General features: G+C 61.0%; 47 protein-coding genes (1 of these 47 cut by a window edge). 30 read left to right on the forward strand and 17 right to left on the reverse strand.

From position 1 onward, the window contains the following. Positions 1-47: 47 nt before the first annotated feature. The 11 genes from ndk to BMH52_RS02995 all read left to right on the forward strand — a co-directional run bounded on the left by ndk (position 48) and on the right by BMH52_RS02995 (position 11,329). Positions 48-473 (forward strand): nucleoside-diphosphate kinase, encoded by a 426-nt coding sequence (gene ndk, locus BMH52_RS02945; protein ID WP_003175956.1) that lies wholly within the window; start codon positions 48-50, stop codon positions 471-473. A 29-nt stretch (positions 474-502) separates the two neighbouring features. Next, positions 503-1,651: a 23S rRNA (adenine(2503)-C(2))-methyltransferase RlmN gene (rlmN, locus tag BMH52_RS02950; RefSeq protein ID WP_003194014.1), complete on the forward strand. Its 1,149-nt coding sequence runs from the start codon at positions 503-505 to the stop codon at positions 1,649-1,651. Positions 1,652-1,661: 10 nt separating this feature from the next. Then, positions 1,662-2,420, forward strand: coding sequence for a type IV pilus biogenesis/stability protein PilW (gene pilW / locus BMH52_RS02955; RefSeq protein ID WP_073842869.1), 759 nt, complete (start codon positions 1,662-1,664; stop codon positions 2,418-2,420). After that, complete coding sequence (locus BMH52_RS02960) at positions 2,420-3,406, forward strand: RodZ family helix-turn-helix domain-containing protein (RefSeq protein ID WP_073842871.1); 987 nt, start codon at positions 2,420-2,422, stop codon at positions 3,404-3,406. Before pilW ends, BMH52_RS02960 begins: the two co-directional genes overlap by 1 nt. A 2-nt stretch (positions 3,407-3,408) precedes the next feature. Beyond that, complete coding sequence (ispG, locus tag BMH52_RS02965; RefSeq protein ID WP_003175952.1) at positions 3,409-4,518, forward strand: flavodoxin-dependent (E)-4-hydroxy-3-methylbut-2-enyl-diphosphate synthase; 1,110 nt, start codon at positions 3,409-3,411, stop codon at positions 4,516-4,518. A 23-nt stretch (positions 4,519-4,541) separates the two neighbouring features. Then, positions 4,542-5,831 carry a histidine--tRNA ligase gene (hisS, locus tag BMH52_RS02970; protein ID WP_073842873.1) on the forward strand — a complete coding sequence of 430 codons (1,290 nt, stop codon included), beginning with the start codon at positions 4,542-4,544 and terminating at the stop codon, positions 5,829-5,831. 41 nt (positions 5,832-5,872) lie between these two features. Beyond that, a complete protein-coding gene (locus BMH52_RS02975; RefSeq protein ID WP_014719816.1) occupies positions 5,873-6,514 on the forward strand; it encodes a YfgM family protein in 642 nt (213 codons plus the stop codon). After that, a complete protein-coding gene (gene bamB, locus BMH52_RS02980; RefSeq protein WP_014719815.1) occupies positions 6,507-7,658 on the forward strand; it encodes an outer membrane protein assembly factor BamB in 1,152 nt (383 codons plus the stop codon). The genes BMH52_RS02975 and bamB overlap by 8 nt, the downstream gene beginning before the upstream one ends. Before the next feature lie 139 nt (positions 7,659-7,797). Next, on the forward strand, positions 7,798-9,267 hold the full coding sequence (gene der, locus BMH52_RS02985) for a ribosome biogenesis GTPase Der (protein WP_005791167.1): 1,470 nt from the start codon (positions 7,798-7,800) through the stop codon (positions 9,265-9,267). 134 nt (positions 9,268-9,401) lie between these two features. Continuing rightward, positions 9,402-10,550 carry a pyridoxal phosphate-dependent aminotransferase gene (locus BMH52_RS02990; RefSeq protein WP_019817224.1) on the forward strand — a complete coding sequence of 383 codons (1,149 nt, stop codon included), beginning with the start codon at positions 9,402-9,404 and terminating at the stop codon, positions 10,548-10,550. Further along, positions 10,538-11,329, forward strand: a complete 792-nt coding sequence (locus tag BMH52_RS02995) for an amidohydrolase (RefSeq protein ID WP_073842875.1) — start codon at positions 10,538-10,540, stop codon at positions 11,327-11,329. The genes BMH52_RS02990 and BMH52_RS02995 overlap by 13 nt, the downstream gene beginning before the upstream one ends. 167 nt (positions 11,330-11,496) lie before the next feature. Here the strand turns inward: BMH52_RS02995 and leuA are convergent, their stop codons facing one another. The 4 genes from leuA to BMH52_RS03020 all read right to left on the reverse strand — a co-directional run bounded on the left by leuA (position 11,497) and on the right by BMH52_RS03020 (position 16,707). After that, on the reverse strand, positions 11,497-13,176 hold the full coding sequence (gene leuA / locus BMH52_RS03000; protein WP_057703912.1) for a 2-isopropylmalate synthase: 1,680 nt from the start codon (positions 13,174-13,176) through the stop codon (positions 11,497-11,499). Between the two features lie 425 nt (positions 13,177-13,601). After that, entirely contained in the window at positions 13,602-14,423 is an 822-nt protein-coding gene (locus BMH52_RS03010; protein ID WP_073842877.1) for a M23 family metallopeptidase, read from the reverse strand. Positions 14,424-14,426: 3 nt separating this feature from the next. Beyond that, positions 14,427-15,806 carry an exodeoxyribonuclease VII large subunit gene (gene xseA / locus BMH52_RS03015; RefSeq protein ID WP_058410990.1) on the reverse strand — a complete coding sequence of 460 codons (1,380 nt, stop codon included), beginning with the start codon at positions 15,804-15,806 and terminating at the stop codon, positions 14,427-14,429. A 10-nt stretch (positions 15,807-15,816) separates the two neighbouring features. Then, a complete protein-coding gene (locus BMH52_RS03020) occupies positions 15,817-16,707 on the reverse strand; it encodes a LysR family transcriptional regulator (protein ID WP_073842879.1) in 891 nt (296 codons plus the stop codon). Positions 16,708-16,807: 100 nt separating this feature from the next. Between BMH52_RS03020 and BMH52_RS03025 the strand changes: the two genes are divergently transcribed. The 4 genes from BMH52_RS03025 to guaA all read left to right on the forward strand — a co-directional run bounded on the left by BMH52_RS03025 (position 16,808) and on the right by guaA (position 21,493). Then, complete coding sequence (locus BMH52_RS03025; RefSeq protein WP_073842881.1) at positions 16,808-17,575, forward strand: sulfite exporter TauE/SafE family protein; 768 nt, start codon at positions 16,808-16,810, stop codon at positions 17,573-17,575. A 137-nt stretch (positions 17,576-17,712) separates the two neighbouring features. Further along, positions 17,713-18,261, forward strand: coding sequence for a hypothetical protein (locus tag BMH52_RS03030; protein WP_005791157.1), 549 nt, complete (start codon positions 17,713-17,715; stop codon positions 18,259-18,261). Between the two features lie 104 nt (positions 18,262-18,365). Continuing rightward, entirely contained in the window at positions 18,366-19,835 is a 1,470-nt protein-coding gene (gene guaB, locus BMH52_RS03035; protein WP_014719807.1) for an IMP dehydrogenase, read from the forward strand. An 80-nt stretch (positions 19,836-19,915) separates the two neighbouring features. Next, positions 19,916-21,493, forward strand: coding sequence for a glutamine-hydrolyzing GMP synthase (guaA, locus tag BMH52_RS03040; RefSeq protein ID WP_014719806.1), 1,578 nt, complete (start codon positions 19,916-19,918; stop codon positions 21,491-21,493). Between the two features lie 83 nt (positions 21,494-21,576). Here guaA and BMH52_RS03045 read toward each other — a convergent pair whose 3' ends face one another. Further along, positions 21,577-25,023 (reverse strand): membrane-targeted effector domain-containing toxin, encoded by a 3,447-nt coding sequence (locus BMH52_RS03045; RefSeq protein ID WP_073842883.1) that lies wholly within the window; start codon positions 25,021-25,023, stop codon positions 21,577-21,579. Between the two features lie 81 nt (positions 25,024-25,104). Next, on the reverse strand, positions 25,105-25,809 hold the full coding sequence (gene treR, locus BMH52_RS03050; RefSeq protein ID WP_054918297.1) for a trehalose operon repressor: 705 nt from the start codon (positions 25,807-25,809) through the stop codon (positions 25,105-25,107). Positions 25,810-26,063: 254 nt separating this feature from the next. Here treR and treP point away from each other — a divergent pair, with 254 nt between their 5' ends. The 5 genes from treP to BMH52_RS03075 all read left to right on the forward strand — a co-directional run bounded on the left by treP (position 26,064) and on the right by BMH52_RS03075 (position 33,648). Then, positions 26,064-27,506 carry a PTS system trehalose-specific EIIBC component gene (gene treP, locus BMH52_RS03055; protein WP_014719803.1) on the forward strand — a complete coding sequence of 481 codons (1,443 nt, stop codon included), beginning with the start codon at positions 26,064-26,066 and terminating at the stop codon, positions 27,504-27,506. A 122-nt stretch (positions 27,507-27,628) separates the two neighbouring features. After that, complete coding sequence (treC, locus tag BMH52_RS03060; RefSeq protein ID WP_073842884.1) at positions 27,629-29,275, forward strand: alpha,alpha-phosphotrehalase; 1,647 nt, start codon at positions 27,629-27,631, stop codon at positions 29,273-29,275. Positions 29,276-29,440: 165 nt separating this feature from the next. Further along, on the forward strand, positions 29,441-30,661 hold the full coding sequence (locus BMH52_RS03065; RefSeq protein ID WP_019817230.1) for a carbohydrate porin: 1,221 nt from the start codon (positions 29,441-29,443) through the stop codon (positions 30,659-30,661). Positions 30,662-30,832: 171 nt separating this feature from the next. Next, entirely contained in the window at positions 30,833-33,367 is a 2,535-nt protein-coding gene (ptsP, locus tag BMH52_RS03070) for a phosphoenolpyruvate--protein phosphotransferase (RefSeq protein WP_073842886.1), read from the forward strand. 2 nt (positions 33,368-33,369) lie between these two features. Continuing rightward, complete coding sequence (locus BMH52_RS03075; protein WP_060768040.1) at positions 33,370-33,648, forward strand: PTS transporter subunit EIIB; 279 nt, start codon at positions 33,370-33,372, stop codon at positions 33,646-33,648. A 125-nt stretch (positions 33,649-33,773) separates the two neighbouring features. Here BMH52_RS03075 and mltF read toward each other — a convergent pair whose 3' ends face one another. After that, positions 33,774-35,234, reverse strand: a complete 1,461-nt coding sequence (gene mltF / locus BMH52_RS03080; protein ID WP_073842888.1) for a membrane-bound lytic murein transglycosylase MltF — start codon at positions 35,232-35,234, stop codon at positions 33,774-33,776. A 286-nt stretch (positions 35,235-35,520) separates the two neighbouring features. Here mltF and purL point away from each other — a divergent pair, with 286 nt between their 5' ends. The 4 genes from purL to BMH52_RS03100 all read left to right on the forward strand — a co-directional run bounded on the left by purL (position 35,521) and on the right by BMH52_RS03100 (position 40,759). Beyond that, positions 35,521-39,417 carry a phosphoribosylformylglycinamidine synthase gene (gene purL / locus BMH52_RS03085; protein ID WP_014719797.1) on the forward strand — a complete coding sequence of 1,299 codons (3,897 nt, stop codon included), beginning with the start codon at positions 35,521-35,523 and terminating at the stop codon, positions 39,415-39,417. Between the two features lie 4 nt (positions 39,418-39,421). Then, on the forward strand, positions 39,422-39,733 hold the full coding sequence (locus BMH52_RS03090; protein ID WP_014719796.1) for an NIF3 1: 312 nt from the start codon (positions 39,422-39,424) through the stop codon (positions 39,731-39,733). A gap of 475 nt (positions 39,734-40,208) precedes the next feature. Beyond that, positions 40,209-40,478, forward strand: coding sequence for a DUF6124 family protein (locus BMH52_RS03095; RefSeq protein ID WP_073842890.1), 270 nt, complete (start codon positions 40,209-40,211; stop codon positions 40,476-40,478). Between the two features lie 86 nt (positions 40,479-40,564). Beyond that, the gene (locus BMH52_RS03100; RefSeq protein ID WP_371914266.1) at positions 40,565-40,759 is read left to right on the forward strand and encodes a DUF6124 family protein; all 195 of its coding nucleotides are present in this window, start codon (positions 40,565-40,567) and stop codon (positions 40,757-40,759) included. A 115-nt stretch (positions 40,760-40,874) separates the two neighbouring features. Here the strand turns inward: BMH52_RS03100 and nagE are convergent, their stop codons facing one another. The 7 genes from nagE to BMH52_RS03135 form a co-directional block, all read right to left on the reverse strand. After that, the gene (nagE, locus tag BMH52_RS03105) at positions 40,875-42,572 is read right to left on the reverse strand and encodes an N-acetylglucosamine-specific PTS transporter subunit IIBC (protein ID WP_014719794.1); all 1,698 of its coding nucleotides are present in this window, start codon (positions 42,570-42,572) and stop codon (positions 40,875-40,877) included. 26 nt (positions 42,573-42,598) lie between these two features. Further along, on the reverse strand, positions 42,599-45,109 hold the full coding sequence (gene ptsP / locus BMH52_RS03110; protein WP_073842892.1) for a phosphoenolpyruvate--protein phosphotransferase: 2,511 nt from the start codon (positions 45,107-45,109) through the stop codon (positions 42,599-42,601). A 30-nt stretch (positions 45,110-45,139) separates the two neighbouring features. Beyond that, positions 45,140-46,162 (reverse strand): SIS domain-containing protein, encoded by a 1,023-nt coding sequence (locus BMH52_RS03115; protein ID WP_014719792.1) that lies wholly within the window; start codon positions 46,160-46,162, stop codon positions 45,140-45,142. After that, positions 46,143-47,249 carry an N-acetylglucosamine-6-phosphate deacetylase gene (gene nagA, locus BMH52_RS03120; protein WP_073842894.1) on the reverse strand — a complete coding sequence of 369 codons (1,107 nt, stop codon included), beginning with the start codon at positions 47,247-47,249 and terminating at the stop codon, positions 46,143-46,145. The genes BMH52_RS03115 and nagA overlap by 20 nt, the downstream gene beginning before the upstream one ends. A gap of 10 nt (positions 47,250-47,259) precedes the next feature. Then, positions 47,260-48,018 carry a GntR family transcriptional regulator gene (locus tag BMH52_RS03125; RefSeq protein WP_003193978.1) on the reverse strand — a complete coding sequence of 253 codons (759 nt, stop codon included), beginning with the start codon at positions 48,016-48,018 and terminating at the stop codon, positions 47,260-47,262. 262 nt (positions 48,019-48,280) lie between these two features. Next, positions 48,281-48,784 (reverse strand): murein L,D-transpeptidase family protein, encoded by a 504-nt coding sequence (locus BMH52_RS03130; protein ID WP_014719790.1) that lies wholly within the window; start codon positions 48,782-48,784, stop codon positions 48,281-48,283. Positions 48,785-48,820: 36 nt separating this feature from the next. Then, positions 48,821-49,369, reverse strand: coding sequence for an NUDIX hydrolase (locus BMH52_RS03135; RefSeq protein WP_003193976.1), 549 nt, complete (start codon positions 49,367-49,369; stop codon positions 48,821-48,823). Positions 49,370-49,516: 147 nt separating this feature from the next. Here BMH52_RS03135 and BMH52_RS03140 point away from each other — a divergent pair, with 147 nt between their 5' ends. From BMH52_RS03140 to purT, 5 genes are all read left to right on the forward strand, one after another. Then, positions 49,517-50,119: a CoA pyrophosphatase gene (locus BMH52_RS03140; RefSeq protein ID WP_014719789.1), complete on the forward strand. Its 603-nt coding sequence runs from the start codon at positions 49,517-49,519 to the stop codon at positions 50,117-50,119. Positions 50,120-50,154: 35 nt separating this feature from the next. After that, entirely contained in the window at positions 50,155-50,676 is a 522-nt protein-coding gene (locus BMH52_RS03145; RefSeq protein WP_014719788.1) for a gamma carbonic anhydrase family protein, read from the forward strand. Further along, on the forward strand, positions 50,673-50,888 hold the full coding sequence (locus tag BMH52_RS03150; protein WP_014719787.1) for a DUF1289 domain-containing protein: 216 nt from the start codon (positions 50,673-50,675) through the stop codon (positions 50,886-50,888). Before BMH52_RS03145 ends, BMH52_RS03150 begins: the two co-directional genes overlap by 4 nt. Positions 50,889-51,035: 147 nt before the next feature. Beyond that, on the forward strand, positions 51,036-51,503 hold the full coding sequence (locus BMH52_RS03155) for a preQ0 transporter (protein ID WP_014719786.1): 468 nt from the start codon (positions 51,036-51,038) through the stop codon (positions 51,501-51,503). A 70-nt stretch (positions 51,504-51,573) separates the two neighbouring features. Beyond that, positions 51,574-52,755: a formate-dependent phosphoribosylglycinamide formyltransferase gene (gene purT / locus BMH52_RS03160; protein WP_072435082.1), complete on the forward strand. Its 1,182-nt coding sequence runs from the start codon at positions 51,574-51,576 to the stop codon at positions 52,753-52,755. Between the two features lie 121 nt (positions 52,756-52,876). Here purT and BMH52_RS03165 read toward each other — a convergent pair whose 3' ends face one another. The 3 genes from BMH52_RS03165 to BMH52_RS03175 form a co-directional block, all read right to left on the reverse strand. Continuing rightward, complete coding sequence (locus BMH52_RS03165; protein WP_003193968.1) at positions 52,877-54,187, reverse strand: MFS transporter; 1,311 nt, start codon at positions 54,185-54,187, stop codon at positions 52,877-52,879. 365 nt (positions 54,188-54,552) lie between these two features. Continuing rightward, positions 54,553-55,791 carry a transporter associated domain-containing protein gene (locus BMH52_RS03170; protein WP_003193967.1) on the reverse strand — a complete coding sequence of 413 codons (1,239 nt, stop codon included), beginning with the start codon at positions 55,789-55,791 and terminating at the stop codon, positions 54,553-54,555. Positions 55,792-55,803: 12 nt separating this feature from the next. Further along, positions 55,804-56,616: an inner membrane protein YpjD gene (locus BMH52_RS03175; RefSeq protein WP_003193966.1), complete on the reverse strand. Its 813-nt coding sequence runs from the start codon at positions 56,614-56,616 to the stop codon at positions 55,804-55,806. 232 nt (positions 56,617-56,848) lie between these two features. Between BMH52_RS03175 and ffh the strand changes: the two genes are divergently transcribed. Next, positions 56,849-57,671 carry the 5' portion of a signal recognition particle protein gene (ffh, locus tag BMH52_RS03180; RefSeq protein ID WP_003193965.1) on the forward strand. It continues 554 nt past the right edge of the window, so only the first 823 of its 1,377 coding nucleotides appear in the window; the start codon lies at positions 56,849-56,851; its stop codon lies beyond the right edge, outside the window.

The following is a 57,671-nucleotide window of genomic DNA, read 5'->3' on the forward strand; positions in this document are numbered from 1 at the left end:
ATTCGCGGGTTTAATTTTTCGTAAATTACCGTTTCTGGAGTTACACCATGGCTGTTCAACGTACTTTCTCCATCATCAAGCCTGACGCTGTTGCAAAAAACGTCATCGGCGAGATCACCACTCGTTTCGAAAAAGCCGGCCTGAAGGTTGTAGCTTCGAAACTCAAGCAACTGTCCAAGGCTGAAGCTGAAGGCTTCTACGCTGAGCACAGCGCTCGTGGCTTCTTCGGTGACCTGGTTGCCTTCATGATCTCCGGTCCTGTTGTTGTTCAGGTTCTGGAAGGCGAAAACGCTATCGCTCTGAACCGTGAGCTGATGGGCGCTACCAACCCTAAAGAAGCAGCTGCCGGCACCATCCGTGCTGACTTCGCTGAGTCGATCGACGCCAACGCTGTACACGGCTCGGACTCCGAAGCTGCTGCTGCTCGCGAAATCTCGTACTTTTTCGCTGCTACTGAAGTAACCGCTCGCTAAGCATCGGCTTAAAGAGTGAGGGTGAATCCATGACTACATCGACTGTTAAAACCAACCTGCTGGGTCTGACTCAGCCGGAAATGGAGAAATTCTTCGACTCAATCGGGGAGAAGCGTTTCCGTGCCGGTCAGGTAATGAAGTGGATTCACCACTTTGGCGTCGACGATTTCGACGCCATGACGAACGTCAGCAAGGCCCTGCGCGACAAGCTCAAGGCCATTGCCGAGGTGCGTGGTCCCGAAGTGGTCAGCGAGGACATTTCCAGCGACGGTACCCGTAAGTGGGTAGTGCGCGTGGCGTCCGGCAGCTGTGTCGAGACCGTGTACATTCCCCAGGGCAAGCGCGGCACTTTGTGCGTTTCGTCCCAGGCAGGCTGTGCCCTGGACTGCAGTTTCTGCTCCACCGGCAAGCAAGGCTTCAATAGCAACCTCACCGCCGCCGAAGTCATCGGCCAGGTGTGGATTGCCAACAAATCCTTTGGCAGCGTCCCGGCGACCGTCGACCGTGCCATCACCAACGTGGTGATGATGGGCATGGGTGAGCCGCTGCTGAATTTCGACAACGTGATTGCGGCCATGCATTTGATGATGGACGACCTGGGCTACGGCATCTCCAAGCGCCGTGTGACCCTGTCGACCTCCGGCGTGGTACCGATGATCGATGAGCTGGCCAAGCACATCGACGTCTCCCTCGCGTTGTCGTTGCACGCACCTAATGACGCATTGCGTAACCAATTGGTGCCGATCAACAAGAAGTATCCGCTTAAGATGCTGCTCGAGTCGTGCCAGCGTTATATGGCGACCCTGGGTGAGAAGCGTGTGCTGACCATTGAGTACACCATGCTCAAGGACGTCAACGACAAGCTGGAGCACGCGGTCGAGATGATCGAATTGCTCAAGGACACCCCGTGCAAGATCAACTTGATCCCGTTCAACCCGTTTCCTCATTCTGGTTACGAGCGGCCGAGCAACAACGCCATCCGTCGTTTCCAGGATCAACTGCACCAGGCCGGCTATAACGTCACTGTGCGAACCACTCGTGGTGAAGACATCGATGCCGCCTGTGGCCAATTGGTAGGGCAGGTGATGGACCGCACCCGCCGCAGTGAGCGTTACATCGCCGTGCGCGAACTTAACGCCGCTGAAGATTTGCCGCAAATCGCTGTGAATCGAATCTGAGAGGATCTCTATGCCCTTGCGCCTTGCGCTGCTTTTACTGTTTACCGGCCTCGTGGCCGGTTGCGTTTCATCGGGCCATGACAGCCCGTTGCGCACTGATAAAGGCCGTGACGAGGCGCGAGTTGCCTATGTGCAACTGGGTTTGGGGTACCTGCGCCAAGGCATGAGCGAGCAGGCCAAGGTGCCGTTGAAAAAGGCCCTTGAGCTGGACGCTAATGATGCCGATGCCAACGCCGCGCTGGCCCTGGTGTTTCAGGCTCAGGCCGAGCCCGAGCTGGCCGACCGCTATTTTCACAAGGCCCTGGCCTCCCACCCTGCCGATCCGCGGCTGCTGAATAACTACGGCAGTTTCCTGTTCGAGCAGAAACGGTATGACCTGGCGTCACGTTATTTCCAGCAAGCCGCCACCGATACTCTCTACCCGCAGCGTTCGCGGGTGTTCGAGAACCTTGGTGTGACCTCGATGCGCCTCGGCCAGCGCGACAGCGCCCGCCAGCAACTGGAAAAAGCCCTGCACCTGAACAGTCGCCAGCCACGGGCATTGCTCGAAATGGCTGAGTTGTCTTACGAAGACAGGCATTATGTGCCGGCACGTGACTATTACGAGCGTTTTAGCCTGCTCAGCGGGCAAAATGCACGTAGTCTATTGCTCGGTGTGCGCCTGGCGACGGTTCATGAAGAACACGACACGGCCGCACGTTTTGGCCAGCAACTCGAACGACTCTATCCCGGTACGCCGGAATATCAGCAATACCTGTCGGAGCAATGATGAAAGCCGCGCACCCGGAAGATGTAGCAGCTAATCGCGTCAACCCAGGCGAAACCTTGCGCCAGGCCCGCGAAAGCAATGGTTGGTCGCTGGCGGAAGTGGCCCTCAAGCTCAATTTGACCAGCACCTCCCTGGCCAACCTGGAAGCCGGCGCGTTCGATAAGCTGCCTGGGCATACCTTTGCCCGCGGCTATATCCGCGCCTACGCCAAATTGTTGGGTATCGACCAGGCCGTACTGGTGCAGGAATTCGACCAGTTCACCGGTACCGATGCACAGGGCAGTAATGTCCATGGCCTTGGGCGCATCGAAGAGCCAACGCGGGTTTCCCACACGATTTTGCGGATTGTCAGCCTGTTGTTGCTGGTTGCCGTGGTCGGCGGCGGTTTCGTCTGGTGGCAAGACCAAGCCTCCCTGCGCAGCAAAGACCTGACCAGCAACGCCATGGAACATGTCGAAGTCGAAAGCGCCGATGGCACCACCCAGATTCATCCGCTGGACGAGCCGGAAGACCAGGCCGTGGTAGAAGGGCAAGCCGCGCCGCAAGCACCGGCCACTGCCGAACAGCCCACGCCAGATGCTGGCGTGGACCCTGCTGCGGTGCCGGCTCCGGCTGTTCCGACCGCTCCCGCAGCACCCGTGGCACAGGCTCCGGCGGTTCCGACGCCTGCACCTGCGACCCCTGCGCCAGCCGCACCCGTAGCGCCGGCGATGTCGCCTCCCACCACCCCGGCATTGATCGCCGGTGATGGGCGCGTACAAATTACCTTCATCGCTGACTGCTGGACGCAGGTCACCGATGGCAACGGCAAAGTGCTGTTCAGCGGTTTGAAGCGTAAGGGAGATACGCTTGACCAGGGCGGCAAGCCTCCTTTGACGCTGCGTCTGGGCTTTGCCCGTGGCGCGCAAGTGGCCTACAACGGCCAGCCTGTAGACGTGGCGCCGTTCACCAGTGGCGAGACTGCTCGCCTCAAGTTGGGACAATAGTCATGCACGGCGAATCTCCAATCAAACGTCGCGTATCGCGCAAGATCTGGGTCGGCTCGGTGCCGGTGGGTGGCGACGCCCCCATCGCAGTGCAGAGCATGACCAACAGCGACACCAACGATGTGGCGGCCACCGTGGCTCAGATCAACCGTCTGGAAGCGGCCGGTGTGGACATCGTGCGGGTTTCCGTACCAGACATGGATGCAGCCGAGGCCTTTGGTCGTATCAAGCAGTTGGTCAAGGTACCGCTGGTTGCCGACATTCACTTCGACTACAAGATCGCATTGCGCGTGGCCGAACTGGGTGTGGACTGCCTGCGTATCAACCCCGGCAACATCGGGCGTGAAGACCGCGTGCGTGCCGTGGTGGACGCTGCCCGTGATCGCGGTATTCCGATCCGCATCGGCGTCAACGCCGGCTCCCTGGAAAAAGACCTGCAAAAGAAATACGGCGAGCCCACTCCGGCGGCGCTGGTTGAGTCGGCCCTGCGCCACGTTGAACACCTTGAACGCCTGAACTTCCAGGACTTCAAGGTCAGCGTAAAGGCCTCGGACGTGTTCATGGCCGTAGAAGCCTATCGCCTGCTGGCCAAGGAAATCGTGCAACCGCTGCACCTGGGTATCACTGAAGCGGGCGGTTTGCGCTCAGGCACAGTGAAATCTGCGGTGGGTCTCGGTATGCTGCTCGCCGAAGGGATTGGCGATACTATCCGCATCTCCCTGGCGGCAGACCCCGTAGAGGAAGTGAAGGTCGGCTACGACATTCTCAAGTCCCTGCGTTTGCGTTCCCGTGGTATCAACTTCATCGCCTGCCCGAGCTGCTCGCGGCAGAACTTCGACGTGGTGAAAACCATGAACGACCTGGAGTTGCGCCTGGAAGACCTGCTGGTGCCGCTGGATGTCGCAGTGATCGGTTGTGTGGTCAACGGGCCGGGTGAGGCCAAAGAGGCCCACGTGGGCCTGACGGGTGGCACACCGAACCTGATTTACATCGACGGCAAACCGTCGCAGAAGCTAACGAATGACAATCTGGTGGATGAGCTGGAAAAGCTGATCCGCGAGAAAGCGGCCGAGAAGGTCGCCGCTGACGCAGCGCTGATCGCTCGCGGCTGATTGAACGAATTTAAGGATCTGATGTGAGCAAGTCTCTGCAAGCCATTCGTGGCATGAACGACATCCTGCCGGAGCAGACGCCACTGTGGCGCTACTTCGAAAGCACTGTCGCGCGCCTGCTGGATAACTACGGTTACAAGCAGATCCGCATGCCGATCGTCGAGTTCACCGAGCTGTTCAAACGCTCCATCGGTGAAGTGACCGACATCGTCGAAAAAGAGATGTACACCTTCGAAGACCGCAACGGCGACTCCCTGACCCTGCGTCCGGAAGGCACGGCCGCGTGCGTGCGTGCCGTACTGGAACATGGCATCACCGGTGGTGGCCAGACCCAGAAGCTCTGGTACATCGGCCCGATGTTCCGCCACGAGCGCCCGCAGAAAGGCCGTTACCGCCAGTTCCACCAGATCGGTTGCGAAGTTTTCAACCTGGACGGCCCGGACATCGACGCCGAGCTGATTGTGCTGACCTGGCGCCTGTGGGGCCAACTGGGCATCCGCGATGCGGTCAAGCTTGAACTCAACAGCCTGGGCACCAGCGAGTCCCGGGGTCGCTATCGCGAAGCCCTGGTCGAGTACCTGTCGGCCCACCTGGACAAACTGGACGAAGACAGCCAACGCCGTCTGAAGACCAACCCGTTGCGCGTGCTGGATACCAAGAACGCCGACACCCAGGCCGTGCTGGTCGATGCGCCGAAAATGGCTGATTACCTGGACGACGAGTCCCGCGTGCATTTCGAGGGCCTCAAGGCTCGTCTGGATGCAGCCGGTATTCCCTACGTGATCAACCCCAAGCTGGTGCGTGGCCTCGACTACTACAGCAAGACCGTGTTCGAGTGGGTCACCGACAAGCTCGGCGCCCAGGGCACCGTGTGTGCCGGTGGTCGCTACGATGGCCTGGTCGAGCAAATGGGCGGCAAGCCGACCCCGGGCGTAGGCTTTGCCATGGGCATCGAGCGGCTGATCCTGCTGCTGGAAACCCTGGAGCAGGTTCCGGAAGAGATTTTCCGTCAGGTGGACGTGTACCTGTGCGCTTTCGGCGAGGCTGCCGAACTGGCGGCCCTGGCCTTGAGCGAAAAAGTACGTGACCAGTTGCCCAACCTGCGCCTGCAGATCAATGCCGGCGCTGGTAGCTTCAAGAGCCAGTTCAAGAAGGCCGACAAGAGCGGTGCGCTTTACGCACTGATCCTCGGCGATGACGAGCTGGCCCAGCAAGTGATAGGTTTCAAACCCCTGCGTGGCCAGGGTGAACAACAGAACATTGCCTTTGATGCGCTCGCTGCGCACTTGGCCACCTGCATCGTGCAGGGTTGAAGCTGTCGAACAGCCGAATTTAGCGATTAAGGAGTATTGGGGTGTCGAGTACTGATGATGAGCAACTGGCCGAGTTCAAGGACTGGTGGCAGCGTAACGGCAAGCCCCTGGTCACAGGCGGCCTGCTGGCGCTAGTGGTGGTGTTCGGCTGGCAAGCCTGGACCAAGTATCAGGCCAACCAGTCCCAAGGTGCCTCGATCGTTTATCAGCAACTGCTGGAAACTACCCTGACCCCGGACGGCAAGCCTGACCCTGCGCAGGTGGCGGACCTGGCCGGCAAGCTGAAGAACGAATTCGGCGGTAGCACCTACGCCCAGTACGGCAGCCTGTTCGTCGCGAAAGTCGCGGTCGATACCGGCAAGCTGGATGACGCCGTCACCGAGCTGAAGGCCATTGCCGACAAGCCGACCAACCCGACCCTGGGTGAAATCGCACGTCAGCGCCTGGCACAGGTATTGGCGGCACAGAACAAGGCTGACGAAGCACTCAAACTGCTCGACGGCGATGCTGACAAGGCATTCGTGGCCACTCGCGAAGAGCTCAAGGGCGACCTGTTGGTCCAATTGGGTCGTACCGACGAAGCCCATGCTGCGTACCAAAAAGCCAAGGCGGCGCTGTCTGATGAAGCGGCGGTCGGTGGCTTACAAATCAAGCTCGACGACTTGGCCAAAGGGGATGCGTGACGTGATCCGTTGGAAACATGCAGCATTGCTGGCTCTGGCCGTTTTGGCCGCGGGTTGCAGCAGCAACAGCAAAAAAGAACTGCCTCCTGCCGAGCTGACCAGCTTCAAGGAAGAAGTGGTCCTGCAAAAACAATGGAGCCAATCCATTGGTGATGGGCAGGGCGACCTCTACAACCTGTTGCAGCCGGCGATTGACGGCGACAACATCGTGGCTACTGATTCCACTGGTGTCGTGGTTGCCATGGATCGCATGAGCGGCGACGTCAAGTGGAAGAAAGACCTCGAACTGCCGGTTTCCGGCGGTGTGGGCGTCGGCTACGGCATGGTGCTGATCGGTACCCTCAAGGGTGACGTGGTCGCGCTGGACTCCAGCACCGGTGAAGAGAAATGGCGCGCTCGCGTGACCAGTGAAGTGCTCTCGGCACCGGCGACCAACGGCGATATCGTCGTGGTGCAAACCCAGGATGACCGCGTGATCGGCCTGGATGCCTCCACCGGCGACCAACGCTGGTTGTACGACAGCACCCCAGCGGTATTGACCCTGCGCGGTACCAGTGGTCCGATTGTGACCAACAACCTGGCCGTTGCTGGCCTGTCGACCGGTAAAGTGGTTGCCCTGAATACCCAGAACGGCGTGCCGGCCTGGGAAACCCGTGTGGCCATCCCGCAAGGTCGTTCCGAACTGGATCGCGTGGTCGACATCGACGGCGGCTTGCTGCTGTCGGGTGAAACCCTCTACGTCGCCACCTACCAGGGTCGTGTTGCCGCGTTGGACCTGCAAAGCGGTCGCATCAACTGGCAGCGTGATGCTTCCAGCTATGCGGGTGTCGCCCAAGGGTTTGGCAGCGTCTATGTGAGCCTTGCATCCGGCACCGTTGAAAGTGTGGATGAGCGTTCCACCACTGCACTGTGGAGCAATGACTCCCTGGCTCGCCGTCAATTGTCGGCACCGGAAGTCTTTTCCAGCTACGTCGCGGTGGGTGACTTCGAAGGCTACCTGCACCTGCTGAGCCAGGTGGACGGTCGTTTTGTCGGTCGCCAGCGTATCGACAGCGACGGCCTGCGTGCGCGTCCGCTGGTGGTGGGTAACATGCTTTATGTGTATGGCAACGGCGGCAAGCTGGAAGCCCTGACCATCAAGTAAAGGTTTGACTATGCTTGGGGTAACCCCCAGGCGGCCCTGCTTCGGCGGGGCATGCGGCATCTGACGATGCTGCCCCGAGCACCAGCCGCTGCCCTGCAGCGGCTTTTGTATTTTCTGAAATAACGAAGTGGAGAGCCGCATGGTTCCCGTAATCGCCCTGGTGGGCCGACCTAACGTCGGCAAGTCCACCCTGTTCAACCGCCTGACCAGGACTCGCGACGCCATTGTCGGCGACTTGTCCGGTCTGACCCGTGATCGCCAATACGGTGAGGCAAAGTGGCAAGGGCGCTCCTACATTATTGTCGACACCGGTGGTATCTCCGGTGACGAGCATGGCATGGACGAAAAAATGGCCGAGCAGTCGCTGCTGGCCATTGAAGAAGCCGATGTCGTGTTGTTCCTGGTGGACGCCCGCGCGGGCTATACCGCTGCCGACCAGATGATTGGCGAGCACCTGCGCAAGCGCAACAAGCGTTCCTATCTGGTCGCCAACAAGATCGACAACATCGATCCTGAGGCAGCCCGTGCCGAATTCAGTCCGATGGGCCTGGGCGATGCGATCCCGGTCGCCGGTGCCCACGGTCGCGGCATCACCCAGATGCTGGAAATCGCCCTGCGCGACTTCCCCAAGGATGACGTCGAGGAAGAAGAGGGCGAGGAAGAGATCGTCGCTGAAGGTGAGGAAGCCAAGCGCATTCCTGGCCCGAGCGAAAAAGACGGTATCAAGATCGCTATCATCGGCCGCCCGAACGTCGGCAAGTCGACCCTGGTCAACCGTATGCTCGGTGAAGACCGCGTTATCGTCTATGACCAACCCGGCACCACGCGCGACAGTATTTACATCCCGTTTGAGCGTAACGACGAGAAGTACACGCTGATCGACACCGCCGGTGTGCGCAAGCGCGGCAAGATCCACGAAGAAGTTGAAAAGTTCTCCGTGGTCAAAACCCTGCAAGCGATCAAAGACGCCAACGTGGTGATCTTCGTAATGGACGCCCGCGAAGGCGTGGTGGACCACGACCTCAACTTGCTGGGCTTTGCCCTGGAAGCCGGTCGGGCCCTTGTGATCGCGATCAACAAGTGGGACGGCATGACGCCGAGCGAGCGCGATTTCGTCAAAATCGAGCTGCAGCGTCGGTTGTTCTTCGTTGAGTTCGCCGATATCCACTTTATCTCGGCACTGCACGGCACCGGCGTGGGCAACCTCTACGCGTCCGTACAGAACTCGTTCAAGTCCGCGGTTACCCGCTGGCCGACCAACCGCCTGACCCAGATCCTGGAAGACGCGGTGGGCGAGCACGCGCCGCCGATGGTCAACAACCGCCGGATCAAACTGCGTTACGCCCACTTGGGTGGTGCCAACCCGCCGATTATCGTGATCCACGGTAACCAGATCGAGAAGGTGCCCAAGTCCTACGTGCGTTACCTGGAAAACACTTACCGCCGTGTCTTGAAACTGGTCGGTACGCCGATCCGTATCGAGTTCAAGGGTGGCGAGAACCCATACGAAGGCAACAAGAACACACTGACCGACCGTCAGGTGAACAAGAAGCGTCGTTTGATGACTCACCACAAGAAAGCCGACAAGAAGCGCCGTGACAAGAAATAACGGCAGCTTTGCGTTGTAAGCGACACGCTGCAAGAGAGGGCTCCTTTGGAGCCCTTTTTTATGCGCGACCGTTTGTGCCTTGACCCGATGCAGTGGGCAGCTTAAAACTTGCGGTTCACCTGCAGGGGCTTCCGATGATCACCAGCAAGCTGCCGAATGTCGGCACGACCATTTTCACCACCATGTCGCAACTCGCCGCTGAAACCGGCGCGCTCAACCTGTCCCAGGGCTTCCCGGATTTCAATGGCCCGCAAGGTTTACTCGATGCCGTGGGCAAGCATATCGCCCTCGGCCATAACCAATACGCACCGATGACCGGCCTGCCCGTGTTGCGTCAGCAAGTGGCGGCCAAGATCGCCCGCAGTTATGGCGTCACAGTGGATGTCGACAGCGAAGTGACCATCACCCCAGGCGCCACCGAGGCGATCTTTTGCGCGATCCAGGCGGTCATCCGCAACGGCGATGAAGTCATCGTGTTCGACCCCAGCTACGACAGCTACGAGCCGTCGGTCGAGCTGGCCGGTGGTCGCTGCGTGCATGTGCAATTGAGCCTGCAAGGCTTCGCCCTCGACTTTGACAAGATCAAGGCCGCGCTCTCACCGCGCACGCGCATGATCATCATCAACTCGCCACATAACCCCACCGGCGCGCTGATCAGCCGCGCCGAGCTGGACCAGTTGGCCGAACTGATCCGCGACCGTGACATTTATCTGGTCAGCGATGAGGTCTACGAACACCTGGTATTCGACGGTGTGCCCCACGTCAGCATATTGGCCCATCAGGAACTGTATCAGCGCGCCTTTGTGGTCAGCTCCTTCGGCAAGACCTATCACGTGACCGGCTGGAAAACCGGTTACGTGGTCGCGCCGCCGGCCCTGACAGCTGAACTGCGCAAGGTGCATCAATATGTCAACTTTTGCGGCGTGACCCCTTTGCAGTACGCTTTGGCAGACTTCATGGCCGAACATCCGGAGCATGTCGACGAACTGCCGGCTTTTTACCAGGCCAAACGTGACCTGTTCTGCGACCTGCTGGCGCCATCGCGCTTGAGCTTTACCCGGGTGACCGGCACTTACTTCCAACTGGTGGATTACTCGCAGATTCGCCCAGACCTGGATGACGTCGCCATGTCCCTGTGGATGACCCGCGAACATGGCGTGGCGACCATTCCGGTTTCGGTGTTCTACCAGCACCCACCCCAAGGCCAGCGCCTGGTGCGCCTGTGCTTTGCCAAACGCGAGGAGACGTTGCGACAAGCGGCGGAAAAACTATGCGCGATCTGAGTGCACTGCCCAATCTGAACATTGCCCTGGTGCAGACGAGCCTGGCCTGGCATGACCGCCAGGCCAACTTCGAACACTTCGAGTTGCTGCTGGAGCAGGCCAAAGGCGCCGACTTGATTGTGCTGCCAGAGATGTTCACCACCGGTTTTTCCATGGAATCAGAAGCCCTCGCCGAGCCGGAAAGCGGCCCCACCCATCATTGGCTCCAGGCCCAGGCGGAAAAGTATCAGGCCGTGATTACCGGCAGTGTGATCATCCAGGCCGCCGATGGCAGCCACCGCAACCGTCTGCTGTGGGCGCGGCCGGATGGCGAGGTGTTGCATTACGACAAGCGCCACCTGTTCCGCATGGCCGGTGAACATGACCATTACACCCCCGGCGAGCGCCAGGTGCAGTTCGAGTTGAAGGGTTGGCGCATTCGCCCGCTGATCTGCTATGACTTGCGCTTCCCGGTGTGGAGCCGCGACGCCCAGGATACGGACCTGCTGCTGTACACCGCCAACTGGCCGGGCGCTCGGCGTCAGCATTGGAATCGGCTGTTGCCGGCACGGGCCATTGAGAACCTGTGTTACGTGGCGGCGGTGAACCGGGTGGGCACCGACGGCAAGGGGTTTGCCTACACCGGCGATAGCCAGGTGTTGGATTTCCAGGGTGAGACTTTGCTGAGTGCAGGGGAGGCGGATGGGGTGTTCCAGGTGATCCTGGATGCGACGGAGCTGGCGGCTTACCGTACACGATTCCCGGCGAATCTGGATGCCGATAGCTTTCAGTTTGTCTGAGGCTCTGAGATTGTTCCCACGCTCTGCGTGGGAACGCCTCTTGGGACGCTCTGCGTACCGCTTCTAAGGGCGGACGCAGAGCGTCCAGGGCTGCATTCCCACGCAGAGCGTGGGAACGATCAGGCCCCTGGATTCTCACCCAGGGGCCTTTTGCATTACGGCAATGCTTACGCCGCTTTGGCTTCCAACTGGCTCAACGAGCGGTTCAGCGCACTGAACAGCGCCTTGAAGCTGGCGGTAGTGATGTTTTCATCGATCCCCACCCCATGCACCGGGCGTTCGCCGTTCACGCGCAGTTCAATGTAAGCCGCCGCCTTGGCATTGGTACCCGCACCAATCGCATGCTCGTTGTAGTCCATGATTTCAACGCCAATCGGCAAGCCGGCCACCAAGGCTTCCAGCGCGCCGTTGCCTTTGCCTTTCCAGTGCAGGTTGGTTTCGCCCTGGCCTTTGCCGGAGACTTCCACCTCGACAAAGCTGTTGCCGTTCTCTTCCTGCAGGCGGTGGCTGACCAGCGCGTACGGCGTGTTGGCTTGCAAGTACTCACGCTGCAGCAAGGCGTAGATCTGTGGCGCGGTCATCTCCAGGCCCACGCGATCGGTTTCGGCCTGTACCACCTGGCTGAACTCGATCTGCATGCGACGGGGCAAACTGATGTCGTATTCCTGCTCCAGCAGGTAGGCGATGCCGCCCTTGCCTGACTGGCTGTTCACACGGATCACGGCCTCGTAGCTGCGGCCAATATCGGCCGGGTCGATCGGCAAGTACGGCACTTCCCACAACGCATCGTCTTTCTGCTGGGAGAAGCCCTTGCGGATCGCATCCTGGTGCGAGCCGGAGAACGCGGTATGCACCAGGTCGCCGACATACGGGTGACGTGGGTGCACCTGGATCTGGTTGCATTCCTCGACCACTTTGCGCACGCCGTCAATGTCCGAGAAGTCCAACTGCGGGTCCAGGCCCTGGGTGTACATGTTCAGCGCCACGGTGACCAAATCGACGTTCCCGGTGCGCTCGCCGTTGCCAAAAAGGCAGCCTTCCACACGATCAGCGCCGGCCATCAGGCCCAACTCGGTGGCCGCCACGCCAGTGCCACGGTCGTTGTGGGTGTGCAGGCTGATGATCACGCTGTCACGACGGTTGATATGGCGACCGAACCACTCGATCTGGTCGGCATAGATGTTAGGGGTGGCGCATTCAACCGTGGCGGGCAGGTTGAGGATCATCTTGTGCTCAGGCGTGGGGTTCCACACCTCGATCACCGCGTCGCAGACTTCCTTGGCGAACTCAAGCTCAGTGGCGCTGAAGGTCTCTGGGGAATATTCGAAGGTCCACTGGGTTTCCGGCTGCTGGGCGGCGTATTTGACGAACAGCTTGGCGGCGTTGACCGCGATGGCCTTGATGCCGTCCTTGTCCTGGTTGAACACGATGCGGCGGAACGACGGCGAGGTGGCATTGTACAAGTGCACAATGGCTTTCTTCGCGCCGCGCAGAGATTCGAAGGTGCGTGCGATCAAGTCTTCACGACCCTGGGTCAGCACTTGGATGGTGGTGTCCTCGGGGATGTGGTTGTCTTCGATCAGGGTGCGCACGAAGTCGAAGTCGGTTTGCGACGCGGCAGGGAACGAGGCTTCGATTTCCTTTACGCCAACGGCCACCAGGGTCTTCCAGAAGCGCAGCTTTTTCGCCGCGTCCATCGGCTCGATCAGCGACTGGTTGCCATCACGCAGGTCGGAGCTGCACCAGATCGGCGCTTGGGTGATGGTCTTCGACGGCCAGGTACGGTCCGGGATGTCGATGGTCGGGAACGCGCGGTATTTCGAAGACGGGTCTTTGAGCATGCTCATCGGAAAATCCTTGGTTGTAGGGGCCGAAAAAAGGCGGCCTGCCGTAGAACTGTTATTGGGGATAAAACTTTAGGACGAGGCAGATCGATTCAGCCTGGCAGTCGTGCGCTGACAAGGCACAGGCTGCGGTGCTGGCGGAGCTGAATGAGGGTGTGAGAGGTTTTCATAAGCTCAACCCTAACCGCCGGGGTGAAAGATGGCAAGCAGTCGAGAAAAATTGAGATAAGTTCTTTTGCTGTCTCGAAAATCGAGATTTTATTGCCGTAATTTCGAGTGGTGTGTGTTTTTGTTGCTGTGGGTTTGTCAGGTGCGCAATTGAGGCGACGGCTTGCACCATCGCAGGAAAGCCAGCTCCCACACTGGGCAGCCTTCCAATGTAGGAGCCGGGCTTGCCCGCGATGAGGCCCGTAGTTTCACATTTGATATCAGGGTTGGAACGCGCCGATAAAGATCGCTGGATCTACACGTGCATCGTTCAGGCTGACGTTCCAGTGCATGTGCGGGCCAGTCGCCCGGCCAGTCGCACCCACCTTGCCCACCACCGCGCCGCGCACCAGTTGCTGGCCCACCTTCACGTCGATCTTGGACATATGGCAGAACATGCTGATAAAACCCTGGCCATGGTCGACGAACACCGTGTTGCCATTGAAGAAGTAATTGCCCACCAGAATGACCTTGCCGTTGGCGGGCGTCTTGATCGGCGTACCGGCCGGCACGGCGAAGTCCAGGCCCGAGTGCGGGTTGCGCTCTTCGCCGTTGAAGAAGCGTCGCACGCCGAACTTGCTCGACAGCGGCCCGCTCACCGGTTTATCCAGCACCAGGTTGCTCGGCAGGTTCGGGCTGAAACTGCGGTAAGCCTTGAGCTGCACAGCCAGTTCGCCTTCGATGCGCTTGAGTTGGGCCGGGTCAGGGTTGACCTGGCTCTTGTTCTTCAAAGTGATGCGCTGTTCCGGATACTTCTTGTAGCCGACGATAAACGGCAGGTTGCGCCCACCGCTGCTGATGCGCTCGTTGCCGGGCTTGACCGTCAACGGGATGCCGACAATGGCCAGCCAGTTGTCCTGCTCCTTGACCACCAGCACCGGCTTGCCCTGGTAAGTGGCTTTCGGCGCCGTGGCCGAAGGGCCCAGCTCGACGACGGCCACGCCGCCAGGCACCGGTTTGTTCAGGGTTCGCGTGATGTAGCTGTCGGCGTGGGCATTAAGCGTGAGGCACAACAGCATCAACAGGCTCAGTAGGCGTGGCATCGATCAATCCAATAATGAAAGGGTGACGGGTGTCAGGTGGTTGTCTTCCACCCGCACTTGCAATTGGCCTTCACCCAGGCGCGCGGTGAGGCGCTGGCCGGTGTGGGTTTGCGCGGCATTGCGAATCGCCTGGCCGCGCTCGTCTAACAGGATGCTGTAGCCGCGGCCCAGGGTCGCCAGCGGGCTGACCACCTGCAATGTCTGCACTTGGCTCTGCAGTTGCAGACGCCGAGCCTTGAGACCTTCGCGCATGGCGCGGGGCAAGCGTTCGGCGAGGCTGTCCAGGCGCTGGCGCAAGAGTGCCAGTTGACGGCCCGGGTGCTGGCCGGCGAGGCGGGTCTCCAGGCGGATCAAGCGCTCGCGACGGGTATTGAGGCTGCGCTCAAAGGCACGACGCAAGCGCATGTCCAGGTCATCCAGGCGCTGGGCCTGCTGGCGCAAGCGCTCGCCCGGATGACGCAGGCGCCGGGCCATGCCTTCCAGGCGCAGGCGGCTGTGGCTCAGGCGGTTGCGCATCAGCATCACCAGGCGGCGCTGCAGGTTTTCTACCTGGCGTACCAGATGGCTGGCGTCGGGAGCCAACAACTCGGCGGCGGCGGAGGGAGTAGGGGCGCGGACGTCCGCCACGAAGTCGCTGATGGACACATCGGTTTCATGACCAACGGCGCTGACGATAGGGGTAACACAGGCATCAACTGCACGGGCCACCGCCTCTTCGTTGAAGCACCACAAGTCTTCAAGGGAGCCACCGCCACGGGCCAGGATCAGCGCGTCGAAACCACGAGCGTCGGCGAGTTTCAGCGCCCGCACGATCTGCGGGATTGCTTCGCGGCCTTGCACGGCGGTAGGGATCAGGGTCAGTTCAATGTTCGGCGCGCGGCGGCGGAACACGCTGATAATGTCGCGAATCACCGCGCCGGTGGGCGAGCTGATAATGCCGATGCGCCGAGGATGCACCGGCAGCGTCACCTTGCGTTCGGCACTGAACAGGCCTTCGGCGCTCAGCTTTTCCTTCAGTGCATCAAAGGCCAGGCGCAGCGCACCGTCACCGGCTGGCTCCACGGTATCGAGGATCAGTTGGTAATCACCACGGCCCTCGAACAACGAGACCTTGCCGCGCACCTTCACCGCCAGCCCGTCCCTCAACGCCTGGCGTACGCGTGCAGCGTTGTTGCGAAACAGCGCACAACGCACTTGGGCCCCGCTGTCCTTGAGCGTGAAATACACATGGCCGGAGGCTGGGCGAGCGAGGTTGGAGATCTCGCCTTCCACCCAGATATTGGTGAACACGTCTTCCAGCAACACCCGCGCACGGCCGTTGAGCTGGCTGACAGTCAGGACTTCGCGGTCCAGGCCCAAACGGGCAAAAGGATCTTTAATCATGGGCGGCAGTTTATAGGCATTCGTGCAGGGTTTGACAGAATTGCTCCACCAGCGCGCTTGGCGCTTGCGCACAGGCCAGGGCTACGGTGCTGTCGCAGTCAGGGTCGGCCAAGGGCAAAAATTGCACGTTGGGCGGGGCGATGTCCTGCATGGATTTTGGTAGCAAGGCAATACCGAAACCGGCCTGGACCAATTGCAACTGCGTGGTCTTGCGCGACATCACCCGCGCCGCCTTGGGGAAAAAACCTGCACGCATGCACAATTCAGCCGACAGATAACTCAGCCCGCCGCGCTGAGGGTGGGGGATCGAGATAAACGCCTCGTCCTTGAGTTGCATTAACTCGACCGCTGCGTTGCCGCGTGCCAAGGGATGACCCGCAGGCACTGCCAGCGCCAACGGCTCGGTGTACCAAGGCACCACGCGCACGCCTTCGCGCTGGCGCAACACCGGCAACCGCAGCAGGCCGACGTCCAGGCGGCCCTCGACGATTTCCTCCAGTTGGGCTTCGGAGGAGAGTTTGACGATATCCATCGACACACCCGGGCAGCGCTCCAGCCACGTGCTGATGCCTTGCAGTAACGCGCCGCTCATCGGCACGGTGCTCGAATGGCTCAGGCGCAAGGTGCCGAGTTGGCCCTGGCCCACTTGTGTCGCCAGGTCGCTGGCCTTGAGCAACTCACTCAGCAGGTTGCGCGCCCGTGGGTAGAAGGCTTCGCCGGCGGCCGTCAGCCTTGGCTGGCGTGCAGTGCGTTCGAACAGTGGGGTTTGCAGTTGAGATTCAAGCTCCTTGATCTGCCGGCTCAAGGCTGATTGCGCCACGAACAGGCGCTCGGCGGCAGCACTGAAGCTACCGCTGTCGGCGATTTCGACGAAATAACGCAGTTGCCGGGTGGAGATCAAGAGTCATGCCTTTTTGAGATGAGTAGTGAGCCTGGAAGATATTAGTCGCAACCCTTGCCGATGGCTAAAGTGAACGGCATCTCAATAGAAGGAATAAGTCATGAGCCCCGTTGAGCTGATGAGCCAGTGGACTTTCGGCGGTATTGATTGGCTGGTGATCGGCCTGGGCGTGACGGTGGCTTATATCGTGTTCGGCATTGCCGGTTTCGGCACGGCGCTGGTGGCGGGGCCCATCCTGATTTTATTCATGCCGCTGTCGAAGATCATCCCGTTGCTGGTGCTTCTGGACTTTGTCGCGGCGTTTGGCGGCCTGCTGCAAACGCGGCGCGATGTGAACAAGCCGGAACTGTTGCGATTGCTGCCCTGCATGGCCATCGGCTGCACCCTGGGCGTGGTGTTTTTGCTCAACCTGCATTCGGACCTGTTGCTTTTATTGATGGGGCTGTTTATCAGCGCCTACGCGATTTACAGCCTGGCGGTGAAAGCACGACCGACTCAGCTGGCGGCGGGCTGGTCGATTCCCATGGGCACCGTTGGCGGCCTGTTTGGGGCGCTATTCGGCAGTGGCGGCTTTTTATATGCGATTTACCTTAACAGCCGTTTACCCAAAGACGAGGCGCGGGCCACGCAAAGCGCGCTGATCAGTTGCAGCACGGTCGTGCGTTTGAGTTTGTTCCTGATTGCCGGGGTGTATGCAGATTTGCCGTTATCGATGTTGGCGGTTTGTCTGTTGCCGGCGATGGCCCTGGGGCTGTGGTGTGGGCGCAGGCTGACGATGCGGCTGTCCCGGGAGGCGTTCGTGCGGTTGGTGACCTGGTTGGTATTGGCCAGTGGTATTGCGTTGATCGGGCGGTATGTGAGTACTTGACCTGATTTTTTCAGGGATTAAGCTGCCGTCCTCCCGGGCGTCATCTCGGGCAAGCCCGGCTCCCACATTGGAATGCGATCAACTGTGGGAGCCGGGCTTGCCCGCGATGGCGCCAATAGCCACACCGCAGGCCTCCCATGAACTCCCAAAGCATCCTTGTCCCGAAAATCTCCACCTTGCCCGTCCACGAACCCCGCGCCCGGGCGATTGTGCGCTGGCTGGTGCGCAAGAACATCATCAAGGAAGAACTCACCACTTGCGGGCGTACCGGCAACCGCATGGGCTACGCCCTGGCCGATGGCGCCCGCGCCGTGGTGCTGCACCCCGAGGCGCTGCCGTTCAACGAGCCGGTCAATGGCCTGGAGATCATCTACAAGCGTTGCATCTATACCCCGGCCAAGGGGTTTCTTGAAGAAGCCGGTTGCCCGGAATGCCTGAAGGAAGTTGGTGAGGCGCTGTTCGAAAGCCTGGAAGACTGGATGCCTGGCCACACCGACAACTTCACCTGCCCGCTGTGTGGGCATGAAGATGACATCAACGGTTTTCTGTTCCTGCAGGAATGCGGGTTTTCCAACCTGGGGTTCATCTTCAACAACTGGGCGGAGGCGGGGTTCAAGCAGAGCTTTATCGACGAATTTGCCGATTGGTTGGACCAGAAAATGAGCTGGGTCAAAGTCGAGCTTTAATCCATCTATCAGTATTACCAAGTTTGTCAGAGTTTTACATTGAGCCGGGCAGGGTGCATGTATATAATGGCGCGCTTCCATTTTCCCGCTCGGGAGCCCCCGCGATGCTGCGTATCAGCCAAGAAGCTCTGACATTCGACGACATTCTCCTAGTGCCCGGTTATTCCGAGGTGCTTCCTAACGAAGTCAGTCTCAAGACCCGCCTAACCCGTGGCATCGAGCTGAATATTCCCCTGGTTTCCGCTGCCATGGACACCGTCACCGAAGCCCGTCTGGCCATTGCCATGGCTCAGGAAGGCGGCATCGGCATCATCCACAAGAACATGACCATCGAGCAGCAAGCTGCCGAAGTGCGCAAGGTCAAGCGTTACGAAGCCGGCGTGGTGAAAGATCCGATCACCATCGAAGCTGACGCCACCGTGCGTGACCTGTTCGAACTCACGCGTATGCACAACATCTCCGGCGTCCCGGTGCTGCACGATGGCGACCTGGTCGGCATCGTCACTTCCCGTGACGTGCGTTTCGAGAACCGCCTTGAAGTCACCGTCCGTGAAGTGATGACGCCTAAAGAGCGCCTCGTCACCGTCAAGGAAGGCGCCGACAAGAACGATGTGCGCGAACTGCTGCACAAGCACCGCATCGAGCGCGTGCTGATCGTCGACGACAAATTCGCCCTCAAAGGCATGATGACCGTCAACGACATCGAAAAAGCCAAGGCTTACCCGCTGGCCAGCAAGGATGACCAAGGTCGTCTGCGTGTTGGCGCTGCCGTCGGTACCGGTAAAGACACTGGTGATCGGGTCTCGGCCCTGGTCGCCGCCGGTGTTGACGTGGTAGTGGTCGACACCGCCCACGGCCACTCCAAAGGCGTGATTGACCGCGTGCGTTGGGTCAAGCAGAACTTCCCTGACGTGCAGGTGATCGGCGGCAACATCGCCACCGGCGCTGCCGCCAAGGCCCTGGCCGAAGCGGGCGCCGACGCAGTCAAGGTCGGTATCGGCCCAGGTTCCATCTGCACCACGCGCATCGTTGCCGGTGTGGGCGTGCCGCAGATCAGCGCCATCGCCAACGTCGCCGCCGCCCTTGAAGGCACGGGCGTACCCTTGATCGCCGACGGTGGCATCCGGTTCTCCGGTGACCTGTCCAAGGCCATCGTCGCCGGTGCCTCCTGCGTGATGATGGGCTCGATGTTCGCAGGTACCGAAGAAGCGCCGGGCGAGATCGAACTGTTCCAGGGTCGTTCGTACAAGGCTTACCGTGGCATGGGTTCGCTGGGCGCCATGTCCCAGGCGCAAGGCTCTTCCGACCGTTACTTCCAGGACTCTTCGGCAGGCGCCGAGAAGCTCGTACCGGAAGGCATCGAAGGCCGTGTGCCGTACAAAGGCACCCTGAGCGCGATCATCCATCAACTGATGGGCGGCCTGCGTTCCTCGATGGGCTACACCGGCAGTGCCGACATCGAAGAAATGCGCACCAAGCCAGAGTTCGTGCGGATCACCGGCGCCGGCATGGCTGAATCCCATGTCCACGACGTGCAGATCACCAAGGAAGCGCCAAACTACCGTGTAGGTTGAGCCTTCCAGCAAAATGTTAAGTAACCGGGGCTGTTCTTCAGCCCCGAGTTGTTTCTGATTCATTAGACGAGACTGACTTCATGGCCCTCGACATTCACGCCCACCGCATCCTGATCCTCGACTTCGGTTCCCAGTACACCCAACTGATCGCCCGCCGCGTGCGTGAAATCGGCGTGTACTGCGAACTGCACCCGTTCGACATGGACGATGAAGCGATCCGCGAATTCGCACCCAAAGGCGTCATTCTCGCCGGTGGCCCCGAGTCCGTTCACGAAGCCAACAGCCCGCGCTGCCCGCAGGCGGTATTCGACCTGGGCGTGCCGGTGTTCGGCATCTGCTACGGCATGCAGACCATGGCCGAGCAACTGGGCGGCAAGGTTGAAGGTTCCGAGTTGCGTGAATTCGGTTATGCCCGTGTAGACGTGGTCGGCAAGAGCCGCCTGCTGGACGGCATCGAAGACCACATCGACGCCGACGGCCTGTTCGGCCTCGACGTGTGGATGAGCCACGGTGACAAGGTCACCAAAATGCCGGAAGACTTCCACATCCTGGCAAGCACCCCGAGCTGCCCGATTGCCGGCATGTTCAGCGACGAGCGTCGCTACTACGGCGTGCAATTCCACCCGGAAGTGACCCACACCAAGCAAGGCGGGCGCATCCTGTCGCGTTTCATCCTCGACATCTGCGAGTGTGAAGCCCTGTGGACCCCGTCGAAAATTGCTGAAGATGCCATCGCCCAAGTGCGCGCCCAGGTCGGCACTGACAACGTATTGCTTGGCCTGTCCGGCGGCGTTGACTCCTCGGTTGTAGCGGCACTGCTGCACAAGGCCATCGGCGACCAACTGACCTGCGTGTTTGTCGACAACGGCCTGCTGCGCCTGCACGAAGGTGAGCAAGTGATGGCCATGTTCGCCGAGAACATGGGCGTCAAGGTGATCCGCGCCAACGCTGAGGACCAGTTCCTCAACAACCTGGCCGGCGAGTCCGACCCGGAGAAGAAGCGCAAGATCATCGGCCGCACCTTCATCGACGTGTTCGATGCCGAGTCCAACAAACTGGACAACATCAAGTACCTCGCCCAGGGCACCATCTACCCCGACGTGATCGAATCGGCCGGCGCCAAAAGCGGCAAGGCCCACGTGATCAAGTCCCACCACAACGTGGGTGGCCTGCCTGAGGAAATGAACCTCAAGCTGGTAGAGCCGCTGCGCGAACTGTTCAAGGACGAAGTCCGCCGTCTGGGCCTGGAACTGGGCCTGCCGTACGACATGGTCTACCGCCACCCATTCCCAGGCCCGGGCCTGGGTGTGCGTATCCTGGGTGAAGTGAAGAAGGAATACGCCGACCTGCTGCGCCGCGCCGACCACATCTTCATCGAAGAACTGCGCAAGGCCGACTGGTACCACAAGGTCAGCCAGGCGTTCGTGGTGTTCCAGCCGGTGAAATCGGTGGGCGTTGTCGGCGATGGTCGTCGTTACGCATGGGTTGTTGCGCTGCGCGCCGTAGAGACCATCGACTTCATGACAGCGCGTTGGGCACACCTGCCTTACGAACTGCTGGAGACGGTCAGCGGCCGGATTATCAATGAGATCGAAGGTATCTCGCGCGTGACTTATGACGTGTCGAGCAAGCCGCCGGCGACGATTGAGTGGGAATGATTCCTGGCCCGCGCCTCGAATCGTAAATAAACAAAGCCCCGGCAGATGCCGGGGCTTTGTTGTTTCAGGGTGGTGATCCGTGGCTAGCGAGCAAATGTTTCCCACTGCCCTTGTGCGTTCAGCCGAACCGCAATCGAATCCGCAGTGGCGTTGGGGGCGTGGGGGTTGATGATGGCCCAGCCGCTGGTCCCCCCTCGATAGGTTTCATAGCGTACGTAATAGGGTTTGCCATCGTACAGAATCGCCTCGCCAGGGTCGGACGTGAGTCGATAGATCCCTTGGTATTTCCCAGGTTCGCTGACCGGTGCTTCGCCCTCCAGGATCTCATTGGCTTCCCACGCAGGAGGAACCTGCGGGGTGCTGGTCGCTGCCGGCATCACGGGTAAATTCACTGCGGGAACAAAGCCTGCGGGTGGCGGGATGTCGTCGTAAGCGGGCACGTTATTAATGTTTACCTCGGCCGTCGGAACCGGCGTCTTGATCAGTGGCAACCCCCTGAACCGCATGCCCTGGTTGTTGAGGGCCTGGAGCAGTTCCGGCAAGGAGTTGTAAACGTTACCGTTAAGCCGAGGGAACTGGGCCGCATCAATAAAGTAACCCTGGCTGATGGTGCTCTGGATAGTACTGCGCACCAGCGCCTTGAGCCGATTACGGTGGATCAGGGTCAATGTCGATTGGGTCTGTTCCAGCAGGTAATCGCCAGGAAGCTTGAGCGCATCCTCGACCTGCCGCTCAGTGAACACATAGGTGCGTGGCATCTCCAGTTCGGTCATGGGTATTTTCAGAGAGAGGTCTGTGTCCAGAGCATTCAGGCTCGGGTTTACTTTGGGCCGATTCACTACCTTTGGGCCAAGACGCACTTCAACCTTGGGGCTGGCGGCATTGAGTTCCTCAACGATGCGCAGGCTGGTGCCACCGTTTATTTCACTGATACCGGCCACGCCCCTGAACGTGTTGGTGTTTTGCGCCCCGGTCAACGCTACCCATTTGCCGACGCCGTTCTTGAGCTGGTCCAGGCGAATGATTTCGCTGGTCAGGAAGTTCTTGGCCATTTGTTCATCCATCGCCACCGCGAAGGATCGGTAATTGGCCAGGCAGCCCGTGGCCTGCACACGTATGCCGTAGGCCCTGGCGGCGGTGAGCAGTGCCTGGGTGTTAAAGCGTACCGGCAACAAGGCATCCATTTGCTCAAGATAGACTTTCAGGTCGTCAGACAGCACCCCGGTGTTGGCGAACGTATCGAGGTCCAGTTGATGCAGGTCGTTGAACAGGCGGTTCAGGTAGAGCGTCTTGATCCCTTGGCGCGCCAGGGCAGGCATGTCTTTGATCAGAACGTACAAGCTGGCGATGCGATTCGGGCTTTCAGCGACGACCAGACCGGGGGCGGTTTTGAACACGGCTTCAATCAGCTCGGTGGAGGACATTTCTGGCGTGAGCGAGGGCAAGGCCGGGCGCTCAGGCAGGCTGTGAATGAAAAAGGGCCGGGAGAAAAATTGACGCGCTGCGGTGAGGATTTTGGTGCGCGCCGGATTGATAAAATAATCTGAGGTGTAGAAGTCAGTGAAGCCGCCTCCAGGCTTGGGGATACGCTTGAAGTGGTCCGGCCTGCCGCCCATTGCCAGCTCAATCTGGTACGGGTCCAGGTCGTTGAGGTCATAAGCGGTGCCGAGGCTGGAGGGTGGGTTACTGGCGTTGGGCGAGCCATAGGAACTCGGCATGGTTTCTTCGACCGTGCTTGTACCCAGCCGTGTTTCGCCTGCAGCGACCGTGTCGACCGGAGCACCTCCCCTGATGGCGTCGGATGGACGCAAAGCGAGCTCCCATTCACCGGCGGCGTTGAGTTGTACCGGGCGTGTGCCGTAAAAAGCGTTAGGGTTCTGTGGATCGATAATTGCCCAGCTCCCTTCGCCATTGATATCGGCCTCGTAGCGTACGTAATAGACGGCATCCTTGAACTTGATGACGGTCGAAGGGTTGGCTTTGACGGTGTAGATATTGCGGTAGCGTCCTCCTTCGGTCATTGGGGTTGCCTCTTCCAGGCCTTGCAGGCGTTTCCAGGATGTCGGTATCTGGGAGGTGGCGGCCGGTGGCTCCCCGGCAGTGGGCGGTACCGTCGTTTCTCCACCCGTCGGTGTCACTGCGGGCTCATCGACGGGCTCAGGCTGTAGTTCCTTTTTGTACTCGGCCATTTCGGCGGCCTCTGCGGCATCGACCTCCGCACCCACCTCCGTGATGGGGCCCGGCCCGGCCAGGGCCAGCACGTTGAACAGCATGGCGATACCATTGATCACCGCCGCCGTCACGCCAGCCTTGCGCTCTGCGCGGGTACGGCCATTGACGGCCTGATCGATATTCATACCGGTGAGCGCGATGCTGGCGCCCAGGACCGGCAAAGCCACTTCCCAGCCGATCGCGGCCATTGGGCCGAACACTTTCAAGCCGGCGCTCAGGTAGCCTATCCAGAGTTTCTTTTGCAGGTCCTTCTGGGTGGTCAGCAGTTGCCGAGCCTCGTCGTACATGGACCAGCGCGTACGTTCCATCAACCAGGAGAAAGCATCGACATTGATCGCCTGGTTTTTGCGGTTGATCAGATGGTGGTCGGACTTGCCCCACGTGCCGACGAGACGGTTCATCAGGTCAGTGATGTTCTCCTGCATGGCCAGGCGATCAGACAGCGGGAAGTGACAGAGGAAGGCATCGCGGCTCTGTTCGTTGTTCATTTTGCCCAGAACCCACCAGTGCATGTCCGCCGGGGTTTCCAGGACTTGGAACGCAGGGGTGTCGCCGGGCGTGTAAAGAATCTGGCGGCCCTTCGGATCGACGATGCGTAGCAAGTTGAACGCCACATGGCCGTCTACATCCAGGGCGTATACCTGGGGGGGGGCGCCTGCAGACACTTCGGTTTGCAGCATCTTGCGGGTGATAGGCCATGTCACGTTGGAGGCGACAGTACTGATGCAGGTCTCTAGGTCTTCTTTTGTCAGCTGTTTGAGGTCGGCGGCCTGAACCGCTTTGCTGAGAAAATTGCATTTGGCCAGGGTTCGGAAGTCGTCGGCATGGCTGTGCCAGAAGTCGTCCAGTTGACCGTTGTAGAGGCTGTCGAATCGAATGTTCCAGAAGTCCTTCAGCACTTCGTTGCCATGCAGACGCACTTCGTTGGTTTCATTAAAGTCGCCATACACCGGACCCGCGGTGTAAAAACCCCCATACAGGTCGAGCAAGTCGGCGTTGTCGAAATCGGTGGCACGAAAGCGATGAATCACCAACTGCGTCAGGGTTGTCGATTCGTAGGGTTTTTCCAGTAGGTGTTCCCAACCGGTGAAGGTCTTGGTGCTGCTCTGGGCGCTCTTGAACCGATGGTAGTAGACGTCATCCGGGTCCAGGCCTTTTACACCGTGCTTTTTCAGGATGTCGCAGGCGGTTTGATGGGCGCTGTCATTCAGGCTGGGGCATGCCGGGATTATTTGGGTGGCCAACGTTATCAGCGCGACCTTGTCGGCTGCATTGGGCAGGGGGGTACCGGTACTCATGGAGGGCTCATCCTTCAAAAAGAAGGCGAGGGTCCCTCAGGTGCGACGCTTGCGGGCGCTACATAGTTGTTGGGGAAGGCTTCAGCGTCTCGCAATATCCGAAAAATAAAACTTATCCAACGTATGCCGCGACTCGGTGTACTCGAACTGCCTTCCATCCTGCAAAAACGTCTGGTTACTCACCACAATCACATGGCTTTGCCCCTCCAGATCCAGATGCGCCTGGTCGTCCTTGCTGCGCGGCAGGGCTTCAATGGTGCGCTGCGCGTAGCTGATTTGCAGCTGCAGTGTTTGCTCGATAAACGCGTAGATCGACTGCTCGGCGATGTCGCGGTCCAGGCCGGGAATCAGGTCGCTGATGAAGTGGTTGATGTCCAGGATCACGCGTTTGCCACCGATGCGGCGCACCCGTTTGATGCGCGTGATCAGGGTGCCGGGTTCGGCCTCGATGTGCTGCAGCAGTGAGCCTTCCAACGGGATCTGGGTGAACTCGACCACGTCGGTACGTACGTCATCGCCCAGGTCTGCGTGGGTCTCGTGGAAGCTGACGATGCCGCCCAGTTGGAACTCGATCGGGTTGGGCGATAACACAAAGGTGCCCTTGCCGTGGATCTTTTGCGCAAAGCCACGTTCCTGCAACTGCTCGATGGCGCGCCGTACGGTGCCACGGCTGGCCTGGTAGGCGTCCATCAGTTCGGTTTCGGAGGGAAGGCGCGTACCGCGTTGCAGGCGCTCGGTGGTGATGCTGGCAAGCAGATCCGTATAGATCTGGTTGTATTTGCTCATGGGATGGCTCTTGCCCGGCGTTATGAAGGTGGACTGCGCGTTCAAGGCAGGAACCATAGTGGCAGAGGTGGGGTTTGTCCATTGGACAGCGGTGCGAGCCGGGGAAAAATCTGACAGAAAGCTCGCAGGCATAAACAAAAGTGTAACTCGTACAGACGAGTTGTTGATTTAACTCGTACAGACGAGTACTTTTTCCTCCTCGGCGTGCTGCCAACGACTGCCACCCATAAAAACAATCACAGTGGAAAACGAGCATGAGCCACGACTATTCAACGATTGCCCGCGAGATTCTCGACAACCTCGGGGGCCGCGAAAACCTTGAGCAGGCCGCCCATTGCGTGACCCGCCTGCGCCTGGCGCTCAAGGACCCCAGCCTGGTCAACAGCAGTGCCCTGAACCAGGTCGATCTGGTCAAGGGCTCGTTCTTTACCGGTGGCCTGTTCCAGGTGGTGATCGGCCCCGGCGAAGTGGAAAAGGTCTACGCCGCCCTGCGCGAGCTGACCGGCCTGGCCGCGTCGACCATTGCCGACGTCAAGAAAGCCGGCGGCGACAAGACCAACCCCATGCAGCGCCTGGTGCGGGTGTTCTCCGATGTGTTCATGCCGATCCTGCCCGCGCTGATCATTGCCGGCCTGTTGATGGGCGTGAACAACCTGATGGGCGCCAAGGGCATGTTCATCGAAGGCAAGACGCTGCTGGAGGCCTACCCGAACCTGGATGGTCTGTGGAGCCTGATCAACCTGATGGCCAACACCTCCTTCGTGTTCCTGCCGGCACTGGTGGGCTGGTCGGCGGCCAAGCGGTTCGGCGGCAGTGAAATCCTCGGCATCGTGCTGGGCCTGATGCTGGTGCACCCGGACCTGCTCAACGCCTGGAACTACGGCAAGGCGGTTGCCGGCCTCGACGGCCAGAGCCTGCCGTACTTCGATATCTTCGGCTGGTTCCAGATCGAGAAAGTCGGTTACCAGGGGCAGATCCTGCCGATCCTGATGGCGGCCTTTGTCATGAGCGTGATCGAAAAGTGGCTGCGGGCGCGGGTGCCGAATGCCATTCAACTGCTGGTGGTGCCGATCACCACTATCGTCGTCACCGGCGTGCTGGCCCTGGCGATTATCGGCCCGGTGACCCGTCACCTTGGCATCCTGATCACCGAAGGTTTGGTGACCCTGTTCGAGATCGCCCCGATGATCGGCGGCGCGATTTTCGGCCTGCTCTATGCGCCGCTGGTAATCACCGGCATGCACCACATGTTCCTCGCCGTGGACCTGCAGCTTATTTCCACCCAGGGCGGCACCTTTATCTGGCCGATGATCGTCATGTCTAACCTAGCCCAGGGCAGCGCCGCGCTCGGGGTGTTCTACATGACCCGCAACGCGCGGGACAAAAGCATGGCCTCGACCTCGGCGATTTCCGCTTACTTCGGCATCACGGAGCCGGCGATGTTCGGGGTGAACCTGCGCTTCAAATTTCCGTTCTATGCCGCGCTGCTGGGCTCGGCGCTGGGCAGCATTTTCCTGTCGTTGAACAAGGTGCAGGCCTCGGCCATCGGCGTCGGCGGGTTGCCCGGCTTTATCTCGATCGTGCCGAGCGCGATTCCGATGTTCGTGATCGGCATGGTCGTGGCGATGGTCGTGCCGTTTGCGCTGACGTGCATGTTGAGCATGAAGATCGTTCGGCCTGGTTATCGGGTCGCCTGAAGATCGCTATCGCAGGCAAGCCAGCTCCCACAGTGATGTGTGAACACATTCAAGTGTGGGAGCTGGCTTGCCTGCGATGAGGCCGGAAGGGCCAGCACCCAACTCTACTGAAGGAACCCACCATGCAAACCTGGCAACACTCGGTGATCTACCAGATCTACCCCAAAAGCTTCCACAGCCACGCGGGTAACGCCACCGGTGACCTGTTGGGCATCGTGGACAAACTCGACTACCTCAAATGGCTGGGCGTGGATTGCCTGTGGGTTACCCCGTTCCTGCGTTCGCCCCAGCGCGACAACGGCTACGACATCAGCGACTACTACGCCATCGACCCCAGCTACGGCACTATGGCCGACTGCGACCTGCTGATCAGCGAAGCCGCCAAGCGTGGTATCAAGCTGATGCTCGATATCGTGGTCAACCACACCTCCATCGAACACGAATGGTTCCAGCAGGCGCGCAGCAGCCTCGACAATCCCTATCGTGACTTCTACATCTGGCGCGACCAGCCGAACAACTGGGAATCCAAGTTCGGCGGCTCGGCCTGGGAGTACGAAGCGCAGACTGGCCAGTACTACCTGCATCTGTTCGACCATACACAGGCCGACCTCAATTGGGACAACCCCCAGGTGCGCGCCGAAGTGTTCAAGATGATGCGCTTCTGGCGCGACAAAGGCGTGGGCGGCTTCCGCCTGGATGTGATCAACCTGATCTCCAAGCCCGCCGACTTCCCCGAGGACAACAGCGACGGCCGCCGCTTCTATACCGACGGCCCGAACGTGCACCAATACTTGCAGCAAATGCACCGTGAAGTCTTTGAAGGCCATGACCTTATCAACGTGGGCGAGATGTCATCCACCCGCCTGGAACACTGCATTCGCTACTCGAATCCAGCGTCTAAAGAACTGTCGATGACCTTCAACTTCCACCACCTGAAAGTCGATTACCCCAACCTGCAAAAGTGGGTGAAGGCTGACTTCGACTTCCTGCAACTCAAGCAGATTTTCTCCGACTGGCAGATAGGCATGCAGGCCGGCGGCGGCTGGAACGCGTTATTCTGGTGTAACCACGACCAGCCACGGGTGGTCTCGCGCTTTGGTGACGACGGCCAATACCGCGTGGTCTCGGCCAAGATGCTTGCCACGGCGCTGCACTTTTTGCAGGGCACGCCGTATGTGTATCAGGGCGAAGAGTTGGGTATGACCAATCCAGGCTTCGACAGCATCTCGCAATACCGCGATGTGGAAACCCTGAACATCTTCCGGCTCAAGCGCGACGCGGGAGAGTCCGAAGCCTCGAGCATGGCGGCGATCATGCAGAAGTCCCGCGATAACGGGCGTACGCCCATGCAGTGGAGCACCGAAGCGAACGCGGGGTTCAGCCGCGGTGAACCCTGGATCGGCATTCCCGCGAATGCTGCGCAGATCAACGTCGCAAGCCAGATGGATGACACGGATTCGGTGCTGCATCACTACCGCAGGCTGATCGATCTGCGCCGTCGCGAACCGCTGATGAAGCAAGGCGTTTACCGCCCGATGCTGCAAGACCATCGCCAGGTATGGGCGTACCTGCGTGAAGGCCACGGCGAGCGCCTGTTGGTACTCAACAACTTCTATGGATCGCCATGCGAGATCCAGCTGCCAGAAGGCGTGATCAACGCCGAGAGCGAGCAACGCCTGTTGATCAGCAACTACCCCGACTGCCCCCTGCGCACGAGCACTGTGCTGTTACGTCCTTATGAATCCTTCGTGCTGCACCTGACTGATTGAAACACCCCCTTTATGAGCGAGCTTGCTCGCGAAGATCGTCAACGAAAACGCGCCCCTCCGGGGGTTGCGTGGAGGCAGGAGGTTTTTCGCGAGCAAGCTCGCTCCTACAGGGATCGCGTCATGCAAAACAGTAAGAAAAAACAATAAAAATAAAAGGAGCGTTTCATGAAAACAACAATAAAGCTGGGCCTTATTGCCTCCTGCCTCACGGTGCCTTTTGGCGCGCAAGCCCTGGAGTTTGCCGGGTATTTGCGCAGCGGCGTGGGCACGTCAACGGGCAGCGGCAAGCAGCAATGTTTCCAACTGCCGGGTGCGCAAACCAAATACCGCCTGGGTAACGAATGCGAGCAGTACGCCGAGCTGGAACTGCGTCAGGATTTGCTGACCCTCGACGACGGTTCTGTGTTCAGCGTCGATGCCATGGCGTCCCTCTACAACCGGTACGACCGCGCCCTGAAGTTCCAGGGTGAAAACAACGGCTCGGCGCGCATGCCGCAGATGTATGCGCAATGGTCCAACCTGCCCAGTCTCAATGGCGGTTCGCTGTGGGCCGGGCGGCGTTACTACAAACGTAACGACATCCATATTTCCGACTTCTACTACTGGAACCAGAGCGCCACCGGTGGTGGGATCGAGGACGTGTTGATCGGCGGCTTGAAATACAGCTACGCCCTGTCGCGCAAGGACAACCTGTACCAGAAGGAGTACGCCACCCGTCATGACTTCAACGTCGCCGGTTTCAAGACCAACCCCGGTGGCGAGCTGGAACTTGGCTTGAGCTACATCGCCAAGGCCGGTGGGCGTGACACCAACAGTGGCTGGGCGCTGACGGCGCAGCATGTACAAGCGGCTTTCCTGGGTGGCAAGAACAAGTTTGCCCTGCAGTACGGCGAAGGCCCTGGCACCGGCCTGGGTTACACCGGCAATACCACGTTGGACAAAAGCAGCAAAAGTTACCGCGCCGTGGAGTTCTTTGATTGGCAAGTGACTCCGCGTTTCGGCGGGCAAGTCGAGGCGGTGTACCAGAAAGATGTGCGCCCTGGGCGTCAGGATCAGAACTGGATGTCCCTGGGTGTACGCCCGGCGTATGCGCTCAGCGAGCAATTCAAACTGGTTACTGAGCTGGGGCACGATCAGGTCGAGGCCACCGGCGGTACGCGCAAATTGAGCAAATTTACCTTCGCCCCGACCTGGTCGCCCAAAGGCCCTGAGTTCTGGGCGCGGCCGGAAGTACGGCTGTATTACACCTATGCGTCCTGGAATAAAGCGGCCAAGCGTGCGGCCAATGAGCTGGCGGCGGGCTCGGCTTTGTCCGACACCGGCGCCTATGGCACGGCGCGGCATGGGTCGAACGTCGGTGTGCAGGTCGAATATTGGTGGAAGTAATCCGGGCTTGTGTGGGAGCGGGCTTGCTCGCGAATGCAGTAGGTCAGTCAATGAATGTGTCGCCTGATACACCGCTTTCGCGAGCAAGCCCGCTCCCACCTTTGACCTTCGTCATCCTCAACCTTGCATCGACTCAATGATTTTTAAAGAACAACACAAACAGGTGAAGTCATGACCACATCTCAACCCCTGGAACTGCTGGCACCCTTGTCCGGGGTTTTGCTGGCGCTGGATCAGGTCCCCGACCCGGTGTTTTCCGGCCGCGTGATTGGCGATGGCCTGTGCATCGACCCCACTTCGCAGACCCTCTGCGCGCCGTTGGCCGGGGTGGTCAGCAACATTCAGGACAGCGGCCACGCCGTCAGCGTCACCGCCGATAACGGTGTGCAGATATTGCTGCATATTGGCCTGGACACAGTAAACCTGGCGGGCCAGGGCTTCACCCGGCTGGTCGAGGAGGGCCAACGTGTGGAGGCCGGTCAGCCGCTGATCGAATTCGATGCCGACTATGTGGCGCTCAATGCACGCAGCCTGCTGACGTTGATGCTCATTGTGAGCGGCGAGCCGTTTGTGCCGTTGGTGGCCGGTCAGGCGCTGGTCGAGTCCGGCCAGCCACTGTTGCAGGTCTCACCGGGGCAGATACCCGCAGAGGTGGACGAGGAGGAGGGCAATGCGCTGTTCTCCAAGCCAGTAACCCTGCCCAACGCCAGCGGCTTGCACGCCCGCCCTGCGGCGGTGTTTGCTCAGGCGGCGAAGGGGTTCAGTTCAAGCATATTTCTGCACAAGCAAACCCTGAGCGCGAATGCCAAGTCGCTTGTGGCGATCATGGCGCTGCAGACCTCCCAGGGCGACAGCGTGCAAGTGAGCGCGGCGGGGGAAGATGCCGAGGCGGCGATCCAGGCGCTGGTGGCGTTGTTGCTCGACGGCTGTGGCGAGACGCTGCCGGTAACGGTCGAGGCGATCAACGAGCCCGCTACGCCTGCGTCTTCGGCGTCCGTGTTGCGAGGCGTCTGTGCGTCGCCGGGCTCGGCGTTCGGCCAGGTTGTCCAAGTGGCTGAACCGGCGCTTGAGATTCCCGAAGCCGGTGCCGGAGAAACCTTCGAACGTACCGCATTGGCCCGTGGCCTGCGGGCGGCAAACGAGGCGCTGCAAGCGTTGCAGGCCAAGGCGGCCGGCAGCGCCCAGGCCGAGATTTTCCGCGCCCACCAGGAACTGCTCGAAGACCCGACCCTGCTTGAACAAGCTCATAGCCTGCTGGCCGAAGGCAAGAGCGCGGCCTTTGCCTGGCATACGGCCACGGTGGCGACCGCCAGGCTCTTCGAAGGCTTGGGTAAAACGCTGCTGGCTGAGCGTGCGGCGGATTTGGCCGACGTCGGCCAGCGCGTGCTCAAGTTGATCCTGGGGGTGCCGGAGCGTTCCATGGAGCTGCCGGAGTGCGCCATTCTGGTCGCCGAACAACTGACCCCCTCACAAACCGCCGGCCTGGATACCAGCAAAGTGCTGGGCTTCGTCACGGTCGCCGGTGGGGCTACCAGCCACGTGGCCATCCTCGCCCGGGCCCTCGGCCTGCCATCCCTTTGCGGTGTACCCAGTCAAGTATTGGCCTTGGCCAACGGCAAGCGGGTACTGCTCAATGCCGATAAAGGCGAGCTGCAGCTGGAGCCGAACCTGGCTGAAATCGAGCAACTGCAGGCGGTTCGTCAACAGCAAAAGCTACGGCTGCAGCGTGAAGTGGCACAGGCCTCACAGGCGGCGGTCACCCGCGACGGTCACCACGTCGAGGTCACAGCCAACGTCGCCTCATTGCAGGAAGTGGAGCAGTCACTGACCCTGGGCGCTGAAGGCGTGGGTCTGCTGCGTTCGGAGTTCCTCTACCTGGAACGCAACCGTGCCCCGAGCGCAGAGGAGCAGGCCGACACCTACAGCGCCATCGCCCGCGCCCTCGGCACCGAGCGCAATCTGGTGGTGCGTACCCTGGATGTGGGCGGCGATAAACCCTTGGCCTATGTACCGATGGAAAGCGAGACCAACCCATTCCTTGGCCTGCGCGGGATCCGCCTGTGCCTGGAACGTCCCGAACTGTTGCGTGAACAGTTGCGTGCGATTCTTGCCAGTGCAGGTTTGGCGCGGCTGCATATCATGTTGCCGATGGTCAGCCTGCTGTCGGAGCTGCATCTGGCGCGCAAAATGCTCGAAGAGGAAGCGCAGACGCTTGGCCTGAGTGAACTCCCCAAGCTGGGCATCATGATCGAAGTGCCGAGTGCGGCGTTGATGGCGGATGTGTTTGCGCCCCATGTGGATTTCTTCTCCATCGGCACCAACGACCTCACCCAATACACCCTGGCCATGGACCGCGATCACCCGCGCCTGGCCAGCCAGGCCGACAGTTTTCATCCGGCGGTGCTGCGGCTGATCGACATCACTGTCAAGGCGGCCCATGCCCACGGCAAGTGGGTGGGCGTATGTGGTGCGCTGGCATCCGAAACCCTGGCGGTGCCGGTGTTGATCGGCCTGGGCGTGGATGAGCTGTCGGTCAGCGTGCCGCTGATTCCCACCATCAAGGCCACCGTGCGCGAGTTGGACCTGCACGACTGCCAGATCATTGCCCGCCAAGTGCTGGGCCTGGAAGAAGCCGACCAAGTGCGCGAGGCCCTGCGCCTGTACCACGCGGCCACCGTTGAAACCTCACCTGTCATGGAGCACTGAGCATGTTCGAGAAATTGCAGCGGGCGTTCTGGAAAGCCCTGACGCCTGATTTGGTGGCCGAGACGGTCACGCCGACGACGCCGAGCCTGTTGTCGGCCGATGTGGTGAGTGCATTGGGCGGGGAGGGTAACGTGACGTCACAGCAGCGCGTGGCACTCACGCGGGTGCGCGTGCAATTGCGCGAGGCGGGGCGTTTGGATGAGTCGGCGTTGAAGGCCGCGGGTATACCCGCCGTGATGGTACTGCCGGGCGGCGTGCTCCACCTGCTCACCGGCCTCTAAGCCAAGTGAAGATCCAAATGTGGGAGCGGGCTTGCTCGCGAAGGCGGTGTGTCAGTCAGCACATGTATTGACTGATCCACCGCCTTCGCGAGCAAGCCCGCTCCCACATGAGGTATGTGGTGTTTTTATAACTGTGGGGTGTCTTGCGGTGGCTTGGTCTTGTCCACGCCCGGCACATGCAGGTTGCCTTCCACCACTTGGTTACCCTCCAGCTGCGGCTGGGTCACCCAGGTGAGGATGTCGTAGTAACGCCGGATGTTCGCCACAAAATGCACCGGCTCGCCGCCGCGGGCGTAGCCGTAGCGGGTCTTGCTGTACCACTGCTTCTGCGACAGGCGTGGCAGCATCTTCTTCACGTCCAGCCACTTGTTCGGGTTCAGGCCTTCTTTTTTCGCCAGGATGCGTGCGTCGTCCAGGTGGCCGGTGCCCACGTTATAGGCGGCGAGGGCGAACCAGGTGCGGTCGGGCTCGGCGATCTTGTCGTCCAGCTCATCCTTGATTCTGGCCAGGTACTTGGCGCCGCCCATGATGCTCTGCTTGGGGTCCAGGCGGTTGGACACGCCCATGGCTTGCGCGGTGTTCTGGGTCAGCATCATCAGGCCGCGCACGCCGGTCTTGGAGGTGACCGTGGGTTGCCACAGCGATTCCTGATAACCAATGGCTGCCAGCAGCCGCCAATCGACTTTCTCGGCCTTGGCATACGCACGAAAGTGTTTCTCATACTTGGGCAGGCGTTGTTGCAGGTGCTGGGCAAAGGTATAGGCGCCGACATAGCCGAGTACATCGACGTGCCCGTAGTAGCGGTCCTTCAGGCGTTGCAAGGTGCCATTCTTCTCGACCTTGTCCAGGTAACTGTTGATCTCGTTGAGCAGGCTGTTGTCGTCGCCTGCTGCCACGGCCCAGCTTTGATTGCTGGCATTGCCGAGGTCGAAGGCCACGCGCACGTTGGGGAAGTACACCTGGTTCATGGCCACTTCGTTGGAGTCCACCAGGGTCAGGTCGATTTGCCCTTCGTCGACCATGCGCAGCAAATCCACCACCTCAACGGCATCGGATTCTTCGTATTCAATCGCCGGGTTCTGTTTTTTCAGCGCCGCCAGTTGTTCAGCGTGGGTGCTGCCCTTGAGCACCATGATCTTCTTGCCCACCAAGTCGGCGGCATTGGTGGGACGCGATTGGCCGTTGCGGTAGATAATCTGTGGGGTGACTTCAAGGTACGGGTGGGAGAAGCGCACCTGCTGCTGGCGCTGGTCGCTGCTCACCAGGCCGGCGGCGGCGAGTACCGGGCCATTGGGTTTGCCCAGCCGGCTGAACAGGTCGTCGAGGTTGTCGGCCGTCTCGATTTCCAACTTCACCCCCAGGTCGTCGGCAAAGCGCTTGACCAGTTCGTATTCGAAGCCGGTCTCACCGTTGCGATCCTGGAAATACGTAGCGGGACTGTTGCGAGTGACCACCCGCAATACGCCATCCTCCTTGATTCGCTCCAGTGTGCTGGGTTTATCAACACAGGCACTGAGCATCAGGAAGAGCAAGGTGGCGATGAGCCATTTGACGCATCGCAGGCGCGAAACAGTTGGGAAGAACATCTGCGCAGTATACGCAAACGGCTCACGGCGCCATATCTCGACAGCGGCGCACTTGTCTGCTAGCCAGCGTAAAACTGTGCTGCAGCCCGCAGAAACGGGGCTTGGCGAGCGATTGTGACGGTTAAAATAACTGCGCCCAATGCCCTGCATCACGCCGTGATCGCAGGCAAAGCGTGCCAACTGACGTTCGGCGGCGGCCACCGGTAGCGTTTCGGGTGCCGTTGGCGAAGGTTTACGCTAGAATGCACGGCCTCAAAGCACACCCCTTCCCGAGGCTGTCCCGAAGATGTTGATCCTGCGCGGCGCTCCTGCCCTTTCTGCCTTTCGCCACAGCAAACTCCTTGAGCAACTGAGCCAGAAGGTTCCAGCTGTTACAGGCCTGTACGCTGAATTTGCTCACTTCGCCGACGTAACCGGCGTCTTGACCGCCGACGAACAGCAAGTGCTGGCACGCCTTCTGAAGTACGGCCCAAGCGTTCCCGTTCAAGAGCCGACTGGCCGCTTGTTCCTGGTTCTGCCACGGTTCGGCACCATCTCGCCCTGGTCGAGCAAGGCCAGCGACATCGCCCGCAACTGCGGCCTGGACAAAATCCAGCGCCTGGAGCGTGGGATCGCCTTCTACGTCGCCGGGCAGTTCAGCGACGCCGAGGCCGAGCTGATCGCCAGCAGCCTGCACGACCGCATGACCCAGATCATCGTCAGCCAGCTGGAACAGGCTGCCGGCCTGTTCAGCCATGCCGAACCCAAGCCGCTCACCGCGATTGACGTGCTCGGCGGTGGCCGCGCCGCCCTCGAGAAGGCCAACACCGAACTGGGCCTGGCCCTGGCCGAAGACGAGATCGACTATCTGGTCAACGCCTTCACCGGCTTGAAGCGCAACCCCCACGACATCGAACTGATGATGTTCGCCCAGGCCAACTCCGAGCACTGCCGTCACAAGATCTTCAACGCCAGTTGGGACATCGACGGCCAAAGCCAGGAAAAAAGCCTGTTCGGCATGATCAAGAACACCTACGTGATGCACAGCGAAGGCGTTCTGTCGGCTTATAAGGACAACGCCTCGGTCATCGTCGGCTCCGTCGCCGGTCGCTTCTTCCCGGACCCGGAAACCCGCCAATACGGCGCGGTGCAGGAGCCGGTGCACATCCTGATGAAGGTTGAAACCCACAACCACCCGACCGCGATTGCCCCGTTCCCGGGCGCAGCCACCGGTTCAGGTGGCGAAATCCGTGACGAAGGCGCCACCGGCCGTGGTGCCAAGCCCAAGGCGGGCCTCACCGGTTTCACCGTGTCCAACCTGCAGATCCCGGGCTTTGAACAGCCGTGGGAAGTGCCGTATGGCAAGCCTGAGCGCATCGTCACGGCGCTGGACATCATGATCGAAGGCCCGCTGGGCGGCGCCGCGTTCAACAACGAATTCGGGCGACCAGCGCTCACCGGCTACTTCCGGACCTTCGAGCAGTCCATCACCACCCCGCGTGGCGATGAAGTGCGCGGCTACCACAAGCCGATCATGTTGGCCGGCGGCATGGGCAACATCCGTGAAGAACACGTCAAGAAAGGCGAGATTCTGGTCGGCTCCAAGCTGATCGTGCTCGGCGGCCCGGCGATGCTGATCGGCCTGGGCGGCGGTGCGGCCTCTTCCATGGCCACCGGCACCAGCTCGGCAGATCTGGACTTTGCTTCCGTACAGCGCGAAAACCCTGAGATGGAACGCCGTTGCCAGGAAGTCATCGACCGTTGCTGGCAGTTGGGTGACAAGAACCCGATCAGCTTCATCCACGACGTCGGCGCTGGCGGTTTGTCCAACGCCTTCCCGGAACTGGTCAACGATGGCGACCGTGGTGGCCGTTTCGAGCTGCGCAACATTCCAAACGACGAGCCGGGCATGGCCCCGCACGAAATCTGGAGTAACGAATCCCAGGAACGCTACGTACTGGCCGTCGGTCCTGAAGACTTCGCACGCTTCCAGGCCATCTGCGAACGCGAGCGTTGCCCGTTTGCCGTGGTCGGCGAAGCCACTGCCGAGCCGCAACTGACCGTCACCGACAGCCACTTCGGCAACAGCCCCGTGGACATGCCGTTGGAAGTGCTGCTGGGCAAGGCCCCGCGCATGCACCGTTCGGCCAACCGTGAAGCTGAACTGGGCGATGATTTCGACCCAAGCACGCTGGACCTGGCCAACAGCATCGAACGCGTGCTGCACCATCCGGCCGTGGCGAGCAAAAGCTTCCTGATCACCATCGGCGACCGCACCATCACCGGCCTGGTTGCCCGTGACCAAATGGTCGGCCCATGGCAGGTGCCGGTGGCCGACGTTGCCGTCACCGCCACCAGCTTCGACGTGTACACCGGTGAAGCCATGGCCATGGGCGAGCGCACGCCGCTGGCCCTGCTGGACGCTCCGGCGTCGGGCCGCATGGCCATTGGTGAAACCCTCACCAACATCGCTGCCTCGCGTATCGGCAAGCTGTCCGACATCAAACTGTCGGCCAACTGGATGTCCGCTGCCGGCCACCCGGGTGAAGATGCGCGCCTGTACGACACGGTTAAAGCCGTCGGCATGGAGCTGTGCCCGGAACTGGGTATCACCATTCCGGTGGGCAAGGACTCCATGTCCATGGCCACCCGTTGGAACGAAGACGGCACCGACAAGAGCGTCACGTCGCCGCTGTCGTTGATCGTTACCGGTTTCGCGCCGGTCACCGACATCCGCCAGACCCTGACCCCGCAACTGCGCATGGACAAGGGCACCACCGACCTGATCCTGATCGACCTGGGCCGTGGCCAGAACCGCATGGGCGCCTCGATCCTGGCGCAAACCCACGGCAAGCTCGGCAAGCAGGCCCCGGACGTCGACGACGCCGAAGACCTCAAGGCCTTCTTCGCCGTGATCCAGGGCCTGAACGCCGACGGCCACCTGTTGGCTTACCACGACCGTTCCGACGGTGGTTTGCTGACCAGCGTTGTCGAAATGGCCTTCGCCGGTCACTGCGGCTTGAACATCGTGCTCGACAGCGTTGCCGAGGATGCTGCCGAAATCAACGGCATCCTGTTCAACGAAGAGTTGGGTGCGGTGATCCAGGTGCGCCAGGACGCTACCCCAGACGTGCTCGCGCAGTTCAGCGCCGCTGGCCTGGCCGAGTGCGTGGCGGTGATTGGCCAGCCGATCAACAACGGCGAAGTCAATATCTCCTTCAACGGCGACACGGTCTTTACCGGTCAGCGTCGTTTGCTGCAACGCCAGTGGGCCGAGACCAGCTATCAGATCCAGCGTCTGCGCGACAACGCCGACTGCGCCGAGCAGGAATTCGACGTGATCCTGGAAGAAGACAACCCGGGCCTGAGCACCATGCTCAGCTTCGATGTCAACCAGGACATCGCAGCGCCTTACATCAAGAAGGGCATTCGCCCACAGGTTGCCGTACTGCGTGAGCAAGGCGTCAACGGTCAGGTGGAAATGGCGGCGGCGTTCGACCGCGCCGGCTTCAATGCGATCGACGTGCACATGAGCGATATCCTCGCTGGTCGCGTTGACCTCAATGAGTTCAAAGGCCTGGTGGCCTGCGGTGGTTTCTCCTACGGCGACGTGCTGGGTGCCGGTGAAGGCTGGGCCAAGTCGGCCCTGTTCAACAGCCGTGCCCGCGATGCGTTCCAGGGCTTCTTCGAACGCAACGACAGCTTCACCCTGGGTGTGTGCAACGGTTGCCAGATGATGTCCAACCTCAGCGAACTGATCCCGGGCAGCGAGTTCTGGCCGCACTTTGTGCGTAACCGTTCCGAGCAGTTCGAAGCCCGTGTCGCCATGGTGCAGGTGCAGGAGTCCAACTCGATCTTCCTGCAGGGCATGGCCGGTTCGCGTATGCCAATCGCCATCGCCCACGGTGAAGGCCACGCCGAATTCAGCAGCGAAGAAGCGCTGCTTGAAGCCGACCTGTCCGGCACCGTGGCCCTGCGTTTCGTCGACAACCACGGCAAGGTCACCGAGAGCTACCCGGCCAACCCGAACGGCTCGCCGCGCGGGATCACCGGCCTTACCAGCCGCGACGGCCGCGTGACCATCATGATGCCGCACCCGGAGCGCGTGTTCCGCGCCGTGCAAAACTCGTGGCGCCCGGAAGAGTGGAACGAAGACGGCGCCTGGATGCGCATGTTCCGCAACGCTCGCGTGTGGGTGAACTAAGGCCGTGTACAAGCTCGCCTTCTTCGTACCCGACAGCCATGTGGAGACGGTAAAAACCGCCGTCTTCGCAGCCGGCGGCGGGCGCATCGGCGACTACGACAGCTGCGCCTGGCAAGTGCTGGGCCAGGGCCAATTCCGCGCGTTGGACGGCAGCCAGCCGTTTATCGGGCAGGTCGGCCAGGTTGAAGTGGTTGAAGAGTGGAAGGTTGAGCTGGTGGTGGCGGATGAGTTGATTGCGGCTGTCGTGGCTGCTTTGAAACTCAGTCACCCGTATGAGACACCGGCGTATGAGGTGTGGCAGTTGGCGGATTTTTGATCGGCTGGCTGCATAAACAAGAAACCCGCTGGGCCAGTTTGGTCAGCGGGTTTTTTGTTGGCTGTGAAGGCCTCATCGCGGGCAAGCCCGGCTCCCACAGTTTGATCGTGTTGTCCTGTCATGCATCAACCCACTGTGGGAGCTGGCTTGCCTGCGATGGCGCCGGTGCAGGCGCCTCAGAACTTTCCGACAAGCCTTTCAGGTTGTCCCTCGGAACGGGTACCACTAACCTTCGTCAGTCGCTGCCAATTCAGCGACCGGGACTGCAAGCCCGCCGAAACCTCACCAGTTAGTCACAAGCGCCTTTATAATTGCGGCGCTTTTTCATGGTCGCCATTTATGGCGGCTGTGTGCGGGAGACCTTCGGGTCTACCGAGACTTGCTGGTGATTCTCGGTCTTGCAGGCCCGCACACAGCTGCCACCCATCATCTGCAAGTGATGCTGGTAGTTCTTACTTCACACCAGAGGTTTACCATGATCAAAGACAGCCCAAATCCCCCATCTGATTCCCAGCCCACCGACCAAATCTTCACCATCCTAACCAACCTGAACAGCGAAAGCCTGCTCGCCAACGCCTCCCAAGACCTGGCATCCGTGCAGGCACTGGCGGGTCAACTGGCTTTTGATGTCGACGGCCCCCTGCGTGATGCAGTGCTGGGGATTCATCGGATGGTGGAAGGGATCCAGTTGATGGTGGATCGGGTGCTGGATCTTCACGAAGTGTCAGCAGCCACGGCTAACTGATCGTTCCCACGCTCCGCGTGGGAATGCATCCTGTGACGCTCAGCGTCACCCTTGCGCAGGGCGGGACGCAGAGCGTCCGGGGCGGCATTCCCACGCAGAGCGTGGGAACGATCGGTCAAGACCTGGCATCCGTGCAGGCACTGGCGGGTCAACTGGCTTTTGATGTCGACGGCCCCCTGCGTGATGCAGTGCTGGGGATTCATCGGATGGTGGAAGGGATCCAGTTGATGGTGGATCGGGTGCGGGATCTTCACGAAGTGTCAACAGCCACGGCTAACTGATCGTTCCCACGCTCCGCGTGGGAATGCATCCTGTGACGCTCAGCGTCACCCTTGCGCAGGGCGGGACGCAAAGCGTCCGGGGCGGCATTCCCACGCAGAGCGTGGGAACGATCGGTCAGGCGTTGATAGGGCGGGTAACCAACCGCTCCAAAGCCTCACCCAAACCTAAAGCCTTGTCACCAATCAACAAGTGCCAAACCCCGCTATCCAGCTGGCTCACACCCTTGCAACCCAGCGCAGTGAGGTCCGCTTCAGACAGCACCGAATCATCCCCCAACTCCACCCGCAACCGGGTCATCGCTACCGCTTCCAGTTGGCGCACATTCTCTCGGCCGCCCAGGGCATTCAGCCACTTTTCGGCCTCGTGTACATTCACCGCCACCGGCTTATCCACAGGCGCAACCGCTACAGGCGTTGCGGCAACAAACCCCGGCATCGCCAAGCGAATCTCATCAGCAATGCTATCGGCCATCGGCCCAACCACCACCTGCAAACTGCCGCCGTTACCCGGGCGCACTACAGCCATGGCACCCAGCGCTTTCAGTTCAGCATCCACCGCCTTGTTGCGATCCACCATGTCCAAGCGCAGGCGCGTAGTGCAAGCGCCGACACTGAGCAGGTTCTGCGCACCACCCAACGCCTGGATATAAGCCGTCGCACGCTGGTTGTCACTCATCGCTTCGGCCTGCACCACCTGGATATCTTCACGCCCCGGTGTCTTCAGGTTGAAGCGGCGGATGCAGTAGCTGAACACCGTGTAGTAGATCACCGAGTAGGCCAGGCCCACCGGTACCACCAGCCAGCCATTGGTGGACTTGCCCCAGCCCAGCACCATGTCGATAAAACCACCGGAGAAGGTAAAGCCGAGGTGGATATTCAGCATATTGGTCACGGCCATCGACAGGCCGGTCAGCAGCGCATGCAGCAAGTAGAGGAACGGTGCGAGGAACATGAAGGCGAATTCAATCGGCTCGGTCACCCCGGTCAGGAACGAGGTCAGCGCCATCGACAGGAAGATCCCGCCCATGACCTTGCGCCGCTCCGGCAACGCGTTGCGGTACATCGCCAGGCACGCCGCCGGCAGGCCGAACAGCATCACCGGGAACATACCGGTCATGAACTGGCCGCCTTTCGGGTCGCCGGCGAAGTAGCGGGTCAGGTCGCCGGTCACCACCGCGCCGGTTGTCGGGTCGGTAAACGTGCCGAACACGAACCACGCCATATTGTTGAGGATGTGGTGCAAACCAGTGACGATCAGCAGGCGGTTGAATACGCCGAATACGAACGCACCCAGACTGCCGCTTTCCATCAGCAATACGCCGAAGCTGTTGATGCCGTGCTGGATCGGCGGCCAGATCAGGCCAAAGATTACGCCCAGGCCCACCGCCGAAAAGCCGGTGACAATCGGTACAAAGCGTCGTCCGCCAAAGAACGCCAGGTACTCCGGTAGCTTGATGTCTTTGAAGCGGTTATACAGCGCGCCCGCCATCAGGCCGCTGGCGATACCGGCGAGCATGCCCATGTTGATGGACGTGTCCATCACCTTGAGTGTGGAGATCATCACCAGGTAGCCAATCGCCCCGGCCAGGCCGGCGGTGCCGTTGTTGTCGCGAGCAAAACCCACGGCGATGCCGATGGCGAAGATCAGCGCCAGGTTGGCGAAGATCGCCTGCCCGGCATCGTGCATCACCGCGATGTTGAGCAAGTCGGTGTCGCCCAGGCGCAGCAGCAAGCCGGCGATTGGCAGGATCGCAATCGGCAGCATCAGTGCGCGGCCCAGGCGTTGCAGGCCTTCGATAAAGTGTTGGTACATGGCGTGTCTCCCTATTCTTGTTGTTTTCAGCTCAGCGGCCAGTGGTGTTGACAGGCTTGGCGAACGGCCTTGGCGCTGCTCAGGTCGAGCAGCTCAAGGCTCCGTTGCCGGCATTGCGCCGCGTCCAGGTGGCGGACGCGGTCCTTGATTTCGCCGATCTGCGGCGGGCTTACCGACAGCTCGGTGACTCCCAGGCCAACCAGTACTGGCGTGGCCAGCGGGTCCGACGCCAGGGCACCGCACACGCCGACCCAACGGCCGTGTTTCGCCGCACCGGCGCAGGTCTGGGCGATCAGCCGCAGCAGCGCCGGGTGTAGCGCGTCAACACGGGCGGCCAAGCCTGCGTGGTCGCGGTCCATGGCCAGGGTGTACTGGGACAGGTCATTGGTGCCGATGGACAAAAAGTCCGCGTGTTCAGCCAACTGTTCAGCCATCAGCGCGGCGGCGGGTACTTCAATCATCACGCCCAGTTCGGGGCGTTGCGTCAGCTCCAACTCCGCGCACAGTTCATCCAGGCGCTGGCGGATCTGCAGCAGTTCATCCACCTCGCTGACCATCGGCAGCAGGATGCGGCAACGCGCCAGCGGGGTAACTTGCAGCAGGGCGCGCAGTTGCTGGTCGAGCAGTTCCGGGCGTACCTGAGCCATGCGAATACCGCGCAGGCCCAGTACCGGGTTGGCCTCGACGGGCAGCGGCAGGTAGTCGAGCTGCTTGTCGCCGCCCACATCGATGGTGCGGATGATCACCGACTTGTCGCCCATGGCATCCAGCACGGCCTGATAAGCCTGGCGCTGTTCTTGCTCATCCGGCGCGGTGCGACGGTCGACGAAGAGGAATTCGGTGCGCAGCAGGCCGACGCCGTCGGCGCCGTTGTCAAACGCCACTTGGGCTTCGGCGCTGGAGGCGACATTCGCCGCGACTTCAACCGTCACGCCGTCAGTGGTGTTCGCCGATTGCCGGGCTTGGACCTGTTGCTGCTGGCGTCGCAACTTCTGTGTTTCGCGAATCTGGTGAACTTCGGCGTGGCGCGCTTCGCTGGGGGCCAGCTCCAGGCGGCCGTTGGCAGCATCGAGCACCACCCGTTGGCCTTGGGGTACGTCGAGCACTTCATTGCCCAGGGCGACGAGACATGGCAGGCCTTTGCCCCGGGCCAGAATCGCCACATGGGAGGTCGCACCGCCTTCGGCCATGCAGATGCCCGCAGCCTGTTGCGCGCTCAATTGCAGGAGGTCCGAAGGTGTCAGCTCATGGGCACTGACAATCGCCCCCGCCGGCAATTCGAAATGCCAGGCTTCACCCAGCAACGCCCTTAGCACCCGTTGTTGCAGGTCGCGCAGGTCGTTGGCGCGCTCGGCAAACAGTGGCTTGCCCAATGCCAGCAGCACGGCGCACTGGGCCTGGATCGCATCCCGCCAGGCGTGGGTGGCGGCGCTGCCCTGTTCGATGGTTGCGCTGGCGGCGTCGAGTAACGTCGGGTCTTCCAGCAGGGCGAGGTGCGCGGCGAAGATCTCCTCTTCTTCGACGTTCTTGCGTTGGCGGGCCAGTTCCAGAGTGTTGCGGATTTCGCCACGCACTTGCTCAAGAGCCACATCCAGTCGTTGCAGTTGTTCGTCGACGTTATGGGTGTCGGTATCTTCCGGCAACTCGATGCCCGCCAGGCGGAACAGCGGCCCACATACCAAGCCCGGCGCGGCGCAGACGCCTTGCAGCACATTGGCTTCGGTATTCGCCCGGCGTGGTGTGGCGGCGACCGGCGTGTGGTGTTCCTCGTGGATCGCCACGGACAGCGCGGCGACCAATGCCTGTAACGCCGCCTCGCCATCCTTGCCGCGACAGCTCACCCGTACCTCGTCACCTTCACCAATACCCAGCCCCATCAGGCCGATCAAGCTGTCGCAAGCCGCCGTCTTATCACCGAAGTGCAGCTGTGACTGGCTGCTGAAACCCTGAGCAGTCTTGCGGATCAGTGCAGCAGGGCGTGCATGCAATCCGCCACGGTGTGTGATGCGCACTGTAGCGCTCACTTGCGCGTCCGAGTTATCCACAGCGGTGTTAACCGGTGCGGATGTGCGCACGGCAATCCGCATCAGCGCGTCACCGACCCTCACCGTCTTGCCTGCAATCGGTTGCAGCTCAAAGCGCTCACTGTTGGTCAGGATGATCAAGCTCACCAGGCTCTTGCACTGGCGCGCAATGCGGTCCAGATCAAACTGCACCAACGGCTGACCCTCGCTCACCCGTGCGCCTTCCTTCACCAGCAAGGCAAAGCCTTCGCCATTGAGTTCCACGGTGTCGATGCCCACATGCATCAGTACTTCGGCACCGTTATCAGCGCGGATGGTCAGGGCGTGCCCGGTGCGGGCGACGTGGATGATCACGCCGTCACAGGGCGCCTGCAGGCAGTCGTTCAGCGGGTCGATAGCGATACCGTCGCCCATGGCGCCGCTGGCGAACACTTCGTCGGGGACGCGGTTCAGGGCCAGCACCGGCCCACTCAAGGGGGCGCTAAGGGTCAATGGATTATTGTTGTTGGGCATGGGCACGGTACTCATCAGGAAAACGCCGCTTTAGTGCGTGCGGGTGACTTTGCTCAGGTGGCGCGGCTGGTCCGGGTCCATGCCCCGTGCCTGCGCCAGGCCGGCGGCCATCACGTAGAAGCTCTGAATCGCCAGGATCGGGTCCAGGCTCGGGTGTTCGGCGCGGCTCAGCGTCAAGTCGCGTTCGGCGATATCGTCCGGCGCGGCCAGCAGCACGCGGGCGCCGCGTTGGCGCATGTCGGCGGCCAGGCTCAGCAGGCCGGCCTGCTCGGCGCCGCGTGGGGCGAACACCAGCAGAGGGTAGTTCTCGTCGATCAAGGCCATCGGCCCGTGGCGCACTTCGGCGCTGCTGAACGCTTCGGCCTGGATCGCCGAGGTTTCCTTGAGCTTGAGCGCGGCTTCCTGGGCGATGGCAAACCCGGCGCCACGGCCGATCACCATCAAGCGCTGGCTGCCTTTGAGGGCGTCGACGGCCAGGCGCCAATCCTGTCTGGCGGCGTCACGCAGGCCCTCGGGCAAGGCCTGACAGGCTTGCAGCAAGTCGGCTTCTTGATTCCAGTGGCCGACCAACTGTGCACTGGCGCTCAGGGTGGCGATGAAGCTCTTGGTGGCGGCCACGCTGAGTTCCGGCCCGGCGCACAGCGGCACATGAAATTCACACGCGGCTTCCAGCGGTGAGTCTTCGGCGTTGACCATCGAGATGCTCAAGGCACCCCGCTTGCGTAGCAGGCGCAGGCTGTTGACCAGGTCCGGGCTCTGCCCAGATTGGGAGAAACCAAACGCCACTTGGCCGCTGACTTTCATCGGCGCCTGCAACAGGGTCACCACCGACATTGGCAGCGACGCCACCGGAATGCCCACGTGTTGCATGGCCAGGTAGGCGAAGTAGCTGGCGGCATGGTCGGAGCTGCCGCGGGCGATGGTCATCGCCACCTGTGGTGGCTGGCGGCGCAGGCGGCCGGCGATTTCTTCCAGCATCGGGTCCAGGCGTTGCAGTTGGGCCGCGACGGCGTCGCAGGAGGCCAGGGCCTCTTCAAGCATTTTTGAAGTCAATGGTGTCTCCTTCGACCATTACGTCGGTGAGTGTCAGGGAGCGGTCCAGGCGCACGCAGTCGGCAAAGCTGCCCGGTTGCAGGCGGCCGCGTTCTTGCAAGCCCAGGTAGTCCGCAGGAAATTGCGACAGGCGTTGTGAGGCTTCACTGATGGGCAGGCCGATTTTCACCAGGTTGCGCAGCGCCTGGTCCATGGTCAGGGTGCTGCCGGCCAGGGTGCCATCGGCCAGGCGCACGCCGCCCAGGCATTTGGTCACGGTGTGGCTGCCCAGCTTGTACTCGCCGTCGGGCATGCCGGCGGCGGCGGTGGAGTCGGTGACGCAATACAGGCAGGGAATCGAGCGCAACGCCACGCGCATGGCGCCAGGGTGCACATGCAGCAAGTCCGGGATCAGCTCGGCGTACTGGGCGTGGGCCAGCGCGGCGCCGACGATGCCGGGTTCGCGGTGATGCAGCGGGCTCATGGCGTTGTACAAGTGGGTGAAACTGGTGGCGCCAGCGGCCAGGGCGGCAACGCCTTCTTCATAGCTGCCCAGGGTATGGCCGATCTGCATGCGCACGCCGCGTTCGCTGAGGGCGCGGATCAGGCCGTCGTGGCCGGCGATTTCCGGGGCGATGGTGATCACCCGGATCGGCGCCAGGCGCAGGTAGGCTTCCACTTCCTGCATCAACGCGGTGTGGGCGAAGTTGGGTTGGGCGCCGAGTTTGCTCGGATTGATGTAGGGGCCTTCCAGGTGCACGCCGAGTACGCGAGCGCTGCCGGCTGGGCGCTGTTCGCAGAACGTGCCGAGCTCACCAAGCACGCGGGAGATTTCTTCCACCGGCGCCGTCATGGTGGTGGCCAGCAGCGAGGTGGTGCCAAAACGCACGTGGGTACGGGTAATGGTCTCGAAGGCGCCCGCACCTTCCATGATGTCCGCGCCGCCACCGCCATGCACATGCAGGTCGATAAAGCCCGGCAGCAGGTAGGGCAGGTCGTTGTCGGCCGGGTCGCACGGCGTGCCGTCAATGGCGACAACCTTGCCGTGCTCGTGCACCAGGCGACCACGCATCCAGCCGCTGGGCGTGAGGATATTGTCTTCAGTCATGGGCAGTTCTCTAAGTTCGCAATTCGGCGGAATAATCATGGCGGCGCAGTTCTGCGACAAAGTCGTAGTAATCGTTGCGGCAGTAGGTGTCGGTGATTTCAATCGGCGTGTTATCGGCGGTGTAGCCCACGCGGGTCATCAGCAGCATGGCGGTGCCGGGGGCGATGCCGACCAGCGCGGCGAACTCATCCGAGGCATTGATCGCCTGGATATGCTGCAAGGCGCGCACGATGGGCTTGCCGATGCTTTCCAGGTACTCGTACAACGAATTGCCGATGGCCTGGGGATGGGGCAACACCGAGGCCGGCATGGCGGTCATTTCAATCGCCATCACCGTGTCATCGGCTTTGCGCAGTCGCTTGAGGCGCGCGACTTTGTCGGTGGGCGACAGGCCCAGGCGGATCAGTTCTTCATGGGTTGGCGGGGTAATGTCGCGCTCCAGCCACTGGGACGTGGGCACAAACCCCTTGAGCCGCAGCATTTCGCTGAACCCCGACAGGCGTGACAAGGGTTGTTCCAGGCGCGGCGTGATGAAGGTGCCGGAGCCTTGGCTGCGACGGATCAGGCCTTGAGCCAGCAACACTTCCAGCGCTTTACGGGCGGTGACCCGCGAGATGCTCAGTTGCTCGCTGAGGGCGCGTTCCGAAGGCAGGGCCTGTTCGGATTTCCACTGGCCGGCATGGATCGCTGCTTCAAGGCTGCGGGCCAGTTGCAGGTACAGCGGCGTGGATTGCTTATCGTCGGGGCGCAGGGCAAGGATGGGGTTCATCTGTCAGGTTTCCGATGCGTTATTGGAGTGTTGTCGCCCGGTAATGGCCGAAAACTAATACCACTTAAATACCATGTCAATGCTACCAAAACGGTGCGAATCCCGGTTTCAGGGCGCTTTAATGGGGCTTGGTATCAAGTGGTATTAGAGAGGTCTTTGTGGCGCGCACAAGTGCAGGGTCCCGCGCGGTGAACTGGTATTCACCGGCAGGCGCTGCCTGGGGCAGGAATTATTTTCGAATTATTTTACGAACGGCACGCGATTACGGCCGAATCTCGATGAGGGTGCCGTCTTTGACCAGGTTCCACACTTCGCGCATATCCACATTGCGCATGCCGATGCAGCCGTCGGTCCAGTCCAGGGTGTGGAACCACTGTTCCGGGTAGTCTTCGGTGTCGGGGGTGCCGTGGATCATGATCATGCTGCCTGGCTTCACGCCTTCGCGGCGGGCGCGGGCGGCGTCGCTGATGTTCGGGTAGGAAATGTGCATGGCCAGGTTGAAGCGGTCGCTGGTCTTGCGCCAGTCGATCCAGTAGAGGCCTTCGGGTGTGCGGCGGTCGCCTTCGATCAGCTTGTGGCCCTTGGGGTTCTTGCCCAGGGAAATGCGATAGGTCTTGAACGGCTTGCCGTCGTTGATCAGCTGCAGCTGGTGGGCGGACTTGAGTACCAGGACTTTCTCGACCGTTTTACCGCCAAGGGTTTGCACCGTGGAGGCCGGGGACAGCGTGGCGAACGACAGGCAGATCAGAGCAAGCAACCAACGCATTGAAACGGTATCCCTTTGGCGACATTGGCCGGCTTGTTATTGGGCGGGCTTGGACAGCGGTGGCACAGATTCGCTACGTACCGGGTACGCCTGTTGGCGACGGTCAGCGAAGAAGCATTCTAAGGTACGCCCGACCGTGCGGAAAGCCAGCTCGGACCAAGGGATGTCGGCTTCGTCGAACAGCCTCACTTCCAGGCTCTCCTGGCCAGCGGCGAAGTCCAGATCGATCAATTCGGCGCGGTAGAAGATATGCACCTGACTGATGTGCGGCACATTGATCAGGGTATAGATGCTTAAGTTGCGCACCCGGGCGCAGGCTTCTTCCAGGGTTTCACGCATGGCGGCCTGTTCGACGGTCTCGCCATTTTCCATAAAGCCTGCGGGCAGGGTCCAGTAACCCAGGCGTGGCTCGATGGCGCGGCGGCACAGCAGCACTTGGTCGCCCCACACCGGCACGGTACCGGCGACGATATTGGGGTTCTGGTAATGAATGGTCGAGCAGTGGTCGCATACATAGCGCAGGCGTGCGTCGCCTTCGGGAATGCGTTGGGTTACCGGTTTGCCGCACTGGCTGCAGAAATTCATGCTGGGGTTCCTGGACAATGGGCACATCTTGGCTCGGTGCCGGGCGTTCCTGCAAGTTGTCGTTTCGCGACAGCGCTGCGGTTTTGGGGTTGGGCGCTCGCACGCTTTGGTGCATGATGCAAGGTAGCCAACAGACCGAGATGACTCATGCTGGACGAGCTACTTCGCCGGGTAAGCAACCACACCCCCCACACTCTGGAAACCGACGGGCGTTTCCCCGAGGCTGCGGTGCTGGTGCCGATTACCCGCAGTGACGAACCCGAGCTGATCCTGACCCTGCGCGCCAGCGGCCTGTCGACCCACGGTGGCGAAGTGGCCTTTCCCGGCGGGCGCCGCGACCCCGAAGACCCGGACCTGATCTTTACCGCCTTGCGCGAAGCCGAAGAAGAAATCGGCCTGCCGCCGGGGCTGGTTGAAGTCATCGGCCCGTTGAGCCCGCTGATTTCCCTGCACGGCATCCGCGTAACGCCCTATGTGGGCGTGGTCCCCGATTACGTCGAATACCTGGCCAACGACGCCGAGATTGCCGCCGTTTTCAGCGTGCCTTTGGACTTTTTCCGACAGGACCCACGCGAACATACCCATCGCATTGATTACCAGGGCCGCAGTTGGTATGTGCCCAGCTACCGGTTCGGTGAATACAAAATCTGGGGGCTGACGGCAATCATGATTGTCGAGCTGATCAACCTGCTCTATGACGATGCCAAGATCAGCCTGCACCATCCGCCCAAGAGCTTCATCAATCTATAAGCCATCGTTTAAATGGCATGCCGTGAGGAAAAACCATGAAATACCGCCTGGGCGACGCCCGCGTCGAGACCCATCCCAACAGTTGGGTTGCACCGAATGCCACGCTGGTGGGCAAGGTCAAGCTGGAGGAGGGCGCCAACGTCTGGTTCAACGCGGTGTTGCGTGGCGATAACGAGCTGATCCTGATCGGCAAGAACAGCAACGTGCAGGACGGCAGCGTGATGCACACCGACATGGGCTACCCGCTGACCCTTGGCACCGGCGTGACCATTGGCCATAACGCCATGCTGCACGGCTGCACCGTCGACGACTACAGCCTGATCGGTATCAACGCAGTGATCCTCAACGGCGCCAAGATCGGCAAGCACTGCATCATCGGCGCCAACTCGCTGATCGGTGAAGGCAAGGAAATCCCCGACGGCTCGCTGGTCATGGGCTCGCCGGGCAAAGTGGTGCGTGAGCTGACCGAGGCGCAAAAGCGCATGCTTGAAGCCAGCGCCGCGCACTATGTGCATAACTCGCAGCGTTATGCCCGTGACCTGGTCGAGCAGGAATGAGCACGATTGAGCGACCGGTCGCCTCGCCCTGCGTCAGCATTTGCGCACTGAATGATGACGATATCTGCACCGGCTGCCAGCGCAATGTGGATGAAATCACGCGTTGGAGCCGCATGGACAACGCCGAGCGCCGGGTGGTGCTGGGGTTGTGCCATGAGCGGGCGGTGGCGAGTGGGATGGTGTGGATGACCCCTGGAAAATCTGGCGCCTGACAGGCCTCATCGCAGGCAAGCCAGCTCCCACCCTTGATGTGTGAATACCCTCAAATGTGGGAGCTGGCTTGCCTGCGATGAGGCCCTGCCAGACGACATCCTTGTAATTGTGTACCCTGTGCGGCATTGCCCACAGGTCCATCCTCCATGTTTTTCCTGATCGCCTACATCAGCAGCGTCGTGCTGATCAACTTCGCCTTCTCCACCGCCCCACACCTGGACATCATCTGGTCCGCCTGGGGCGGCCTGGTATTTATCCTGCGCGACATGGTGCAAACCCGCTTCGGCCATGGCGCAATCATCGCCATGCTGGCGGCACTGGTGCTGTCCTATATCACCTCCGACCCGTCCATCGCCCTGGCCAGTGCCACGGCGTTTGCGGTGTCCGAATGCATCGACTGGCTGGTGTTCAGCATCACCAAGCGCCCGCTGCATGACCGCCTGTGGATAAGTTCGGCGCTGAGCATTCCCCTCGATACCTTTATCTTTTTCGGCCTGATCGGCGCACTGACGCCGGCGGTGGCGGGCACGGCGTTGGTGTCCAAGTTCGCCGGTGTCACCGTGGTCTGGCTGATCATGGCCTGGCGCATCCGCCGGCGGGCTGTCGCCAACTGAGGCCAATTTTTACAGTTCATGTAAAATGCCGGCCTTTCTCCCCCATGATCCGCTCCCCTGAGGACCTGAGATGACCCGAATCGGAACTCCATTGTCGCCAACCGCGACCCGCGTTTTGCTGTGTGGCTGCGGTGAGCTGGGCAAGGAAGTGGTGATCGAACTGCAACGCCTGGGCGTTGAAGTGATTGCCGTGGATCGCTACGCCAACGCGCCGGCCATGCAGGTGGCGCACCGTAGCCATGTGATCAACATGCTTGACGGGGCCGCATTGCGTGCGGTGATCGAGGCGGAGAAACCGCACTTTATCGTGCCGGAAATCGAAGCCATCGCCACCGCGACCCTGGTGGAACTGGAGGCCGAAGGCTTTACCGTCATTCCGACCGCCCGCGCCACGTCGTTGACCATGAACCGTGAAGGCATCCGTCGCCTGGCCGCCGAAGAACTGGACCTGCCGACCTCGCCGTACCACTTCGCCGACACCTTCGAAGCCTACAGTAAGGCTGTCCAGGACCTGGGCTTCCCGTGCGTGGTCAAGCCGGTGATGAGTTCGTCGGGCAAGGGCCAGAGCCTGTTGCGCAGCACTGATGACGTGCAGAAAGCCTGGGACTACGCCCAAGAGGGCGGGCGTGCCGGCAAAGGCCGGGTGATCATCGAAGGTTTTATCGACTTCGACTACGAAATCACCCTGCTGACCGTGCGCCACATCGGCGGTACCACCTTCTGCGCGCCGGTAGGGCATCGCCAGGAGAAGGGCGACTATCAGGAGTCCTGGCAGCCGCAGGCCATGAGCCCGATTGCTTTGGCCGAATCCGAGCGCGTTGCCAAGGCGGTGACCGAAGCCTTGGGCGGTCGTGGTCTGTTTGGTGTGGAGTTGTTCATCAAAGGCGATCAGGTGTGGTTCAGCGAAGTGTCGCCGCGCCCCCATGACACTGGCCTGGTAACCCTGATCTCCCAGGACCTGTCGCAGTTTGCCTTGCACGCGCGCGCCATTCTCGGCCTGCCGATCCCGTTGATCCGTCAGTTCGGGCCTTCGGCGTCGGCGGTGATTCTGGTGGAGGGGCAGTCGACCCAGACGGCGTTTGCCAACCTCGGCGCCGCGCTGAGCGAGCCGGATACAGCGTTGCGTCTGTTTGGCAAACCTGAAGTAAACGGCCAGCGCCGCATGGGCGTGGCACTGGCGCGGGACGAGTCGATTGAAGCGGCTCGTGCCAAGGCGACCCGTGCTTCCCAAGCAGTTGTTGTAGAGCTCTAAGCCGCCACGCTCGTTCCCACGCTTTGCGTGGGAATGCCTCTTGTGACGCTCTGCGTCGCGCTTGGGGACGCAGAGCGTCCCTAACTGCATTCCCACGCAGAGCGTGGGAACGAGCATGGGGTCAGGCGACCTTGTTCAAGTCGTTATCCCGCGTCTCTTTCAGGCACAGCACCGCAATCAAACTCAGCAACGCTGCCGCCGACACATACCCACCGACATAACTCAGCCCACCCATCGCCACCAGCTTGGTCGCGAAGAACGGCGCCGCCGAGGCTCCCACGATCCCCCCCAGGTTATACGCCGCCGATGCGCCGGTATAACGCACGCGGGTCGGGAACAGTTCTGGCAGCAGCGCGCCCATCGGTGCGAACGTCACGCCCATCAAAAACAGCTCCAGGGCCAAAAACAGCGCCACGGCCCAGGTGGAGCCATGGGTCAGCAGCGGCTCCATGGTAAAGCCCGACAGAATTGCCAGGACCGCGCCGACAATCAGCACCGGCTTGCGCCCGTAGCGATCACTGGCCAAGGCGGCCAATGGTGTCGCCAGCCCCATGAACAGCACCGCAAAGCACAGCAGGCCGAGGAAGGTTTCACGGCTGTAGCCCAAGGTGGAAACGCCGTAGCTCAACGAAAACGCCGTGGTGATGTAGAACAGCGCATAGCACACCACCATCGACGCGGCGCCCAGCAGTACCGGCAGCCAATGCTGGCTGAACAGTTCCACCAGCGGCACTTTCACGGGTTTTTCCTTGGCCACTGCATTGGCGAACACCGGCGTCTCATGCAGTTTGAGGCGCGCATACAGGCCCACCATCACCAGCGCGGCGCTGAGGATGAACGGAATGCGCCAGCCCCAGCTGCGAAATTGCTCGTCATTCAGGCTCATGGCCAAAATCAGGAACAAACCGTTGGCCGCCAGGAAGCCTATCGACGGGCCCAGTTGGGGAAACATGCCGAACCAGGCGCGCTTGCCCTTGGGGGCATTCTCGGTCGCCAGCAAGGCCGCGCCGCCCCATTCTCCACCCAGGCCGAGGCCTTGGCCGAAGCGTAAAACACACAAGAGAATCGGGGCCCAGGCGCCGATGCTGTCGTAGCCCGGCAACAAGCCGATCAAGGTGGTGCACACCCCCATCAGCAGCAGCGAAGCCACAAGGGTTGATTTACGGCCGATGCGGTCGCCGAAGTGACCGAACAACGCCGACCCCAGTGGCCGGGCGATAAAGGCGATGCCGAAGGTCAGAAACGACGCCAGCATCTGTGCGGTGCCGGAGGTCTGTGGGAAAAACACCGGGCCGATCACCAGAGCGGCAGCCGTGGCGTAGATGTAGAAATCGTAGAACTCAATGGCGGTGCCGACGATGCTCGCCGTGGCGACGCGGGCGGTCGAGTTGGCAGGTGCGGCGCTCGCGGCCTCTTGGTAGGTGGTGCTCATAACGTTATCCCTGACGGTTATTGCGCGTTTGGACGCGGATTATTATTGGTCGAGCACCCATGGATCAGGGCTATGCGCGGAGCGGCTCGGGATGGGAGCAAACGCCGGTCGGACATGGTAAGGCGGTGCCAGGACACGCTGAGTGCGGGTAGCACGCGGTCGGGCGGGGCTTGGGTAAGCCGCAGGGATTATAGGAAGGGGGCTAAGGATCCAACAAGGGGCTGGTGAGGATCTATGGCCTGGAACTGGATCAATGTGGGAGCTGGCTTGCCTGCGATAGCATCCCCTCGGTTCAACTGAAGGACCGAGTCGCCTGCATCGCAGGCAAGCCAGCTCCCACATTGACCGGGTTGAGCCTGCTGAGGTCAGGCGGCCACTGGCACGTGGCTGGTATGCCAGATCAATACTTTGCTCACCCGGTTGTCCTCGGTCTCGAGGATTTCCAGGCGATAGCGGCCGACTTTCAGGCACACCGCGCAATCGGGGATGGTTTCCAGCGCTTCGGTCACCAGGCCGTTGAGGGTCTTGGGACCGTCGCTGGGCAGGTGCCAGCCCAGGCTTTTGTTCAGTTCGCGGATCGAAGCGGCGCCGTCGATGATGTAGCGGCCATCGGGCTGGGCTTCGATATGCGGGTTATCCACCGCCTGATCGCTTTCGAATTCGCCGACGATCTCTTCCAGAATATCTTCCAGGGTGACGATGCCCAGCACTTCACCGTACTCGTCCACCACCATGCCCAGGCGCCGCTGTTGTTTGTGGAAGTTCAGCAGTTGCAGCTGCAACGGCGTGCTTTCCGGCACGAAGTAAGGCTCGTGGCAGGCGGCGAGCAGGGCCTCTTTGGTCAGGCTGGCGTCAGGCAGCAGGTGTTGGACCTGCCGGGTGTTGAGCACGGCCTGCACCTGGTTGATGTCGCTGTGGAACACCGGCAGGCGTGTGCGCGGCGAGGTGCGCAACTGTTCGATGATGTTTTCTATTGGCTCATCGAGGTTGATGCCGTCCACTTCACTGCGCGGCACCAGGATGTCGTTGACCGTGATGTTGTCCAGGGCATGGATACCGGGCAGGCCGGGAGTGCGGTCGGCGTCGGTATCGGGCTCTGGGTTGTCATCATGGTCGGGCAGGGGCTCGTCGCTGTTTTTCGCCACGCCGGATTTGCGTGCAAACGGGCGCAATAACAGCAGGCTGATGCCATTGAGCAGCCAGGCCAAGGGGTAGAGGATTTTCAGCGGCACGCCCAGCAATGTATTGCCAAAGCCCAGCACTGCCTGAGGGTGACGGGTGGCCAGGGCGCGGGGCAGGTAGTCGGCCAGCACCAGCAGCGCTGCGCACGAAATCAGCCAGCCTAGCCAGGGCCCGTTCTCTGCCCAGGCATAGATTGCCAGCAGGGTGCAAAGAATCACCACGGCGGCGCGACACAGGCTGTTGCACAGGATCAGGCTATGGCGCGGGAAGCTCAGGCGGGCGGCCGCCTTGTCGCCCTGGCGGGTGCCAGGGCGCAGGGCCAGCAGGTGTTGTTGCGCAGCTTCTATGGCAGTAAACAGCGCCGCCCACAAAATCAGCAGGGCAATTACGGCGAGCATCGGCCCTAAGGGCAAGTTGTCCATGATCACTGCCCGTCAGATATGCAGGATGTATTCGCGAACCAGCTTGCTGCCGAAATAGGCCAGCATCAACAGGCAGAAACCGGCCAGGGTCCAGCGGATGGCCTTGTGCCCGCGCCAGCCGAGGCGGTTGCGCCCCCACAGCAGCACGCTGAACACGACCCACGCCAGGCACGCCAGCAAGGTTTTATGGACCAGGTGCTGGGCAAACAGGTTTTCGACGAACAGCCAGCCGGAGATCAGCGACAGTGACAGCAGGGTCCAGCCGGCCCACAGGAACCCGAACAGCAGGCTTTCCATGGTTTGCAGGGGCGGGAAGTTCTTGATCAGCCCCGACGGGTGCTTGTGCTTGAGCTGGTGATCCTGCAGCAGCAGGAGCAGGGCCTGGAACACCGCGATGGTGAACATGCCGTAGGCGAGGATGGACAGCAGGATGTGAGCGAGGATGCCCGGCTCCTCGTCGATCACCTGTACGGTGCCGGTGGGGGTGAACTGCGCCAGCAGCACCGTGAGCATTCCCAGGGGGAATAGCAGCACCAGCAGGTTCTCCACCGGAATCCGGTAGCAGGCCAGCAGCGTCAGCGCGATGACGGCCGCGGCGATCAGGCTGGCGGCGCTGAAAAAGTCCAGGCCCAGGCCGACCGGGGTCATCAGGTGGGTGAACAGGCTGGCGGCATGGGCTAGCAGGGCCAGCACGCCAAGGCCGACGAGCAGACGTTTGTCCGCTTTGGCGCCTTGGGCCAGACGAGTGCCCTGATAGAGGGTCGCAGCGGCATACAAAATGGCGGCGGCGAGGCTGGGTAGCAAACTGGGTGACAAGGGGAGCATAAATCCTGGTAGGCAAGCCCGAAAGGCGTTGAGTTTGGCACACACCTGCGTTGCACGAAAGACTCCCGGGCCAGACAGCGGGTGTGCATGGGCGCAGTCTTCGCTATAATCCGCGACCTGCCCACGCCGCAGGCTCGGCGAACGCTGTTTTTAATAGCGATTTCCCCCAGCCTGGGCCGCCATTACCTCGGTCTACCTGCATTTCGATGAATAGGGCCTGAAAGGATCGCGCATGTTTGAAAACTTGACTGACCGTCTCTCGCAGACGCTGCGCCACGTTACCGGCAAGGCCAAGCTGACCGAGGACAATATTAAAGACACCCTGCGTGAAGTGCGCATGGCGTTGCTGGAAGCCGACGTGGCTTTGCCGGTGGTGAAGGACTTCGTCAACTCGGTCAAGGAGCGTGCGGTCGGCACCGAAGTGTCCCGCAGCCTGACCCCGGGCCAGGCCTTTGTGAAGATCGTCCAGGCCGAGCTCGAAAGCCTGATGGGCGCGGCCAACGAAGACCTGAACCTCAGCGCCGTGCCGCCAGCCGTCGTGCTGATGGCGGGTCTGCAAGGTGCGGGTAAAACCACCACCGCCGGCAAACTGGCGCGCTTCCTTAAAGAGCGCAAGAAGAAATCCGTGATGGTGGTGTCGGCCGACGTGTACCGTCCGGCGGCCATCAAGCAGTTGGAAATGCTCGCGGGCGAAGTGGGCGTGACCTTCTTCCCGTCCGACCTGAGCCAGAAGCCGGTCGACATTGCCAACGCGGCTATTAAAGAAGCCAAGCTCAAGTTCATCGACGTGGTCATCGTCGATACCGCCGGTCGCCTGCACATCGACGAAGAGATGATGGGCGAGATCAAGGCGCTGCATGCCGCGATCAACCCGGTCGAGACCCTGTTCGTGGTCGACGCCATGACCGGCCAGGATGCGGCCAATACCGCCAAGGCCTTTGGTGACGCACTCCCGCTGACCGGCGTGATCCTCACCAAGGTCGACGGCGACGCCCGTGGCGGTGCCGCGCTGTCGGTACGTGCCATTACTGGCAAGCCGATCAAGTTCATCGGTA

Origin of the sequence: Pseudomonas sp. BTN1, from assembly GCF_001907715.1 — a bacterium.
In the GTDB taxonomy this organism is placed as follows: Bacteria; Pseudomonadota; Gammaproteobacteria; order Pseudomonadales; family Pseudomonadaceae; genus Aquipseudomonas; species Aquipseudomonas paracarnis.

Excerpts from the sequence above, each read along its gene's own strand:
- ndk (WP_003175956.1), top strand. The coding sequence starts at position 48 with ATGGCTGTTCAACGTACTTTCTCCATCATCAAGCCTGACGCTGTTGCA.
- rlmN (WP_003194014.1), top strand. The coding sequence starts at position 503 with ATGACTACATCGACTGTTAAAACCAACCTGCTGGGTCTGACTCAGCCG.
- pilW (WP_073842869.1), top strand. The coding sequence starts at position 1,662 with ATGCCCTTGCGCCTTGCGCTGCTTTTACTGTTTACCGGCCTCGTGGCC.
- BMH52_RS02960 (WP_073842871.1), top strand. The coding sequence starts at position 2,420 with ATGAAAGCCGCGCACCCGGAAGATGTAGCAGCTAATCGCGTCAACCCA.
- ispG (WP_003175952.1), top strand. The coding sequence starts at position 3,409 with ATGCACGGCGAATCTCCAATCAAACGTCGCGTATCGCGCAAGATCTGG.
- bamB (WP_014719815.1), top strand. The coding sequence starts at position 6,507 with ATGCGTGACGTGATCCGTTGGAAACATGCAGCATTGCTGGCTCTGGCC.
- der (WP_005791167.1), top strand. The coding sequence starts at position 7,798 with ATGGTTCCCGTAATCGCCCTGGTGGGCCGACCTAACGTCGGCAAGTCC.
- BMH52_RS02990 (WP_019817224.1), top strand. The coding sequence starts at position 9,402 with ATGATCACCAGCAAGCTGCCGAATGTCGGCACGACCATTTTCACCACC.
- BMH52_RS02995 (WP_073842875.1), top strand. The coding sequence starts at position 10,538 with ATGCGCGATCTGAGTGCACTGCCCAATCTGAACATTGCCCTGGTGCAG.
- leuA (WP_057703912.1), bottom strand. The coding sequence starts at position 13,176 with ATGAGCATGCTCAAAGACCCGTCTTCGAAATACCGCGCGTTCCCGACC.
- BMH52_RS03010 (WP_073842877.1), bottom strand. The coding sequence starts at position 14,423 with ATGCCACGCCTACTGAGCCTGTTGATGCTGTTGTGCCTCACGCTTAAT.
- xseA (WP_058410990.1), bottom strand. The coding sequence starts at position 15,806 with ATGATTAAAGATCCTTTTGCCCGTTTGGGCCTGGACCGCGAAGTCCTG.
- BMH52_RS03025 (WP_073842881.1), top strand. The coding sequence starts at position 16,808 with ATGAGCCCCGTTGAGCTGATGAGCCAGTGGACTTTCGGCGGTATTGAT.
- BMH52_RS03030 (WP_005791157.1), top strand. The coding sequence starts at position 17,713 with ATGAACTCCCAAAGCATCCTTGTCCCGAAAATCTCCACCTTGCCCGTC.
- guaB (WP_014719807.1), top strand. The coding sequence starts at position 18,366 with ATGCTGCGTATCAGCCAAGAAGCTCTGACATTCGACGACATTCTCCTA.
- guaA (WP_014719806.1), top strand. The coding sequence starts at position 19,916 with ATGGCCCTCGACATTCACGCCCACCGCATCCTGATCCTCGACTTCGGT.
- BMH52_RS03045 (WP_073842883.1), bottom strand. The coding sequence starts at position 25,023 with ATGAGTACCGGTACCCCCCTGCCCAATGCAGCCGACAAGGTCGCGCTG.
- treR (WP_054918297.1), bottom strand. The coding sequence starts at position 25,809 with ATGAGCAAATACAACCAGATCTATACGGATCTGCTTGCCAGCATCACC.
- treP (WP_014719803.1), top strand. The coding sequence starts at position 26,064 with ATGAGCCACGACTATTCAACGATTGCCCGCGAGATTCTCGACAACCTC.
- treC (WP_073842884.1), top strand. The coding sequence starts at position 27,629 with ATGCAAACCTGGCAACACTCGGTGATCTACCAGATCTACCCCAAAAGC.
- BMH52_RS03065 (WP_019817230.1), top strand. The coding sequence starts at position 29,441 with ATGAAAACAACAATAAAGCTGGGCCTTATTGCCTCCTGCCTCACGGTG.
- ptsP (WP_073842886.1), top strand. The coding sequence starts at position 30,833 with ATGACCACATCTCAACCCCTGGAACTGCTGGCACCCTTGTCCGGGGTT.
- BMH52_RS03075 (WP_060768040.1), top strand. The coding sequence starts at position 33,370 with ATGTTCGAGAAATTGCAGCGGGCGTTCTGGAAAGCCCTGACGCCTGAT.
- mltF (WP_073842888.1), bottom strand. The coding sequence starts at position 35,234 with ATGTTCTTCCCAACTGTTTCGCGCCTGCGATGCGTCAAATGGCTCATC.
- purL (WP_014719797.1), top strand. The coding sequence starts at position 35,521 with ATGTTGATCCTGCGCGGCGCTCCTGCCCTTTCTGCCTTTCGCCACAGC.
- BMH52_RS03095 (WP_073842890.1), top strand. The coding sequence starts at position 40,209 with ATGATCAAAGACAGCCCAAATCCCCCATCTGATTCCCAGCCCACCGAC.
- nagE (WP_014719794.1), bottom strand. The coding sequence starts at position 42,572 with ATGTACCAACACTTTATCGAAGGCCTGCAACGCCTGGGCCGCGCACTG.
- ptsP (WP_073842892.1), bottom strand. The coding sequence starts at position 45,109 with ATGCCCAACAACAATAATCCATTGACCCTTAGCGCCCCCTTGAGTGGG.
- nagA (WP_073842894.1), bottom strand. The coding sequence starts at position 47,249 with ATGACTGAAGACAATATCCTCACGCCCAGCGGCTGGATGCGTGGTCGC.
- BMH52_RS03125 (WP_003193978.1), bottom strand. The coding sequence starts at position 48,018 with ATGAACCCCATCCTTGCCCTGCGCCCCGACGATAAGCAATCCACGCCG.
- BMH52_RS03130 (WP_014719790.1), bottom strand. The coding sequence starts at position 48,784 with ATGCGTTGGTTGCTTGCTCTGATCTGCCTGTCGTTCGCCACGCTGTCC.
- BMH52_RS03135 (WP_003193976.1), bottom strand. The coding sequence starts at position 49,369 with ATGAATTTCTGCAGCCAGTGCGGCAAACCGGTAACCCAACGCATTCCC.
- BMH52_RS03140 (WP_014719789.1), top strand. The coding sequence starts at position 49,517 with ATGCTGGACGAGCTACTTCGCCGGGTAAGCAACCACACCCCCCACACT.
- BMH52_RS03145 (WP_014719788.1), top strand. The coding sequence starts at position 50,155 with ATGAAATACCGCCTGGGCGACGCCCGCGTCGAGACCCATCCCAACAGT.
- BMH52_RS03150 (WP_014719787.1), top strand. The coding sequence starts at position 50,673 with ATGAGCACGATTGAGCGACCGGTCGCCTCGCCCTGCGTCAGCATTTGC.
- BMH52_RS03155 (WP_014719786.1), top strand. The coding sequence starts at position 51,036 with ATGTTTTTCCTGATCGCCTACATCAGCAGCGTCGTGCTGATCAACTTC.
- purT (WP_072435082.1), top strand. The coding sequence starts at position 51,574 with ATGACCCGAATCGGAACTCCATTGTCGCCAACCGCGACCCGCGTTTTG.
- BMH52_RS03165 (WP_003193968.1), bottom strand. The coding sequence starts at position 54,187 with ATGAGCACCACCTACCAAGAGGCCGCGAGCGCCGCACCTGCCAACTCG.
- BMH52_RS03170 (WP_003193967.1), bottom strand. The coding sequence starts at position 55,791 with ATGGACAACTTGCCCTTAGGGCCGATGCTCGCCGTAATTGCCCTGCTG.
- BMH52_RS03175 (WP_003193966.1), bottom strand. The coding sequence starts at position 56,616 with ATGCTCCCCTTGTCACCCAGTTTGCTACCCAGCCTCGCCGCCGCCATT.